General features: G+C 71.7%; 51 protein-coding genes and 3 pseudogenes. 32 read left to right on the top strand and 22 right to left on the bottom strand.

Annotation, left to right across the window (positions count from 1 at the left end; all coding sequences use genetic code 11):
- Window positions 1-179 precede the first annotated feature (179 nt).
- The 6 genes from ACIRYZ_RS24115 to zwf all read left to right on the top strand — a co-directional run bounded on the left by ACIRYZ_RS24115 (window position 180) and on the right by zwf (window position 6,203).
- Complete coding sequence (locus tag ACIRYZ_RS24115) at window positions 180-1,007, top strand: ATP-binding cassette domain-containing protein (RefSeq protein WP_402947389.1); 828 nt, start codon at window positions 180-182, stop codon at window positions 1,005-1,007.
- The gene (locus ACIRYZ_RS24110) at window positions 1,004-1,660 is read left to right on the top strand and encodes a hypothetical protein (RefSeq protein WP_402947386.1); all 657 of its coding nucleotides are present in this window, start codon (window positions 1,004-1,006) and stop codon (window positions 1,658-1,660) included. Before ACIRYZ_RS24115 ends, ACIRYZ_RS24110 begins: the two co-directional genes overlap by 4 nt.
- 207 nt (window positions 1,661-1,867) lie before the next feature.
- Entirely contained in the window at window positions 1,868-2,095 is a 228-nt protein-coding gene (locus ACIRYZ_RS24105) for a ferredoxin (protein WP_402947383.1), read from the top strand.
- Entirely contained in the window at window positions 2,085-3,479 is a 1,395-nt protein-coding gene (locus ACIRYZ_RS24100) for an NAD(P)/FAD-dependent oxidoreductase (RefSeq protein ID WP_402947381.1), read from the top strand. The genes ACIRYZ_RS24105 and ACIRYZ_RS24100 overlap by 11 nt, the downstream gene beginning before the upstream one ends.
- 39 nt (window positions 3,480-3,518) lie before the next feature.
- On the top strand, window positions 3,519-4,745 hold the full coding sequence (locus ACIRYZ_RS24095; RefSeq protein WP_402947380.1) for a cytochrome P450: 1,227 nt from the start codon (window positions 3,519-3,521) through the stop codon (window positions 4,743-4,745).
- A gap of 63 nt (window positions 4,746-4,808) precedes the next feature.
- Window positions 4,809-6,203 (top strand): glucose-6-phosphate dehydrogenase, encoded by a 1,395-nt coding sequence (gene zwf, locus ACIRYZ_RS24090; protein ID WP_402947378.1) that lies wholly within the window; start codon window positions 4,809-4,811, stop codon window positions 6,201-6,203.
- Here zwf and ACIRYZ_RS24085 read toward each other — a convergent pair.
- Entirely contained in the window at window positions 6,195-6,989 is a 795-nt protein-coding gene (locus ACIRYZ_RS24085; RefSeq protein ID WP_402947440.1) for a LysR family transcriptional regulator, read from the bottom strand. The two genes, zwf and ACIRYZ_RS24085, sit on opposite strands and share 9 nt — an antisense overlap.
- The gene (locus ACIRYZ_RS24080; protein ID WP_402947444.1) at window positions 6,911-7,258 is read right to left on the bottom strand and encodes a hypothetical protein; all 348 of its coding nucleotides are present in this window, start codon (window positions 7,256-7,258) and stop codon (window positions 6,911-6,913) included. The genes ACIRYZ_RS24085 and ACIRYZ_RS24080 overlap by 79 nt, the downstream gene beginning before the upstream one ends.
- Between ACIRYZ_RS24080 and ACIRYZ_RS24075 the strand changes: the two genes are divergently transcribed.
- The gene (locus tag ACIRYZ_RS24075; RefSeq protein WP_402947375.1) at window positions 7,244-7,765 is read left to right on the top strand and encodes a zinc-binding dehydrogenase; all 522 of its coding nucleotides are present in this window, start codon (window positions 7,244-7,246) and stop codon (window positions 7,763-7,765) included. The two genes, ACIRYZ_RS24080 and ACIRYZ_RS24075, sit on opposite strands and share 15 nt — an antisense overlap.
- On the opposite strand, the gene ACIRYZ_RS24070 is transcribed toward ACIRYZ_RS24075, so the two are convergent.
- On the bottom strand, window positions 7,762-8,760 hold the full coding sequence (locus ACIRYZ_RS24070; RefSeq protein WP_402947372.1) for a GlxA family transcriptional regulator: 999 nt from the start codon (window positions 8,758-8,760) through the stop codon (window positions 7,762-7,764). The two genes, ACIRYZ_RS24075 and ACIRYZ_RS24070, sit on opposite strands and share 4 nt — an antisense overlap.
- A 155-nt stretch (window positions 8,761-8,915) precedes the next feature.
- Between ACIRYZ_RS24070 and ACIRYZ_RS24065 the strand changes: the two genes are divergently transcribed.
- Both ACIRYZ_RS24065 and ACIRYZ_RS24060 read left to right on the top strand, forming a co-directional pair.
- Window positions 8,916-9,221: a putative quinol monooxygenase gene (locus ACIRYZ_RS24065; RefSeq protein WP_402947370.1), complete on the top strand. Its 306-nt coding sequence runs from the start codon at window positions 8,916-8,918 to the stop codon at window positions 9,219-9,221.
- Window positions 9,222-9,342: 121 nt separating this feature from the next.
- Window positions 9,343-10,284, top strand: a complete 942-nt coding sequence (locus tag ACIRYZ_RS24060; RefSeq protein WP_402947368.1) for a polysaccharide lyase — start codon at window positions 9,343-9,345, stop codon at window positions 10,282-10,284.
- A 90-nt stretch (window positions 10,285-10,374) separates the two neighbouring features.
- Here the strand turns inward: ACIRYZ_RS24060 and ACIRYZ_RS24055 are convergent, their stop codons facing one another.
- A complete protein-coding gene (locus ACIRYZ_RS24055; RefSeq protein WP_402947365.1) occupies window positions 10,375-10,767 on the bottom strand; it encodes a nuclear transport factor 2 family protein in 393 nt (130 codons plus the stop codon).
- 106 nt (window positions 10,768-10,873) lie between these two features.
- On the opposite strand from ACIRYZ_RS24055, the gene ACIRYZ_RS24050 reads away from it, so the two are divergent.
- The 4 genes from ACIRYZ_RS24050 to ACIRYZ_RS24035 all read left to right on the top strand — a co-directional run bounded on the left by ACIRYZ_RS24050 (window position 10,874) and on the right by ACIRYZ_RS24035 (window position 14,604).
- Window positions 10,874-11,320 (top strand): MarR family winged helix-turn-helix transcriptional regulator, encoded by a 447-nt coding sequence (locus tag ACIRYZ_RS24050; RefSeq protein ID WP_393034325.1) that lies wholly within the window; start codon window positions 10,874-10,876, stop codon window positions 11,318-11,320.
- A 338-nt stretch (window positions 11,321-11,658) separates the two neighbouring features.
- Window positions 11,659-12,690: a permease gene (locus tag ACIRYZ_RS24045; protein WP_402947360.1), complete on the top strand. Its 1,032-nt coding sequence runs from the start codon at window positions 11,659-11,661 to the stop codon at window positions 12,688-12,690.
- On the top strand, window positions 12,678-13,439 hold the full coding sequence (locus ACIRYZ_RS24040) for a TIGR03943 family putative permease subunit (protein ID WP_402947358.1): 762 nt from the start codon (window positions 12,678-12,680) through the stop codon (window positions 13,437-13,439). Before ACIRYZ_RS24045 ends, ACIRYZ_RS24040 begins: the two co-directional genes overlap by 13 nt.
- A complete protein-coding gene (locus tag ACIRYZ_RS24035) occupies window positions 13,432-14,604 on the top strand; it encodes a hypothetical protein (RefSeq protein WP_402947355.1) in 1,173 nt (390 codons plus the stop codon). The genes ACIRYZ_RS24040 and ACIRYZ_RS24035 overlap by 8 nt, the downstream gene beginning before the upstream one ends.
- 243 nt (window positions 14,605-14,847) lie before the next feature.
- Here the strand turns inward: ACIRYZ_RS24035 and ACIRYZ_RS24030 are convergent, their stop codons facing one another.
- On the bottom strand, window positions 14,848-16,764 hold the full coding sequence (locus ACIRYZ_RS24030) for a putative Ig domain-containing protein (protein ID WP_402947352.1): 1,917 nt from the start codon (window positions 16,762-16,764) through the stop codon (window positions 14,848-14,850).
- Between the two features lie 727 nt (window positions 16,765-17,491).
- On the opposite strand from ACIRYZ_RS24030, the pseudogene ACIRYZ_RS24025 reads away from it, so the two are divergent.
- Window positions 17,492-18,154 (top strand): annotated as a pseudogene (locus tag ACIRYZ_RS24025) (MMPL family transporter); the annotation flags it as partial.
- Window positions 18,155-18,283: 129 nt separating this feature from the next.
- On the opposite strand, the gene ACIRYZ_RS24020 reads toward ACIRYZ_RS24025, so the two are convergent.
- From ACIRYZ_RS24020 to ACIRYZ_RS24005, 4 genes are all read right to left on the bottom strand, one after another.
- Window positions 18,284-18,991 (bottom strand): YoaK family protein, encoded by a 708-nt coding sequence (locus ACIRYZ_RS24020; protein WP_402947350.1) that lies wholly within the window; start codon window positions 18,989-18,991, stop codon window positions 18,284-18,286.
- Between the two features lie 83 nt (window positions 18,992-19,074).
- Window positions 19,075-20,952, bottom strand: a complete 1,878-nt coding sequence (locus ACIRYZ_RS24015) for an amidohydrolase (protein WP_402947437.1) — start codon at window positions 20,950-20,952, stop codon at window positions 19,075-19,077.
- Window positions 20,953-21,007: 55 nt separating this feature from the next.
- Window positions 21,008-21,631 carry an FMN reductase gene (locus ACIRYZ_RS24010; protein ID WP_402947347.1) on the bottom strand — a complete coding sequence of 208 codons (624 nt, stop codon included), beginning with the start codon at window positions 21,629-21,631 and terminating at the stop codon, window positions 21,008-21,010.
- Window positions 21,632-21,648: 17 nt separating this feature from the next.
- Window positions 21,649-22,731, bottom strand: a complete 1,083-nt coding sequence (locus ACIRYZ_RS24005; protein ID WP_402947345.1) for an LLM class flavin-dependent oxidoreductase — start codon at window positions 22,729-22,731, stop codon at window positions 21,649-21,651.
- A 295-nt stretch (window positions 22,732-23,026) separates the two neighbouring features.
- Here ACIRYZ_RS24005 and ACIRYZ_RS24000 point away from each other — a divergent pair, with 295 nt between their 5' ends.
- From ACIRYZ_RS24000 to ACIRYZ_RS23985, 4 genes are all read left to right on the top strand, one after another.
- Window positions 23,027-23,689: a hydrolase gene (locus ACIRYZ_RS24000; protein ID WP_402947343.1), complete on the top strand. Its 663-nt coding sequence runs from the start codon at window positions 23,027-23,029 to the stop codon at window positions 23,687-23,689.
- Between the two features lie 30 nt (window positions 23,690-23,719).
- Window positions 23,720-24,202: a DoxX family protein gene (locus ACIRYZ_RS23995; protein WP_396251873.1), complete on the top strand. Its 483-nt coding sequence runs from the start codon at window positions 23,720-23,722 to the stop codon at window positions 24,200-24,202.
- 147 nt (window positions 24,203-24,349) lie between these two features.
- Window positions 24,350-25,774 carry a dihydrolipoyl dehydrogenase family protein gene (locus ACIRYZ_RS23990; protein WP_402947340.1) on the top strand — a complete coding sequence of 475 codons (1,425 nt, stop codon included), beginning with the start codon at window positions 24,350-24,352 and terminating at the stop codon, window positions 25,772-25,774.
- Between the two features lie 188 nt (window positions 25,775-25,962).
- On the top strand, window positions 25,963-26,730 hold the full coding sequence (locus tag ACIRYZ_RS23985) for a GPR1/FUN34/YaaH family transporter (protein WP_402947337.1): 768 nt from the start codon (window positions 25,963-25,965) through the stop codon (window positions 26,728-26,730).
- A 216-nt stretch (window positions 26,731-26,946) separates the two neighbouring features.
- Here ACIRYZ_RS23985 and ACIRYZ_RS23980 read toward each other — a convergent pair whose 3' ends face one another.
- Window positions 26,947-27,501, bottom strand: coding sequence for a Dps family protein (locus ACIRYZ_RS23980; protein WP_030279023.1), 555 nt, complete (start codon window positions 27,499-27,501; stop codon window positions 26,947-26,949).
- A gap of 253 nt (window positions 27,502-27,754) precedes the next feature.
- On the opposite strand from ACIRYZ_RS23980, the gene ACIRYZ_RS23975 reads away from it, so the two are divergent.
- On the top strand, window positions 27,755-28,591 hold the full coding sequence (locus tag ACIRYZ_RS23975; protein ID WP_402947334.1) for an alpha/beta fold hydrolase: 837 nt from the start codon (window positions 27,755-27,757) through the stop codon (window positions 28,589-28,591).
- A gap of 160 nt (window positions 28,592-28,751) precedes the next feature.
- Window positions 28,752-29,672: a VOC family protein gene (locus ACIRYZ_RS23970; protein WP_402947332.1), complete on the top strand. Its 921-nt coding sequence runs from the start codon at window positions 28,752-28,754 to the stop codon at window positions 29,670-29,672.
- A 46-nt stretch (window positions 29,673-29,718) separates the two neighbouring features.
- Here ACIRYZ_RS23970 and ACIRYZ_RS23965 read toward each other — a convergent pair whose 3' ends face one another.
- The 3 genes from ACIRYZ_RS23965 to ACIRYZ_RS23955 are packed head-to-tail and all read right to left on the bottom strand — an operon-like array spanning window position 29,719 to window position 31,873.
- A complete protein-coding gene (locus tag ACIRYZ_RS23965) occupies window positions 29,719-30,774 on the bottom strand; it encodes an alpha/beta hydrolase (RefSeq protein WP_402947330.1) in 1,056 nt (351 codons plus the stop codon).
- Window positions 30,771-30,977, bottom strand: coding sequence for a hypothetical protein (locus tag ACIRYZ_RS23960; protein WP_402947327.1), 207 nt, complete (start codon window positions 30,975-30,977; stop codon window positions 30,771-30,773). Before ACIRYZ_RS23960 ends, ACIRYZ_RS23965 begins: the two co-directional genes overlap by 4 nt.
- A 32-nt stretch (window positions 30,978-31,009) precedes the next feature.
- The gene (locus ACIRYZ_RS23955) at window positions 31,010-31,873 is read right to left on the bottom strand and encodes a helix-turn-helix domain-containing protein (protein ID WP_402947325.1); all 864 of its coding nucleotides are present in this window, start codon (window positions 31,871-31,873) and stop codon (window positions 31,010-31,012) included.
- Window positions 31,874-32,504: 631 nt separating this feature from the next.
- On the opposite strand from ACIRYZ_RS23955, the gene ACIRYZ_RS23950 reads away from it, so the two are divergent.
- Window positions 32,505-32,963, top strand: a complete 459-nt coding sequence (locus ACIRYZ_RS23950) for an SsgA family sporulation/cell division regulator (RefSeq protein WP_402947322.1) — start codon at window positions 32,505-32,507, stop codon at window positions 32,961-32,963.
- 122 nt (window positions 32,964-33,085) lie between these two features.
- Window positions 33,086-35,848 (top strand): AAA family ATPase, encoded by a 2,763-nt coding sequence (locus tag ACIRYZ_RS23945; RefSeq protein ID WP_402947319.1) that lies wholly within the window; start codon window positions 33,086-33,088, stop codon window positions 35,846-35,848.
- A gap of 62 nt (window positions 35,849-35,910) precedes the next feature.
- Here ACIRYZ_RS23945 and ACIRYZ_RS23940 read toward each other — a convergent pair whose 3' ends face one another.
- Window positions 35,911-36,081 (bottom strand): hypothetical protein, encoded by a 171-nt coding sequence (locus ACIRYZ_RS23940; RefSeq protein WP_402947317.1) that lies wholly within the window; start codon window positions 36,079-36,081, stop codon window positions 35,911-35,913.
- 292 nt (window positions 36,082-36,373) lie between these two features.
- On the opposite strand from ACIRYZ_RS23940, the gene ACIRYZ_RS23935 reads away from it, so the two are divergent.
- The 6 genes from ACIRYZ_RS23935 to ACIRYZ_RS23910 all read left to right on the top strand — a co-directional run bounded on the left by ACIRYZ_RS23935 (window position 36,374) and on the right by ACIRYZ_RS23910 (window position 41,773).
- Complete coding sequence (locus tag ACIRYZ_RS23935; protein ID WP_402947315.1) at window positions 36,374-37,108, top strand: alpha/beta fold hydrolase; 735 nt, start codon at window positions 36,374-36,376, stop codon at window positions 37,106-37,108.
- 64 nt (window positions 37,109-37,172) lie between these two features.
- Window positions 37,173-38,426 carry an extracellular solute-binding protein gene (locus ACIRYZ_RS23930; protein ID WP_402947313.1) on the top strand — a complete coding sequence of 418 codons (1,254 nt, stop codon included), beginning with the start codon at window positions 37,173-37,175 and terminating at the stop codon, window positions 38,424-38,426.
- Window positions 38,398-39,321 carry a carbohydrate ABC transporter permease gene (locus ACIRYZ_RS23925; protein WP_402947311.1) on the top strand — a complete coding sequence of 308 codons (924 nt, stop codon included), beginning with the start codon at window positions 38,398-38,400 and terminating at the stop codon, window positions 39,319-39,321. The genes ACIRYZ_RS23930 and ACIRYZ_RS23925 overlap by 29 nt, the downstream gene beginning before the upstream one ends.
- Window positions 39,322-39,406: 85 nt before the next feature.
- A complete protein-coding gene (locus tag ACIRYZ_RS23920; protein ID WP_402947434.1) occupies window positions 39,407-40,159 on the top strand; it encodes a carbohydrate ABC transporter permease in 753 nt (250 codons plus the stop codon).
- A gap of 122 nt (window positions 40,160-40,281) precedes the next feature.
- A complete protein-coding gene (locus tag ACIRYZ_RS23915; RefSeq protein WP_402947309.1) occupies window positions 40,282-41,238 on the top strand; it encodes a helix-turn-helix domain-containing protein in 957 nt (318 codons plus the stop codon).
- 76 nt (window positions 41,239-41,314) lie between these two features.
- Window positions 41,315-41,773, top strand: coding sequence for a hypothetical protein (locus tag ACIRYZ_RS23910; protein ID WP_402947306.1), 459 nt, complete (start codon window positions 41,315-41,317; stop codon window positions 41,771-41,773).
- A 633-nt stretch (window positions 41,774-42,406) separates the two neighbouring features.
- Here ACIRYZ_RS23910 and ACIRYZ_RS23905 read toward each other — a convergent pair.
- On the bottom strand, window positions 42,407-42,832 hold the full coding sequence (locus ACIRYZ_RS23905) for a hypothetical protein (protein WP_402947303.1): 426 nt from the start codon (window positions 42,830-42,832) through the stop codon (window positions 42,407-42,409).
- Window positions 42,833-42,885: 53 nt separating this feature from the next.
- Window positions 42,886-43,497 (bottom strand): ParA family protein, encoded by a 612-nt coding sequence (locus ACIRYZ_RS23900; RefSeq protein ID WP_402947300.1) that lies wholly within the window; start codon window positions 43,495-43,497, stop codon window positions 42,886-42,888.
- A gap of 854 nt (window positions 43,498-44,351) precedes the next feature.
- On the opposite strand from ACIRYZ_RS23900, the gene ACIRYZ_RS23895 reads away from it, so the two are divergent.
- Entirely contained in the window at window positions 44,352-44,747 is a 396-nt protein-coding gene (locus ACIRYZ_RS23895; protein WP_402947297.1) for a hypothetical protein, read from the top strand.
- Between the two features lie 754 nt (window positions 44,748-45,501).
- Here ACIRYZ_RS23895 and ACIRYZ_RS23890 read toward each other — a convergent pair.
- Window positions 45,502-45,735 (bottom strand): annotated as a pseudogene (locus tag ACIRYZ_RS23890) (FAD-dependent oxidoreductase); the annotation flags it as partial.
- Between ACIRYZ_RS23890 and ACIRYZ_RS23885 the strand changes: the two are divergent.
- On the top strand, window positions 45,701-46,039 hold the full coding sequence (locus ACIRYZ_RS23885; protein ID WP_402947294.1) for a pyridoxamine 5'-phosphate oxidase family protein: 339 nt from the start codon (window positions 45,701-45,703) through the stop codon (window positions 46,037-46,039). The pseudogene ACIRYZ_RS23890 and the gene ACIRYZ_RS23885 sit on opposite strands and share 35 nt — an antisense overlap.
- Window positions 46,040-46,205: 166 nt before the next feature.
- Here the strand turns inward: ACIRYZ_RS23885 and ACIRYZ_RS23880 are convergent, their stop codons facing one another.
- Together ACIRYZ_RS23880 and ACIRYZ_RS23875 are read right to left on the bottom strand one after the other, a co-directional pair.
- A complete protein-coding gene (locus ACIRYZ_RS23880; protein WP_402947292.1) occupies window positions 46,206-46,880 on the bottom strand; it encodes a CBS domain-containing protein in 675 nt (224 codons plus the stop codon).
- A gap of 116 nt (window positions 46,881-46,996) precedes the next feature.
- Window positions 46,997-47,443 (bottom strand): universal stress protein, encoded by a 447-nt coding sequence (locus tag ACIRYZ_RS23875; RefSeq protein ID WP_402947289.1) that lies wholly within the window; start codon window positions 47,441-47,443, stop codon window positions 46,997-46,999.
- Window positions 47,444-47,681: 238 nt separating this feature from the next.
- On the opposite strand from ACIRYZ_RS23875, the gene ACIRYZ_RS23870 reads away from it, so the two are divergent.
- Window positions 47,682-48,299: an AAA family ATPase gene (locus tag ACIRYZ_RS23870; RefSeq protein WP_402947287.1), complete on the top strand. Its 618-nt coding sequence runs from the start codon at window positions 47,682-47,684 to the stop codon at window positions 48,297-48,299.
- Between the two features lie 89 nt (window positions 48,300-48,388).
- Window positions 48,389-48,749, top strand: a pseudogene (locus tag ACIRYZ_RS23865) (hypothetical protein); the annotation flags it as partial.
- Between the two features lie 280 nt (window positions 48,750-49,029).
- Here the strand turns inward: ACIRYZ_RS23865 and pflA are convergent.
- From pflA to adhE, 3 genes are all read right to left on the bottom strand, one after another.
- Entirely contained in the window at window positions 49,030-49,809 is a 780-nt protein-coding gene (gene pflA, locus ACIRYZ_RS23860; RefSeq protein WP_402947284.1) for a pyruvate formate-lyase-activating protein, read from the bottom strand.
- Between the two features lie 80 nt (window positions 49,810-49,889).
- Window positions 49,890-52,151, bottom strand: a complete 2,262-nt coding sequence (gene pflB, locus ACIRYZ_RS23855) for a formate C-acetyltransferase (protein ID WP_402947282.1) — start codon at window positions 52,149-52,151, stop codon at window positions 49,890-49,892.
- Window positions 52,152-52,182: 31 nt separating this feature from the next.
- The gene (gene adhE / locus ACIRYZ_RS23850; RefSeq protein WP_402947279.1) at window positions 52,183-54,834 is read right to left on the bottom strand and encodes a bifunctional acetaldehyde-CoA/alcohol dehydrogenase; all 2,652 of its coding nucleotides are present in this window, start codon (window positions 54,832-54,834) and stop codon (window positions 52,183-52,185) included.
- Between the last annotated feature and the right edge of the window lie 294 nt (window positions 54,835-55,128).

Genomic DNA, 55,128 nt, shown 5'->3' with positions numbered 1-55,128 from the left:
ACGGCGGGCCGGGCGCGGTCGGCGCGGCGGTCGGCGCCCTCCGGACTCCGTTGACAGGGATGCCGACTCGATGCCTGACTGTAGTAGCGTGCGCGCGATGGTTACATTCGGGAGTCGAATTGTTACGCTGCGAAGCTGTCTGCAAGCGTTACGGCGCAGGCCGGTGGATCCTCAGCGATGTGGACATGAAGGTCTCCGCCGGCGACGTGGTCGCGGTGGTCGGCACCAACGGTTCCGGGAAGTCAACCCTGCTGAAGATCCTGGTCGGGCTGTCGCAGCCCACGTCCGGCACGGTCTCGGCCCGACCACCGGCCATCGGGTACGTACCGGACCGTTTCACGGCGCACGAACGCGTCTCGGCGATCTCCTACCTCACCCACATGGGGCGCATCCGAGGCATGTCGACCTCCGCCGCCCGCGCCCGGGGAGGCGACCTGCTGGAGCGACTGGCCCTCGTCGGCGGTCCGACCGCGTCGCTGCGCACGCTCTCCAAGGGCAACGCGCAGAAGGTCGCACTGGCCCAGGCCCTGCTCGTCCGGCCCGACCTGCTCGTCCTCGACGAGCCCTGGTCGGGCCTGGACGCCTCGGCCCACGGCGTCCTGGGCGAGTTCATCGACGAGGCGGCCGCCCACGGCGGCGCGGTGGTCTTCACCGACCACCGCGAGGCGATCAGCGGGACGCACGCCAACGGCGCCTACGCCATCACCGACGGCAGGGTCACCTGGCGGGGCGCCACGCGGCCCGGGGGCCCCGCCCCGATGGTGGAACTGGTCCTGACCCCGCCGGCCACCGGCACCGTTCCGGCCGAGCTGGACTGGTACGCGCTCCCGGGCGTGGTGGACGCCGCCCGCCTGGGCCGGGGCATCGTCCTGCGGGTGGCACGGGAGCACTCGGACACCGTACTGATGACGGCGCTTCAGCACCTCTGGTCGGTGGACGCGGTGACCAGGGCCGCGCACGACCACGGCTCCCGGACCGACGACGACGCCAGGAGTGTCGCCCGATGATCTCCCTGGTCCGCTACATGTTCACGGTTCTGCTGCTCTCCCAGCGCTACCTCGCGCCGCTGCTCCTGTTCGTCGGCCTGGCCGCCGTGCTGACCAGCAACGACACCGGTCCGCTCGCCGCCACCTACTCCGCGGTGGCCGCCTCCATGCTGCTGTGCTCCACCTGGCTCACCATGGCGCTGATCGGCCTGGAGGACCCGCCGCACCGCTCGATCGTGGTCGTCAGCGCGGGCGGCCACCTGAGGGTCCTGCTCGGATCGGTCGCGACCGCCGCCGCCTGGTGCCTGCTGCTGACGGTGGCCGGCCTGGGGCTGCCGCTGCTGTTCGGGACGCACACCGTCGGCCCCGCCGACCTGGCCCTCGGTACGGAGGCCCAGCTCGTCAGCGCCTTCACCGGCATGGCCGTCGGGCTGGTCTGCTCCCGGCTGGTGTTCCGGCGGCAGGGCTACGCGCTCGTCGTCGCCCTGGTACTCCTGCTGGCCGTCATGCTCGGCAAGGGCATGTCCCCGGTCAACGTCATGCTGACCGACCTCCAGCACGCGTCGAACTCGGCGGACGTCCTGGGTTCCACGAGCGTCCTGGTCGCCGCCGCCGCGCTGCTGCTCGCGGTGGGAACGGCCGTCACTCACGCGATCACCGTCAAGAAGAGCTGAGCCGACCGCTGAACCCGCTTCACCCGGCACATCCGCTCCCTCGCACCGGCCGCGGCGGGCTGACGGACCACCCCCGACCGCCCTCACCTTGCGATGCCTCTACGGAGGCTCGATCCTGAATGTGAGGCATGCCCACCGACCACACGGACCGACCGCAGACGGCTGCGGGGCTCGGCCACCGCGGCCCGTGCAGGGAGCGGGTTCCAGATGAGGCTTGTCGTCGATCTCAACCGGTGCCAGGGGTTCGCGCAGTGCGTCTTCCTCGCCCCGGACGTCTTCGCCCTGCACGGCGACGAGGCGCTGCTGTTCTCCCCCCGCTTCGACGAGGCGCAGCGCGACCGGGTGGAGCAGGCCGTTGCCGCCTGCCCGGTCCAGGCCATCCTCGCCGACTACTCGGACGAACCGACGAAGGGTGTGGAGCCCCATGTCGGCTGACACGGACGTCGAGGTTCTGCGGCGGGAGGGCCGCATCGTCGTCGTCGGTGCTTCGCTGGCCGGTCTGCGTGCGGCGGAGACCTTGCGGGAGGAGGGTTTCACCGGATCGTTGACGATGATCGGTGATGAGCCGTACGAGCCCTACGACCGGCCGCCGCTGTCCAAGCAGGCGCTGCTCGGGCGGGCGCGGGCCGAGGACACCGCCCTGCCGCGGCGGCGCCGGATCGGTGCCGAATGGCGTCTGGGCGTCGCCGCCGAGGGCTTGGACCGGAACGCCAAGCGGGTACGCCTGGCGAACGGGGACACCGTCGCCTACGACCGTCTGCTGATCACCACCGGGACCAGGGCGCGGCCCTGGTTCCACCCGGAACAGGCGGCTCTTGACGGGGTCTTCGCGCTGCGCACGCGCGACGACTCCGCGCGCCTGTACCGGAGGCTGACCGGGGGCGTGTCCCGGGTGCTGGTGATCGGCGCCGGTTTCACGGGCTCCGAAGTCGCGTCCGCCTGCCGGGAGTTGGGCCTCGACGTCACGGTCGCCGAACGCGGCCCCGCACCGCTGGTGGGCGCACTGGGCGGGGTGGTCGGCGAGGCCGCGGGCCGGCTGCAGCGCAGGAAGGGGGTCGATCTGCGCTGCGGCATCAGCGTCACCGCGCTGGAGGGCGACTACGTCGGACGGCTCAGGCGCGCCCATCTGTCCGACGGCTCGGCGATCGAGGTGGAGGTGGCGGTCGTCTCGCTCGGAGCCATCCGGAACACCGATTGGCTCGCCGGCTCCGGGGTGGCCGCGGGCCCCCGGGGGATCGCGTGCGACGCCGGGTGCCGGGTCTTCGACGTCAACGGCATCGTCACCGACGACATCTACGCCGCCGGTGACGTCGCGCGCAGCCCGCACCCGCTGTTCGACTACCAGTTCCTGTCGCTGGAGCACTGGGGCAACGCGGTCGAGCAGGCCGGGACCGCCGCCCACAACATGATCTGTGCGGGCCCCGAGCGCCGTCCCCACCTGTGGCTGCCGATGTTCTGGTCCTCCCAGTTCGGCGTGAACATCAAGTCCGTGGGTGTGCCCTCGCTGGGCGACCAACTGCTCGTCGCCCAGGGGGCGCTCGCCGAGGAGCGGTTCGTCGCGGTGTACGGCTACCGCGGCCGGGTCATCGCCGCGGCGTCCTTCGACGGAGCCAAGTGGCTGGGGTTCTACCAGCAGCAGATCGAGGCCGCCGCGCCGTTCCCGCCGGAGTACCGCGTGGTCGACCGCCGGACCGAAGCACCCCAGCCGGTCGACCCGGCGTTCCCCGACCCCCACCTGCCCACCCACGGGCCCACCGTCACGCTGACGGGCCATTCCCCGAGCGAGCGGCGTGTCGCGTTCGTTCCGCCGCATGCCTGATCAACGGCCCTGTGCCGCCCGGAGCCCTCAGGAGACACCATGACGCTCGGTAGCATCTCCGCGCAGATCGCCGACTACGCCAATCGAGCCGATCCGTACCCGCTCTACGCGGAACTGCGCAAGACACCGGTCCGGCGGGAGGACGACGGCACCTACCTGGTCAGCACCTACTACGAGGTGCGGAGCCTGGCCAACGACCCGCGGCTGAGCAACGACACGAGCAACCGTCCGGCCGGCTACGCCCGTATCGGGCAACCGGCGAAGGAGACCGGCCTGCCGCCCGGCTTCATCTTCACGGACCCGCCCGTGCACGACCGGCTGCGCGACACCATCAACCGGCCGTTCGGCCCCCCGCACAGCCCCAGGTTCCTCGACGGCCTGCGCGGCGAACTGGCCAAGGTCGTCGCCGAGTTGCTCGACGCCTTCGACGGCAAGGACCAGGTCGACATCGTCGAGGACTTCTCCTACCCCCTCCCCGTCACGGCCATCTGCAAGGTCCTGGGGGTACCGCGCGAGGACGAACGGCGCTTCCACGGCTGGGCCGACGCCCTGACGTCCGAACTCGATCCCCACCCCGGCGGCGACGCCGGCCGGGGAAAGGCGGAGCAGGCGCGCGCGGATCTGGGCGCCTACCTGTCCGACCTGATCGAGACCAAACGCCGCCACCCCGGCCCCGGGATGCTCAGCGCGCTCGCCCCCGAAACCGGTCCCGGAGGCAGCATGACGCCGGCGGACCTGGAGGCCACCGCGGTGCTGCTCCTGGTCGCCGGCCACGAGACCACCGTCAACCTGATCACCAACACCACCCTCACGCTGCTGCGCCACCCGGACGTCCTCAAGCGGTTCCAGAAGGAGCCGGGCCTGGTCGTCCCGCTCATCGAGGAAGTGCTGCGGTACGAGCCCCCGGTCCAGTTCGTCACCTGGACCACCGCCCTGGCCGACATCGACGTCGCCGGCACCACGATCCCCCAGGGCTCGCCGGTCTGGCTCATGCTGGCCGCGGCCAACCGCGACCCCAAACGCTTCAAGGACCCCGACCGGTTCGATCCCGACCGCAAGGACAACGAGCACCTGGGCTTCTACACCGGCATCCACTACTGCTTCGGTGCGCCGCTCGCCCGCATCGAAGCACAGCTCGCTCTGCCCGAACTGTTCCGCCGGGTCAGATTCTCCCGGTTGCTGGAGGACCCGCCGCCCTACCGCACCAACGCCGTACTGCGCGGCCCGCGCCACCTTCCCGTGGCGATCGAGGGCCTGACGGCTTGACGCCGTGGAGCGGTTCGTCCTGCCGTGACCCCGACGCTGCCGCGGCCGACGACGAGGAGTGCCATGACTGCACCGGCGAGCACCGCCGCTGATGTCCTGGTGATCTTCGGTATCACCGGAGATCTGGCCAGGAAGATGACCTTCCGGTCCCTGTACCGCCTGGAGCGCCGCCGGCTGCTCCGGTGCCCGATCGTCGGCGTGGCCCGCCAGGAGTGGTCCGCCGCGACCCTGCGGGAGCACGCCCGCCGCGCCATCGAGGACGCCGGCGAGACGATCACCGAGGAGGTGTTCCAGCGGTTCGCGGAGCGCCTGTCGATGGTCTCCGGCGATTTCGGGGACCCGGGGACCTATGACCGCGTCGCCCGGGCGATCGAGGCCCGGCGGACTCCGGTCTTCTACCTGGAGATCCCGCCGTCGCTGTTCGGCCGCGTCGTCGAGGGCCTGGCCGGTGCCCACCTCACCGATCGGGCCCGGGTCGTCGTGGAGAAGCCGTTCGGCCACGACCTGGCGTCGGCCCGGGCGCTGAACGCCCAGCTGCGCAGGCTCCTGGAGGAGCGGCAGATCCTCCGTATCGACCACTTCCTCGGCAAGGAACCGTCGCTGGACATCCTGTTCCTCCGGTTCGCCAACTCCATCTGGGAGCCGCTGTGGAACCGCGACCGGATCCAGTGCGTGCAGATCACCATGGCCGAGGACTTCGGCGTGGCGGACCGGGGCAGCTTCTACGACCCGGTCGGGGCGCTCCGCGACGTCGTGCAGAACCACCTGCTCCAGCTCATCGGGCTGTTCGCCGCCGAGCCGCCGAGCACCTCCGCCGACGGACTGCGCGACAAGCGGGTGGAGGTGTTCCGGGCCATCCCGGCGGCGGACCCGGGGCACTACGTCCGCGGCCAGTACGACGGGTACCTGGACGTGCCGGGGGTGAGCCCGCACTCGCGGACCGAAACCTACGCCGCGCTGCGGCTGGAGATCGACAACTGGCGCTGGTCGGGCGTCCCGGTCTTCATCCGGGCCGGCAAGGCCCTCCCGGAGCGGGTCACCGAGATACGGGCCGTCTTCAGGCAGCCCCCCGGGCTCGGGTTCGCGCCGACGTTCGCGCCCGACCCGAACGAGCTCGTCCTGCGGATCGATCCCGACCCGGGTATCGACCTGATCGTGCAGGCCAAGCAGCCCGGCGCCCAGGCGACCCGGACGGTGGACCTGTCGCTGATCTTCTCCGAGGAACTCGGAGAGGCACCGGAGCCGTACGAGCGGCTGCTCGGCGACGCCATGGAAGGGGATTCCAGCCTCTTCACCCGGGAGGACAGCGTCGAGGAGACATGGCGCATCGTCCAGCCGCTGCTGGACGACCCGCCCCCGGTGGAGCCGTACGAGCCGGGGTCCTGGGGGCCGGCCGGCGCGGACGAGCTGCTCGTCGGCCACCCGCGTTGGCGCGACCCCTGGCTCCACTCACGCTGATCCCCGCAGGAGCGTGCGCAGCGTGGTGAGGCAGGCGGCGATCGCGGGGTCGTGTGCCGTGTCGTGGCGAACGGCGATCTCGATCGTGCGGGCGAGGGTGCCGTCGGTCACCGGTCGCGCGATCAGCGCGGGCGGCAGGTGTGTGGCGGCCATGCGGGGGATCAGGGCGGTGTGGCCCGCACTCTCGGCGAGAGCGATCATGGTGGAGAAGTCGGTGCAGATGTTCCTCACCTGGGGAGTGAACCCGGCTGACCGGCAGGCCTGGAGGACGGCGTCTCCGCACGCGGTCTGCGCCGGGGCCGTGGTCCACGGTGTGTCCGCGAGTTCCCGCAGGGCGATGGGAGAGCCGGCCGACAGGGCCGCGGGGTGGTCGCGGGGCAGGACGGCGACCAGGGGGTCGGTTCGCAGCGTCCAGGTTTCCACGCCCACGGGTGGGGACGTGGCCAGGTTGTCGTACCGGTAGACGAGGGCGAGGTCGGCACGGCGCTGGAGCAGCAGTCGTACGGCAGCCTCGGGCTCGGCCTCGGTGATGTGGAGCTGTACATCCGGACAGGTCTCTTCCAGAGCCTTGCCGAGCGGTGCGGCCACCGATGCCAGGGCACTGGGGAAGCAGGCGAAACCGAGGGGGCCTGCGGGCCTTTCGGCCTCGGTGTGCAGGCGGATGCGGGCGCGCTCCAGAGCCGCGAGCACGTGCTCGGTGTCCCTGTTCAGCCGACGGCCCGCGGCCGTGAGGTGGATGGAACGGCCGGTGCGCTCCAGCAGGCGGGTTCCGGTCTCCTCTTCCAGCAGCCGCAGCTGCTGCGAGACGGCGGAGGGCGTGACGCCGTGGAGTGGTCCCAGTGCAGCGCCTTGGAGTGGAAGTAGGAACCGCAGAGCTTCACCCGGGTGCCCTCGTTGACCCGGTAGATGTCCTTCTGCAGCTCCCGCACCCGCACGTCGAGGATCGGGTGGGTGTACGGGAACTCGGCGATCACGCTCTCCGGGTCGACCTCGCCCGGGTGGTCCAGGGTGACGAAGTAGTCCTTCTCCGCGGTGAAGCCGTGCAGCTTGTTCATGTAGTACGCCACGTAGGTGCGGGCCTCGCCGCCGTCGACCGCCACCTTGCCGTAGGCCCGCTGGTCGAGCAACTCGCGGACGTCGCACCCGGCGGCATCGACCACGTCTTCGGCACCGCCGGCACCGACCGGAACCTCGCCGCCTACGCCGAGGCACTCAATCCCTTCGGGCAGATCGTCGCCATCGACGACTTCGACACCCTGGAGATCGGCGCCCTCAAGGCCAAGAGCATCTCGTTCCACTGGGAGTTCATGTACACCCGCTCGATGTTCCGGACCCCCGACCAGGCCACCCAGCACCGCATCCTCGCCCAGGTCGCCCGGCTGGTCGACGCCGGTCTGATCACCACCACCGCCACCCGGGACCTCGGCCCGATCAACGCCGCCAACCTCCGCGAAGCCCACCGCCTCCTGGAGTCCGGCACCGCCATCGGCAAGACCACCCTGACCGGCTGGGCGGTCGAAGCGAAGGCTCGGCCTGCCGCGGGGTCCGCCCGGGGCCTCTAGGACGATGGCGTGCACCGCCCGGCGGCATCGGCAGCACCGCCGTGGCGCAGCGTTTCGAGGGATACGCCGCGTCGGCGCCGTACGAGTTCCCGCAGGGTGCTGACGTTGCGGTAACCGACCCGGCCGGCGATCGCCTCGGCGCTGAGCGTGGTGGTGCGCAGCAGGAAAGTCGCCTCGTCCAGTCGGATGTCCTGGACGAAGTCCAGGGGTGATTTGCCGAGGACGGTCTGCGCGGTGCGCTGGAGGGTCCGCTGGCTGACGCCGAGCGTGCGGGCGGCTTCGGCCAGCGGGGGCGGATCGGCCAGGTGCGCGCGGGCCCACCGTTCGAAGGCGGTCATCAGCGGGTCCGCCTGGGCCAGTTGGGTGGGGAGTGCGAAGGCGGCCTGTGAGGGTCGGTCGCCGATCAGCAGGTAGCGGGCGACGAGGTCGGCAAGGGCCGGGCTGTGGCGCTGCACCACCCACAGCGCGAGGTCGATGTGGGCGAAGGCCGCGCCCGCGGTGGTGACCGGGCCGTCCTGGATCAGCGTCCGGGAGTCCTCCAGCACCACAGCGGGGTAGCGTGCGCGGAAGGCTGGTCCCAGCCACCAGCTCGTGGTCGCTCGCCTGCGTTCGAGGGCCCCCGACTCGGCCAGGAAGAACGCTCCGCTGCACGCGGCGGCCAGTGGGGTGCCGGAGGCGGCGAAGGCGGCGGCGAGGTCGAACAGCCAGGCGTTGGCGGGCTCGCGGACCGCTGCGACCACCCGCTCGGGGGCCTGGAAGCCCACCGCCGGCATCAGCAACAGGTCTGTGCCGTACGGGAGTTCCCCGACCGGTACGGTCGTCAGGCTCAGCCCGTTCCCCGTACGGACCTGCGACCCCCCGCCGACCACGGTCACCGAGAACGGCGGCGCGCCACCGTCCCGCGCGCTCAGCGAGTTCGCCGCGCCGAGCACATCCATGATTGCCGAAAGCCCCGAATCGAAGACGCCGTCAACCGCTGCCATCACCACCCGCATGGCGTAAACGGTACTCGAAACGTCGTTTCCGCCGCTCGTGGCGGATCGATCACGGCCCTAACGTCTTTCCCGGGCCAGACGTCCGCTACCGGCCCCACTGCGAAGCCGCTGACGGCATCGCCACTCAACCACTGACCTACCATGGAGATCCCGTCATGACACTGAAGCTCGGAGTCCTCGCGTTGCTGACCGCCAAGCCGGGCAAGGAGGCGGAGCTTGCCGCCTTCCTGGACGCCGGCCGCGCCGTCGTCGAGGACGAGCCCGGCACCCGGATCTGGTACGCGTTCCAGGTCGACAGCGCGACCTTCGGCATCTTCGACGCCTTCGCCGACGAGGACGCGCGCCAGGCCCACCTCACCGGCCGCATCCCCGCCGCGCTCGCCGAGGTCGGCCCGGAACTGCTCGCCACCGCCCCCGACATCCGCGTGGTCGACGTCCTCGCGACCAAGAACCCTTCCTGACGCGACGACGTCGGGAAAGCGCCGGTCTCCAGTGCTCGCACCCGAGGTGGAGATCGGCGCACCCGGCCGGCCGCGTCTCCTGGGAGGGCATCCGCCGGAACCGACCAAGAGGAGGACTCCCGTGCATCCACGTCCCCGACGGACCGGGCGGCGGCGCCGACCGGCCACCTCGGCAGCGGTCGGCGCGACCGTCCTGGCGCTGGCGGCCGCCGCCGGCTGCGGCGCGGCACCGGCCGGCAAGCCCCCCGCCCATCCGACGCCCCGACAGCCCGCAGCCGCGGCAAGCGGCCCCGTCGGAGGAGGTGCCGCCTGGACCGGGCAGTTCACCGGCTACGGCTCCCCGTCGTGGCAGCACGCCTGGGGCGTCGTCGGCCAAGGTGCCTGGGGCGGCGACAACCTGGCCGAGGTCTCCGACCCCACCGCCCCCGGCGACGGTTCCGCCCTCCAGGTCACCTACGGAGCAGGCTCCTCGGACAACAAGTGCGCCGACTGCCCCGCCACCGGAGGCGGACAGTTCTACACGGACCTGAACGCCCTCGGCCTGTCCGCACTCGCCCACGGCAGCACCCTCGACCTGGCGTACCGCGTCAGGTTCCCGGCCGGCCGCGACTGGGGCCGGGCCGGGAAACTACCCGGCCTCTACGGCGGCCGGATCGGCCAGGAGTCCGGCGGCAACCACGGCAGCGGCTGGTCCACCCGGTACATGTGGCGCGGCGCGAACGGCGTGCCCGACAACGGCGAGGTCTACCTCTACACGCCCACCAGCTCGGGCCCGACCGGCTACGGCGTGGACGAGGGCCTCGGCGACTGGCGGTTCCTCGCCGACGGCAAGTGGCACACGGTCGAGCAGTTGGTGAACCGGACAACCGGCGACATCACCGTCTGGTACGACGGCCGGCAGGTCCACTCGGCCCACGGCGAGGCCTCGGGCATCAGCTCCCTCCCCTTCGGTGGCGTCCTCTTCTCCACCTTCTACGGCGGCCACGACACCAGCTGGGGGCCGGCGAGCACCCAGCAGGCCTACTTCGCCGACTTCGCCCTCTCCCCGGGCGTCCAGCACTGACCGTGAGGACGAGAACGGCACCGCCCGGCACGCCCGGTCGACCAGCACGCGGAGCCCGGGTCCCGCCTCGCCGCGGGCGCCTCGGCCGGATCAGCGGGCGCTGCCGATGTTCCGGTCGTGTTCGGCGCCTTCGAGCATGAGGGTGGTCTCCTCGACCCGGCGGAAGCGGCCGTCGGGGGCGAACTCGGCGAAGAGGTAGACCTCCATGCGGACGGTGGAGCCGTCGGTCTTGACGACGGTCATCGTGTGGCGGTCGGCGTAGCGGTCGCCGGACGAGAGTTCATCGTGCACCTCGACCGAGCCGCCGGCCACGACCGTGCGCAGGTGGGCGATGTGGGCCAGGAACTCCTGGCGGTCGTTCCACTCGCCGTCGGTGCGCTGGCGGTAGTCGGGGGCGAAGTGCCGGTCGGCGGCCTCGTGGAGGTCGAGTCCCGGCGCGAGGAGCAGGTCGGTGAGGGCGGCGGTGATGTCGGTGTGACGCATGGAGGTTCCTCCGGTGGGACGGCTGGATGGATCGAGAATATGCGTGCCTTAAGCACGCATCTCACCGTACAGGAAAAGCGTGCTCGGCGCACGCTAATCTGAAGGGGTGACGAATCCGACCGGACACGAGATCGCCGAGGCCCTGGGACTGCTGCTGCGGCGCAGCACCCGCGCCGGCCTGCACGCCCAGCTGACCGACGGCCTGGGCGAGGCCGTCGACGAGCTCACCTATCCGGTGCTCAGCGGCCTGGCGCGCACCGGCCCGTGCAGCGCCGCCGACCTCGGCCGCGAGATCGGGCTGGACCGCACCACCGTGACCCGCCGCGCCGACCGGCTGGAGGGGGCCGGCCTGCTGCGGCGTGAGGCCGACCCCGGCGACCGGCGGGCGACCCTGCTCGTCCTCACCGAGGCCGGACAGGACGTGGTACGGGCCACCTGGGAGCGCCTGGCGGCCCGCATCGAGGGCTCCCTCGCCTCCTGGCCGGCAGCGGACGCCAGGGCCTTCGCCCGACTGTTGCGGTTGTTCGTCGACGAGGGGCCCTTCCAGGCCTAGGGCCTGGCGCCGCGCGAAGCGGGCCGCCGTTCCGCCGCTGTTCCGCCGCTGTTCCGCCGCGGCTCAGCCCTCCGCCGCCGCCAGGGCCGTCTTCGCCGCGGCCGAGCGGGCCGGCCAGGTAGAAGTGGCCGCCGTGGTGGACGTGCAGTCCCGGTAATCGCGGTCATCAATCCCCGCGACCGTAGGGAGGTGCCGGCCGGCCCAGGTCCGGGGAGCTGCCCCGGGCCGTCGCGGCGCGGCTCCCGGCACCCCCTAGACTCACCCCCGGCCACAGCGCGAAAGGCGGCCTCACCCCCTGAATACCGAAGCACCCCGAGCGAAGGAGCGTCCGGCTACCCATGGCTGACGAGATCACCGTCGAAGCCCTGCCGCACCCGATCACGGAGCCGGAACGGGAGCCGGAAGCGGAACCGACGGGCCCCGCCCGCCACCCGATCGGCTCGCTCGGAGTCCTGGTCGGCGGCATGCTCGCCGTGCTGGTCGGACGTCACGTCCTCGGCGACTGGACGGGACCGGCGTGGCTGGAGGCCTGGGGCGCGGTCTTCGTCGCCGTCTGCGTGCAGGCGCTGCCGTTCCTGCTGCTCGGCGTGGTGCTGTCGGCGGCGATCGCCGCGTTCGTCCCGGCCCGCCTGCTGGAGCGGGCGCTGCCGAGGAACCCGCTGCTCGCCGTACCGATCGCCGGTGCGGCCGGAGTCGTGCTGCCGGGATGCGAGTGCGCCTCGGTGCCGGTGGCCGGGCGGCTGATCGCGCGCGGGGTGGCTCCGGCGGCCGCGCTGGCGTTCCTGCTCTCCTCACCGGCCGTCAACCCGGTGGTGCTGGTGGCCACCGCCGTCGCCTTCCGGGGGCAGCCCGAACTGGTGGCCGCGCGGTTCATCGCCTCCCTTGCCACCGCGGTGGTGATGGGGCTGCTCTGGTCGCGGTTCGGCCGCCCGGAGTGGCTCAGGCCCAAGGTGCCGTCGAGCGGGCCGACCGGGTGGCCGGCCTTCCGGGCCTCATTGGAGCACGACTTCCTGCACGCCGGCGGCTTCCTGGTGATCGGCGGGATGACGGCGGCCACCCTCAACGTCGCCGTGCCGCGCGGCCTGCTCAAGGACCTGGCCGGGCTGCCGGGCGTCTCCGTCCTCGTGCTCGCCGCACTCGCCGTCCTGCTCGCGGTCTGCTCGGAGGCGGACGCCTTCGTCGCGGCCGGGCTCACCTCCTTCTCCACCACCGCCAAGCTCGCGTTCATGGTCGTCGGCCCGATGGTGGACGCCAAACTGATCGCCCTCCAGGCCGGCACCTTCGGACGGGCCTTCGCCTGGCGCTTCTGCGCCGCCACCTTCGTCGTCGCCGTCACAGCGGCGACCCTGACCGGCCGGTGGCTCCTGTGAGGCGCGAGGTCCGGGCGCTGCTGCACATCCTGGTCGGCGCGGCGGTGCTGCACATCTCGCTCTTCACCGAGCTGTACCTGCGGTACGTGCGCAAGGGCCTGCGGCCGTACCTGATCGCGAGCGGCGTACTGCTCGTCGTGGTCGGGCTGATCGGCGCGGTGGTCGCCGCCCGGGAGTTGTTCCGGCCCGGCCACCGCGGGGACACGGACGACGGACACGGACACGAGCGCGGGCACGAGCGCGGGCACGAGCACGGCGCTCCCCGCACCGCGTGGCTGCTGCTCCTGCCCGTACTGGCGATCTACCTGCTCCAGCCCCGGGCACTCGGCGCCTTCACCGCGCAGCACTCGGACAACACCGCCGTCAAACCCGCCGAGGCGGCGGGCGGCTTCGCGCCGCTGCCCGCGACCGACCCGGTCGGCATGCGGCTCGCCGACTTCGACTCACGCGCGCTCTGGGACAGCAACGGTTCGCTCAAGGGCCACCGGATCCGGCTCACCGGCTTCGCCACGCCCGGCCCTGGCGACGGGAGTTGGGACCTCGCCCGGCTGACGATCTCCTGCTGCGCCGCCGACGCGTCGAGCAGCAAGGTCGTGATCCACGGCGCCGACGCACCGCCCGAGGGCGCCTGGGTCGAGGTGACCGGCGAGTGGCAGCCGGACGGGGCGAGCGGCCAGGACGGCGCGGTTCCCACCCTGACCGCGGCCCTGGTCCGCCGGATCGCCGAACCGGAGAACCCCTATGAGTGAGCGCCCGTCGGCTCCGACCGGCAGACCCACGGGCCCCCGCCGCGGCACGGCCACCGTACTCGCGCTCGGTGTCGTCGCCGCGCTCGCCTTCATGCCCGCCGTCCCCGACCATCGAAGCGGCCCGGGCGCGCCCGCCGCCACGTCCACGCCCGGCGCCGACGCGACGGACCCGACCGTCACCGTGCTCGGCGACGGGTCGACCTCCGACACCGGCCCGCAGCCGGGCCAGCCGGCTCCCGTCCGGCTCAAGCCCGGTGAGCAGCCACCGCAGTTCGTGGTCTTCTCCTTCGACGCCCCCACCGAGGACGGCAACCATCTGTTCTCCGGCGCCCGTACGTCGGCCAGGTCGAGCGGCGCCGACGTGACGTTCTTCCTGCGCGGCGTCGATGTGCTGCCGGCTTCGGTGCGGTGGCAGTACCAGCCGCCACAGCACGAGGTCGGCACCGCCGCCGTCCCCTTCCCCACCGACGCCCAGGTCCGTGCGACCCTGCAGCAGCTCGGCCGCGCCTGGCTGGACGGCGACGAGATCGCCGACGGCTTCATCGGCCAGTTCTGCGGCCCCGAAGGCGGCCGGGACTGGTCAACCGCCGACTGGCAGAGCGAAATCGGCCAGGGCTACTCGATGGTCAACTTCTGGAAGACCGGGACGGGCTTCACCGACCTGCCCCCGCTGCCCTTCGACTACCAGACCGAACTGGCCGGCGGCCGCGCCCCGTGCCGGGAGGGCCAGCCGAACCTGCTCCCCGCCGAGAAGGACGCCGGCTGGCGCTACGACGCCAGCTCGCCGGGAGACACGCAGCGCTGGCCGGCCCGGATCGACGGCATCTGGGAGTTCCCGCTCCAACGGATCCCCTCCGGGGCAGGCGAGGTGCTCTCCGCGAACCAGCCCCCGCAGACGTACCTGAACGCCTTCGACCGCGACTACCACGGCAGCCGCGCGCCGCTCGTCATCGACACCGATCTCGCCCCCGGGCACGGCACCGGCCCCGACCTCCAAGCGGCCGAGACGGCCATGAAGGACCTGTGCCACCGCGACGGCGTCCGCTGCGTGTCCTTCCGCCAACTCGCCGACTGGCTCGATGTCCAGGACCCGGGCGTCCTCGACCGCCTCCGAGCCCTCGGATCGACGAGTTCACCCAACTGGGCCGACGTCGTCGGTCCGTAGCGTTGCGGGCCTGTCCGCGGAAGGCGCCGGTGCCACCGCGGTCGGTCGCGGATCGGCACCTGGCATGTTCGACTCCGGCTCCGAACGGAGTACGTGCCCGGGGGCGGTGGGGCCGCGCTCGGGCCACGATCGGACCCCCCTCCGCCTCATCGCCACCCGGGTGCCGTCATGGTCGACCGACCGCCCAAAGGGTGGGGCCCGGCGGCAGGAGCCGCCGGGCCGAACGTTCGAACGGACCAGGGGTCAGCTGGTCTGGATCGCGGTGTCGTCGATCACGAAGCTGGTCTGGAGCGAGGAGTCCTCCACGCCGGTGAACTTCAGCGTGACGCTCTGCCCGGCGTAGGCCGACAGGTCGACCGTCTTCTGGGCGTAGCCGGTGTTCTTGTCGAGGTTGGAGTAGGTGGCCACCGCGGTGCCGTTGACGGTCACGGTGAGCTTGTCGTACTGGGCCGTGGTGGTGGTCTCGGCCGTGTCGATGTGCAGCCAGTAGCTCAGGGTGGCCTTGCAGCCCGCGGGGATGGTGACGGCCTGCGAGATGCTGTCGGTGTGCGCGGTGCCGTAGCCGTCCAGCCACGCCTTCCAGGAGCCGCTGTGGGCCGGCTCGGACGCCGAGTTGTCGATCACACCGCTGGTCGCGGTCCACGGCGCGGCGGAGCCGGTTTCGAAGCCGGGGTTGCCGAGCAGCTGCGCCGGGGTGCAGGAACCGCCGGTGCCGGTGACCGTCCAGCCGAAGCTGGTGGAGCCGGCGGCGCCGGTGGTGTCGGTCGCGGTGACCGTCACGTTGGAGGAGCCGGCGGTGGTGGCGGTGCCGGTGATCAGGCCGGTCGCGGAGTTGATGGACAGGCCGGCCGGCAGGCCGGTGGCCGCGTAGGTGAAGCTCTGGCCGGAGGCCGTGTCACTGGCCTGGATCTGCAGGCTGACCGAGGAGCCCTGCGCGGTGGTCTGGTTGCCGGGGTTGGTGACGCTCACCGTGTTGCCCGTCGAGCCGCCGCCCACGATCGGGTGGGAGATGGCGCAGGAGTTGGTGTCGTTGGACCAGCTGGCCTGCTCGGCCCAGGTGCCGAAGTTGCCGAAGGTGATGTTGGCCGCGCCGCCCGCGGTGCCCGGGGACAGCCAGGCGCACTCGTCGGAGTTCTCCTGGCCGTTGTACGAGCTGCCGGACACGTGGTTGGTCCAGCCGCCGGCCGGGTTCTGGTCCGACATCATCTCGTGCCACTCGTGGCCGAGCGTCATCGTCCAACCGTCCAGCGTTCCGGGCGAGTTGACGAAGCCGACGCCGCAGCCGGCGCCCGAGTCCATGTTGTAGGGCTGGTTGCTGAACGCGACGTCGCCGTACGGGGAGGTCACCGCACCGCCGGTCAGCGTGGAGTCACCGTTGTAGTCGTGCCACGCGCAGTACTGGTTCTGGTAGTTGTCGGGGTTGGTGCCGTGCGGCGACAGGATCACGTAGTAGGCGTCCCGGTTGGACGCCGCCGTGGTGTTGCCGAAGTGGGCCGCCGCGGTGACGGCTTCCTGGCCGAGCTGGTGGCCGGTGGCGGCACTCGGTGACGCCGCCGCGTTGTCGTACCACACGCCGGCGAGCACCCCGCCACTCTGGTACGGGACGAAGTTCGCGTTCGAGGGGCAACTGGTGGCGCCGCTCGCCACGTTCGGCCCGTCGCACCACTGCGTCAGGTCCGCGGACCAGAGTTCGTTGCCGGTGCCGATGCCCTTGAACATCTGCTGCGCGGCGCCGGCCGCCCCGGCCGAGTCGCCCGAGAACTTCGCGTTCCCGTTGGCGTCCGTGCTCTGGCTCCCCCACTGGGAGCCGTAGAACACCAGGTAGACCTTGGAGTGGCCGCTCTGGACACCGATCCCGTCGATCCCTCCGCCGTAGGAGAGGGTCTGCGGTCCGGTGGCCGCGCCGGCGGTGGACTCCTGGTGGGTGGAGGCCCACTGCTTCATCTTGTCGTTCTGGGCGATGGTGGGCATGGCGCCATGCCGGTAGGGGTGCTGGTAGGCGGGGCTGTACGGGTTGGTCACGGAGCCGCTCTGCGGCGAGGCCGGCTCCTCCGCCGCCTGGGCGGCGCCGGTGGTGGCCAGCGCGGCGGTGACGAGGGACAGCGAGGCGACGGCGGCCAGGGCCAGTCGTCTGGTCGCACGGATGCGGGGAATGCCCATGTGTGGGGGGTCCTCTCTCCTGCCGTCTCCGGTGCCGGTCGGCCCTGATGACGGCTCGGGGCATAACGGGGTACGGCAATCACACGGGCGGGAGGCGCGAAAACGGTGGGGCGGCCCGTGCTTGCCGGCTGTGCCATGGGGGCTGACAGGCATCGTCCGACGCCACGTCAGCGGCTGAGCAGCAACGCGATGGTGGAGCAGCGGAACCAGCGCCGGCCACCGACCCGAGGGCTCTGGCAGGGGGCGTGAACGGAAGAAAAGCAGCGGTGACAGGCCTCAGTCAACGGGTAGCGCAAAAGAGGTTCCTGCTGCGCCGCCGAAACCTCCGAAAGGGAAGAATTCGACGAGGAATCGGCAATGGAATATCCTCGCCGTCAATTATTTCGGTATCTCCGGAATGGAACGAAGCCCGGGCCGTCGGCCCGACGTGATCGGCAACGCCGGTTCGCACCGGCCCACAGCAACACCAACGACCCCGCCGACCAACCAGTGCCCATCCCCGTCCGGCTCCCCCACCCGAGAACACCGGGAACTCGCTCACCTCGAAGTCCCAGGAGACTCACCACGACCAAGAGCCCGACACAGATGGCCCGTTGACACCCACGCCCGGTTGGTGACGCGATCGAGGGAGATGCCGCCCCACCCCCGCTGTCCACCGACCGGTGGACCCCAGGTTCAACCGGCCGGGCGTGTCGGGCACCGCCTCCGGCCGACCAGGATCTCAGCCATGAGTCAACTCCCTGTGCGGACAGCCCGATGGAGCGCCCGGCATGCGTGGCGCGCGATCGCCGGCTGGTTCGCGTTCGTCATTCTCTGTCTCGGCGTCGGCATCTCGGTCGGCTCCCATGCAGCCACTGCCGAGGATTACCGGGTCGGTGAGGCGGGGCGAGCCGAGGCGATGGCGGCCGAAGGAGGACTGCAAACCAGGCCCACCGAACAGATCACGATCTACCCCAAGTCCGGCCCCCTGAACACGGCCGCAGCCGGTTCCGCAGTCCGGGAGCTCACCGAGCGGATTCAGCGGCTGCCCCAGGTGGACAGCGTGGCGGCTCCGGTCCGATCCAAGGACGGCACGGTCCTCAGGGTCCCGGTGGTCCTGAGGGGCCCCGAGCTGGACGGCAAGAAGAACGTCGTCCCGCTCCTCGAACAGACGGCGAAGGTGCGCGCCGGGCACCCGGACCCGGTTGTGGAGGAGGCCGGCTCCCCCTCCATCAGCAAGGGCGTCAACGACCAGCGCGGGAAGGACCTCACGCTCTCCGAGCGCATCACACTGCCGGTCACGCTCATCACCCTCCTGATCGTCTTCGGATCGGTGGTCATGGCCGGCGTGCCGATGTTGCTCGCGCTCTCCTCGATCGCCGCCGCCCTGGGGAGCACCGGGGTGTCATCGGTGACCACGGCTCAGGAACAACGAGCGCTGACCGCCCGGGCGCAGAGCCCGAGCGGCAGCCGACCGACCTGTGCGTGCCAGCCGTCACGCATGCGCACCGAGGCCGCGACGGTGGTGCCGGAGCGCCTGTCACTCGCGGTAGAGCAGGAGGGTGCCGCCGGCCAGGACCGCGCTGGCGACCAGGGCCCAGGCGGTCTGTCCGTGCAGCACGAGGACGGCGCCCGGGGCGGCGCCGGCGAGCATGGTGGCGACGGAGAGGACCTTCCTGCGCTGGCGGGGGGCGGTGCCGCCGGCGAGGCGGGAGTCGGCGGCCAGGCCGGTCAGGGTGAGGGTGAGCACGGTGGTGGTGAGGTCCGGCACGCCGAGGCCGCGTACGGTGCCGTTGCGGATGCCCATCGCCAGGGCGAGCAGGGCGATCACGGCGTACTGTGCGGGCCCGTCCGCGCTCCAGACGAAGACGACGGCGGCTGCCGCGCCGTACAGCGCGACCTCCAGGATGAAGACCGTGCGCAGCTGTGCGGGGCGCCGGGTTCCGACGTGTCGGGTGGCGAGTCTGCCGGCCAGGAGCGCGCCGAGGAGGAAGGCCGCGAGGGAGGTCGATGAGCCGGTGACGGAGAATCCGGGTGCTCCGGCGAGCGCGAAGGCGATGACGACGACGTTGCCGGTCATGTTGGCGGTGAAGACGTGGCCGAGGCCGAGGTAGCTGACGGCGTCGATCAGACCGCTGACCAGGGTGAGGCCGAACAGGGCCAGCGCGAGCGGGTGGCGGTCGTGGATCTTCGGTCCGGGCACCGGCGGCGGGGGTGCGGTTCGGGAGTCGGCTGCGGGCGTGGTCACGACGGTTCCTCGGGCGACAGGGGGAAGGTGGGTGGGGGCACCGCCGTAATCCGGCGGTGCCCCGGGACGGAATCGGCTTCCGGTCAGAAGAAGCAGGGGTCCAGCGGCACCTGCGACTGCCCGGGCAGGGCGAGGCCGCGCGCCGCGCGCCAGGCGTGCTGCTCGCCGGAGGCGGCCACGGCCTCCAGCACGCCCTCTGCCTGGCGGACGCCGGTCAAGCTGGGGGCAGGGGTGGCGTGGTAGCCGCCGAACCGGGTGACCGGGCTCCAGGACGGCGACACCTCGGGCAGTTCGGGGGCCAGCCCCTGGTGCTCCGCTGCGGCGTGGACGATGCGTCCGCCGACGACGGTGAGGACGGACTCGATGTGCGCGATGTCGGCCTCGGGCACACTGAAGTAGTCGGCACTGAGCAGCGCGAGGTCCGCGTAACTGCCGACCGTCAGACGGCCCTTGACCTCCTCCTCGCCGGTGAGGCGGGCACCGCCCAGTGTGTAGAGCTCCAGGGCCTGCTCGCGGCTGAGCCGGTTGTGCTCGGCCGCGAGGCGCCGGCCGCTGACCGCCCGGCCGGAGACCAGCCAGTGCAGGGCGACCCAGGGGTTGTAGGAGGACACCCGGGTGGCGTCGGTGCCCGCCGCGACGGTCAGGCCGCGGTCCAGCATCGCGCGCAGCGGGGGCGCCTCGGCGGCGGCCGGAGCGCCGTAGCGCGAGACGAAGGCCTCGCCCTGGAAGGAGAGGCGGTTCTGCACGGAGACGGCGCCGCCGAGGGCCGCGATGCGGTCGAGGCTGTCCGGGCTGACGGTCTCGGCGTGGTCGAAGAGCCAGCGGTTGCCCTGCGGGAAGAGGCCCTCGGCGGCGAGCTTCTCGAAGACGGCGAGGTCGCGGCGGATGGTCTCGTCGTAGGTGGCGTGCAGCCGGAAGCCCCAGCCGTTCTCCGTCAGCAGGCGGACGGCCTTCTCGAACTCTCCCTCGTAACCGCCCAGTTGCGGCCTGGGTTCGGTGAAGTTCTCGAAGTCGGCGGCGGCCCAGGTGAGGTTCTCCCCCGCGCCGTTGAGGCGCAGCCACTCGTCGCCCTCGCCGGGGCGCACGGTGTTGACCCAGCGGGTGAGGTCGTCCAGCTCCTGCCCCGCGGTCTGCGGGAAGAGGTGGTAGGCGATGCGCAGGGTCAGCTCGCCCTGGCGGGCGAGTTCCATGACGGTGCCGTAGTTCTCGGGGAAGCTCTGGAAGCCGCCGGCGGCGTCGATCGCGGAGGTCAGGCCGAAGCGGTTCAGCTCGCGCAGGAAGTGCCGGGTGGAGCCGATGCGGTCGGCCTCGTCCAGAGTCGGTGCCTTGGCCAGGGTGGAGTAGAGCAGTAGCGCGCCGGGGGCGGCGATCAGCAGGCCGGTGGGCTCGCCGTCGTGTCCGCGGGCGATCTGGCCGCCCGCCGGGTCGGGGGTGTCCCGGGTGAAGCCGGCGGCGCGCAGCGCGGCCCGGTTGAGCAGCGCCGACTGGTACAGGTGCAGCACGAAGACGGGGGTGTCGGGCGCCGCGGCGTTGAGCTCCTCCAGGGTGGGCAGGCGCCGCTCGGCGAACTGGTCGGCGGACCAGCCGCCGACCACCCGCACCCACTGGCCGGGCGGGGTGCGCTCGGCCTGGAGCCGGAGCATCGTCAGGGCCTCGCGCAGCGTCGGGACGCCGTCCCAGCGCAGTTCCAGCACGTAGTTGAGGCCGCCGCGGATGACGTGCAGGTGCGCGTCGTTGAGTCCGGGAACGGCCCGGCGGCCGAGCGCGTCGACCACCCGGGTGTCGGGGCCGACCAGCGGGACGACGTCCGCGTCGTCGCCGATCGCCTGGATCAGTCCGTCCCGGATGGCCACAGCGGTGGCCTGGGGGCGGCGCGGGTCGTTGGTGTGCACCTTGGCGTTGCGCACGACGAGGTCGGCGGGCTGGTCGGGGGTGCCGGGCCGGATTCCGGCGACGGGCATGGTGGACAAGGGAGGTCCCTTCGTTCGGTGCTGGGGGTTGAGGGTGTGCGCGGGGTCAGTGGAAGCCGAGCGCGGAGGGAGTCACTGCCGGGCGGCCGCCCGGCCGCGGATTCGCCAGGGTCGCGAGGATCAGCGCCGCGAGCTCTCCCCCGGCCCGTTCGATCCGCGCCGGCAGGCTGTCGGTGTGCGTGTCACCCGTCCCGCCCCAGTCCTCGGAGGCCGCGAAGACCGCGGTCGGTGCGACGAGCGCGCGCTGGTGGGTGAAGAGCGGACGCATCGCGTGTTCCAGGGCCAGGGAGTGGCGCGCGGTGCCGCCCGTCGCGCCGATCAGCACCGGCTTGCCCGCCAGGGCGCCGGGTTCGAGCAGGTCGAAGAACGACTTGAACAGGCCGCTGTAGGAGGCCGAGAAGATCGGGGACACGGCGATCAGCGCGTCCGCCGTGCTCACCTCCTCCAGCGCGCCGCCCAGTGCCTGCGGGGGAAAGCCGGAGAGCAGGTGGTGCGAGATGGGGGTGGCCAGTGGGCGCAACTCGTGCAGGCGCACCCGGACTTCACGTCCGGCACGGGCCAGGTGGCCAGTGGTGGCCTCGGTGAGGCGGTCCGCGAGCAGGCGGGTGGACGAGGGCTGGCTGAGCCCGCCCGAGATCACGGCGAGCGTGATCGGCGAGGTCGTTTCCATGGGGGACTCCGTCCTGGTCAGGAGGCGGCGGGGACGTTGTCCCGGAACGTGGCATGGGTGGGGGCGTCGGGAACGGTCGCGGGCCGGCCCTTGGCGAACTCCTCGCGCAGCACGGGCACGACCTCCTCGCCGAGGATGTCGAGCTGCTCCAGCACCGTCTTGAGCGGCAGGCCGGCGTGGTCCATCAGGAACAGCTGGCGCTGGTAGTCACCGACGGCCTCGCGGAAGCCGAGGGTGCGCTCGATCACCTCCTGCGGGCTGCCGACGGTCAGCGGGGTCTGCTCGGTGAACTCCTCCAGCGAGGGCCCGTGCCCGTACACCGGCGCGTTGTCGAAGTACGGGCGGAACTCGCGCACCGCGTCCTGGGAGTTCTTCCGCATGAACACCTGCCCGCCGAGGCCGACGATCGCCTGCTCGGGCGTGCCGTGGCCGTGGTGGGCGTAGCGCTCGCGGTAGAGCTCGACCATCCGCCGGGTGTGCTCCTGGGGCCAGAAGATGTTGTTGTGGAAGAAGCCGTCGCCGTAGTACGCGGCCTGTTCGGCGATCTCGGGGCTGCGGATCGAGCCGTGCCAGACGAACGGCGGCACTCCGTCCAGCGGCCTGGGCGTGGCGGTGAAGGCCTGCAGCGGGGTGCGGAAGCGGCCTTCCCAGTCGACCACGTCCTCGCGCCAGAGCCGGTGCAGCAGCGCGTAGTTCTCCACCGCGAGCGGGATGCCCTGGCGGATGTCCTGGCCGAACCACGGGTAGACCGGGCCGGTGTTCCCGCGCCCGAGCATCAGGTCGACGCGACCGTCGGCGACGTGCTGCAGCATCGCGTAGTCCTCCGCGATCTTCACCGGGTCGTTGGTGGTGATCAGCGTGGTCGCGGTGGACAGGATGATGCGGTCGGTCTGCGCGGCGATCCAGCCGAGCATGGTCGTCGGGGAGGACGGGACGAACGGCGGGTTGTGGTGCTCGCCCATGGCGAAGACGTCCAGACCGACCTCCTCGGCCTTGAGCGCGATGGCCAGCATCGCCTTGATGCGCTCGCGCTCGCTCGGCGCCCGTCCCGTGGTCGGATCGACCGTCACGTCACCGACACTGAATATCCCGAACTGCATGGGTTGCCGCCCTTTCCGCTGGCTGATCGCGGCCCGACGGGGCCACCCGGCGAAACCTAGGCAGCCGGCGACGCGCGAAGGACTTCCGCAGCGCATGACCGATGGCCCCGTAGTGCACTGAAGCGGTCGGCCGGCTCGGTTCGGCCGGTCGTGCGTTGTCAGGACAATCCCGGGCGCACAGCGAGCAGAACACCCGGGCCGCCGCGCACTAACGTCGTTGAACGAGGCACCCCGGCAATCCGGGAAAGTCTGATGCAACGTCAATTCCCTGCATTCACAAGGAAAGAGAAGACCAATGGTCGACCTCGCGAACGTTCACGCCGCTCCGAGCCCGGACCTGCTGACCCCCGACAACGCGATGATGCTGTTCGTCGACCACCAGCCGCAGATGTTCTTCGGCACCGGCAGCGGCGACCGCACCGCGATCATCAACGCCACCGTCGGCCTGGCGAAGGCCGCGAAGATCTTCGACGTGCCGACCGTGCTGTCCACCGTCGCCGCCGAGTCCTTCTCCGGCCCGATCCTGCCGCAGCTGAAGGCCGTCTTCCCCGGCCAGGAGGTCGTCGACCGCACCACGATGAACGCTTGGGAGGACGAGGCCCTGGTCGAGGCGGTCAGGGCGACCGGCCGCAAGAAGATCATCCTCTCCGGCCTGTGGACCGAGGTCTGCCTCGTCCTGCCGGCCCTCTCCGCACTGGACCAGGGCTACGAGGTCTACGTCGTCGCCGACGCCTCCGGCGGCGTCAGCCCGCTGGCCCACGAGCACGCCCTGCAGCGGATGACCGCCGCCGGTGCCGTGCCCGTCACCTGGATCCAGGTCCTGCTGGAGCTCCAGCGCGACTGGGCCCGCACCGAGACCTACGTCCCGGTGACCGAGCTGGTCAAGGAGCACGGCGGCGCCTACGGCATGGGCCTGGTCTACGCCCAGTCCATGATCAACCCGCACGCCGCCGGCTGACGGACCGCACCGACCCAAACGGAGTCCGAAATGAACACGGGCCTTCTCCTGCTGCGCCTGGTCGCCGGTCTGCTGATCGCGGGCCACGGCGTTCAGAAGGTCAGCTTCCACCTCGGCGGCGGCGGCCTGGAGGGTGGCAGCGCCGAGTTCCGGGGCGACGGCTTCCGCGGCGGCAAGCTCACCGCGATAGCCGCCGGTGGCACCCAGATCGGGGCCGGACTGATGCTGGCCCTCGGCCTGCTCACTCCGCTGGCCGGCGCGGGTGTCATGGGGGTGATGACCGTCGCCCTGACGGTCAAGTGGCCCCACGGGCTGTGGGTGCAGCACGACGGGTACGAGTTCCCGTTCGTCCTGATCGTCGTCGGCGCCGCGCTGACCGCCACCGGCCCCGGACAGTGGTCGGTCGACGGGGCCCTCGGCCTGGCGCACTGGCCGCTGTGGTGGCTGCCTGTGGCCGTAATCGCCGGTGTGGGCGGCGGCCTGGCCACCCGGCTCGCCCTGCACCGCGCCTGAGGCAGCCGCGACCGAACGGGCTCGGGCCCCTGGACAGTTCTCCCGCCCAGGGGCCCGAGCCCGTTCGGCATGCAGGAACGCCGACGGCGACTCATTCAATTGTGAACGATTGTCATTCCTCAGGGGTGACGAGGAGGCGGCTGACAGATGAGTGGATCCGAGGAGTTCGACGTCGTGGTGCTGGGCGCCGGTCCGACCGGGGAGAACCTCGCCGATCGCGCGAGAGCCGGCGGGCTGAGTGTGGCGATCGTGGAGCGGGAGCTCGTCGGAGGCGAGTGCTCGTACTGGGCCTGCATGCCGAGCAAGGCGATGCTCCGCCCGCCGGCCGCCCTGCGAGACGCCCAGCGGCTGCGCGGCGCCCGGGAGGCGGTCGTGGGCGCTCCGGACGCCGCGGCGGTGCTGCGTCGACGCGACGGCTTCGCCTCGCACTGGCAGGACCACGGCCAGGTGGCCTGGCTGGACTCCGCCGGGATCACGCTGGTCCGCGGGCACGGCCGGCTGGACGGCGCGCGGCGCGTGGTGGTGGACGGCGCCGACACAACCCGCCGCGTCCTGACCGCGCGTCACGCCGTCGCGGTCTGCACCGGCACCCGTGCCGCCCTGCCCGACCTTCCGGGCATCGAGCGCACAGACGTGTGGACGAGCCGTGAGGCGACCAGCGCTGCCGAAGTCCCCGCCCGGCTGGCCGTCGTCGGCGGCGGCGCCGTCGCCGCGGAGCTGGCCACGGCCTGGAGCGCACTGGGCAGCCGGGTGACCCTGCTCGTCCGCGGGTCCGGGCTGCTGCCGAGGATGGAACCCTTCGCGGGCGACCTCGTCGCCGCCGCCCTTCGGGAGTCCGGTGTCGACGTACGGACCGGGGTGTCGGTGAGCGGCCTGACGCGCGACCGCGAGGTGGTCCTGGACCTCGGGGAACACGGTGAACTGCGTACCGACGAGGTGCTGTTCGCCACCGGGCGAAGGGCCGCCACGGGAGACCTGGGCCTGGAGACGGTCGGCCTGGAACCCGGCGGGTGGATAGCGGTGGATGACACCGGGCTGGCCGTCGACGTGGACGGCGACTGGCTCTACGCCGCCGGCGACGTGAACGGCCGCTCGCTGCTGACCCATCAGGGCAAGTACCAGGCCAGGGTGTTCGGCACGGCGATCGCCGACCGGGCGGCCGGCCGGGAGCTGGACGTCGCCTCTTGGGGGCGCAGCGTCGCGACCGCCGACCGGGCCGGCGCGCCCCGGGTGGTCTTCACCGACCCGGAGGTGGCCTCGGTCGGTCTCACCCTCGCCGACGCGACCGCACGGGGCCTGCGGGTACGGGCCGTCGACTACAACATCGGCGACGTGGCGGGCGCCTCGCTGCACGCCGACGGATACCGCGGCCGGGCAAGGGCCGTCATCGATCTGGACCGGGAAACCGTGGTGGGGGCCACCTTCGTCGGATCCGGGGTCACGGAGCTGCTGCACTCGGCGACCATCGCCGTCACCGCCGAGGTGCCGCTCAGCCGACTCTGGCACGCGGTACCCGCCTACCCGACCATCAGCGAGGTCTGGCTGCGCCTGCTGGAGGCCTGTCGCGGCTGAGGCCCGGTTTCCTCGGCGGGCACGGGCGCAACAGCGACCGTGCACATCGGGACAAGTCCTGGCTCATCCCAACTCATAGTCTTCTGGAGCGATTTCGGCCCATCAACCGGGCGCGTCGCAAAGGAAGCGGACGGCCGCCGGGTTGGCGGCCGTCCCAAGGACGCGAAGTACCGAGAGCAAGGAGCGAGATGATGGTGGCGGCAGCGAGGGAAGACGAGCGCGTGCGCGAGCCGGACCCGACGGCGGCCGGGATCGAGACGCTCACGAGCACGGATCCGGTGGCCGGTACCGGAGCCGAGCCGGACCTGCACGCCGTGACACGGATCACCCTGCGGCCCATCGCCTCGCCGATGCCCCTGGGCTTCTTCACGGTGGCCGTCTCCTCCGTCGTGACCAGCGGCCTGCAGCTCGGCCTGATCGACAGTGCGAACCGGCAGGCCGTGGCGCTCACGGTCTTCTCCGCCTTCGTGCTCCAACTGCTGGTCAGCATCCTCGCGTTCGGCGCCCGTGACGTCATCGCGGCGACACTGATGGGCGGATTCGCCGGCGCCTGGCTGGCCAACGGCCTGGTCACGTCGACGGGCGCCCACGGCGGGGCGCAGGTGCTGGGTGTGATGAACCTGGCGTTCACGGTCTTCGCCGCTCTGATGGCATCGGTGGCCAGGCCGAAGAAGGTGCTGTGGCTGCTCCTGCTGATCGCCGTACCGCGCTACTTCGTCGCCGGCATCTACGGCCTCTCGGGCGCGGCCTGGCTGGGCCACGCCGCCGGGGCGCTCGGCATGCTCCTCGCGGCGGTCGCGATGTACGCCGCCTACGCCCTGATGCTGGAGGAGCTCCGAGGCAGGGAGGTCCTGTGGATCGGGCGCAGCGGTCCCGTGCGGGACGCCATGCACGCGGGACTGGCCGGCCAGCTGAACCGGCTGGAACAGCAGGCAGGTGTGCGCCGGACCCTGTAGTCGGCTGCCCGACGACCTGACGGCACTCGGCCGTGCTCCTTCCCGGTTCTCGGGAGCGAGCACGGCCGAGTGCCGTCCAGCGGTTCCCGCGCGGCCTTCGCGATCGCGCGGGCGGCACCGAAACCGGTGAACGGCACGAAAAAGTGCCGGGCCCGCCGACGAACGGGCCCGGCACAGAGCGGACCGGGCCCGCCGACGAACGGGCCCGGCCCGCGGTCACGCCCCGGTCTCGGGGGTGACGACCAGGTGTTCGGCGAGGAACCAGACCTGGGTCTCACCGGTGCGGATGATCTGGGAGACCAGGAGGTCCTGGGTGCCGTCGTCGCCGAGCCCCGCCACCCGGGTGGCGGCGTCGCGGACGTCGGCGAGGATGGTCTCGTGCGCGTCGAGGAGCCGCGAGAGCATCGAGTGCACGTCCTCGATGCCGTCCGGCGGGCGCGGCACGCCCGTGATCCGGGCGGCGTGCCGGGGGTCGCCCACGGCGACGCCGCCGAGTGTCTGCACCCGTTCGGCGAGCGCGTCGACCAGCTCCAGCTGCTCCTGGGCGTGCTTGTCGAAGAGCAGGTGCAGCTGGTACGCGGTCGGCCCGCGCATGCCCCAGTGGCACTTCTTGTACAGCGCGTACAGGAACTGGGTGTCCGCGAGAACACGGTTGAGCCGCTGGCACGAGTACTGCCGGGCGTCGTGGGAGAGCGCGATCGGCAGCTGGGTGACGGTGCCGAACTCCTGTATCTCGGCGGCGTGTTGGTGAAGGTGTGGCTGGCTGGTCATGGCGCTCCTGGGGATAGCTGGATCGTTCGGGGATCAGGCTAGGAACGCGCGAGCCCACGGCCTGTTCCGACCGCGCACTGCCTACGGTCCTTCCGCGCACCCGCACGGGAGTTGAGCCCATGTGAGCCGCCGGGCGCACGCGGAGCGCTCTCGGACGACACCGGGTGCTCTCAGAGGCAACAAGGCGGCGGCCGCCGACCCTAGCGTGAGCCCCATCGCAGCCACACGCTGTCCGAGAGATAGGGAAACCCCCATGCCGTTCATCACCGTTGGCCAGGAGAACTCCACCTCCATCGACCTCTACTACGAGGACCACGGCACCGGGCAGCCGGTCGTCCTCATCCACGGGTTCCCGCTGAGCGGGCACTCCTGGGAGCGGCAGAGCGCCGCACTGCTCGACGCCGGCTACCGGGTGATCACCTACGACCGCCGCGGCTTCGGCCAGTCCTCCCAGCCGACCACCGGTTACGACTACGACACCTTCGCCGCGGACCTCAACACCGTGCTGGAGACCCTCGACCTCCAGGACGCCGTGCTGGTCGGCTTCTCGATGGGCACCGGCGAGGTCGCCCGGTACGTCTCCCGGTTCGGCTCCGCCCGGATCGCCAAGGTCGCCTTCCTGGCCTCGCTGGAGCCGTTCCTGCTGAAGACCGACGACAACCCGGACGGCGCCGCCCCGCAGGAGTTCTTCGACGGCATCGTCGCCGCCGTGAAGGCCGACCGCTACGCCTTCTACACCGGCTTCTTCAACGACTTCTACAACCTGGACGAGAACCTCGGCACCCGGATCAGCGAGGAGGCCGTCCGCAACAGCTGGAACACCGCGGCGAGCGGCGGCGCCTTCGCCGCCTCGGCCGCGCCGACCACCTGGTACACCGACTTCCGGGCCGACATCCCCCGCATCGACGTGCCCGCCCTCATCCTGCACGGCACCGGCGACCGCACCCTGCCCATCGAGAACACCGCCCGGATCTTCCACAAGGCGCTGCCCTCCGCCGACTACGTCGAGATCGAGGGCGCGCCGCACGGCCTGCTCTGGACCCACGCCGAGGAAGTGAACACCGCGCTGCTCGCCTTCCTCGCGAAGTGACCCGGGCGGCCGCGTTCCCCCGACCGCGGCCGTCCGTCCCATCGTCGGTACCGCCGTCGCCGCCCCGGGCCCGGACGGCGACGGCGGTACCGGCCACACACCCGCGCCCGGCGCCCGCTTGAGCGGGCGCCGGGCGCGAACCATGACCAGGAGGTCACCCGTGAAGCTTCAACTCGTCCGACGCGCGGTCCCGTTGGTGGCGGCAGTCGCCGCGCTGACGGCGATCCCCACCGCCTCGGCAACCCAGAGCACCTCGGCGAAGCCGGGCTCGCACCATCAGTTCGCCGTCGGCCCGCAGTACGACACCACCCACGTCTACGTCGCGCCCGGGACCGAGCAGGCCTTCGTGACCAGCTGGACCTCCACCTTCGGCGGCACCACGATCGGGCCGGTCTCCACCCAGGTGACCCCGACGCCCAGCCGGACGCTGTCCGAGCTGGTGGTGTCGCCGGTCGGCACGCTGTCGGTGTTCGACTACACCACGCCCGTCCCGTATCCGTTCGGCACCGAGCGCACCGGCTGGCTGGTGACCGACCTCGACCAGGCGGTCCGGGCCGCCCGCGCCGACGGCGCGGCCGTCACCGTCGCGCCGTTCGCCGACCCGATCGGCCGGGACGCCGTCGTCCAGTTCCCCGGCGGGATCAACGCCCAGCTCTACGTGCACAACGCCCCGACGTCGTACCCGGCCCTGACCAGCGTGCCGGAGAACCGGCTCTACCTGTCGCCGGACTCGGTCGGCGCCTTCCTGGACAGCTACCTCGCCTTCACCAAGGGCCGCATCGTCTCCGACGACCGGCGGGCCGACGGCGCCGCGATCGGCCTGCCCGGGACGACGTACCGGCTGATCCGGCTCACCTCCGGCTTCGGCGCCACCACCGTCACGGTGACGGACGGCCACCTGCCCCACCCGTTCGGCCTGGAGACCACCGGCTACGGCGTGCCGGACCTCGGCGCGACCCTGGACCGGGCCAGGGCGGCCGGCGCCACGGTGCTGTCGGGGCCGGTCCGCGCGGGCGGCCGGGAGAGCGCGATGGTCCGGTTCCCGGGCGGCTACGTCGCGGAGATCCACACCGCCCGGTGACCGCCCCCGCAGGCCACGCCCGTACCCGGCGCTGCACCGCCCGCCCTCACCAGGACCGGCGGTGCAGCGCCATGTGCACGGTATCGACGACCTGCAGCAGCGCGGCCCGGGCGGTGCCGGTGGGGCAGCGCGCACCGAGCAGCAGGAAGCCGTGCGGCACCCCCTGGTAGCGCGTCGCCACCACCGGGACGCCCGCCAGCCGGAGCCGGGCGGCGTAGGCCTCGCCCTCGTCCCGCAGAACATCGGCCTCGGCGGTGACCACCAGCGCCGGGGGGAGCCCGGTGAGCTGTTCCAGGGTCGCCCGCAGCGGCGCGGCGACGGCCTCCCGCCGCCGGTGCGGTTCCGGCAGGTAGTCGTCCCAGAACCGGCGCATGTGGTCGCGGTGCAGGAAGTACCCGGTCGCGAACCGGCGGTAGGAGGCGGTGTCGAAGTCCGCGTCGGTCACCGGGCACAGCAGCACCTGGTGCACCAGCCGTACGTCTCCGCGCTCCCGGGCGAGCAACGTCAGGGCCGCCACCAGATTGGCCCCCGCGGAGTCGCCGACGGCGGCGATCCGGTCCCCCTCCAGCCCGACCTCCTGGCCGTGCGCACGGATCCAGCGGGCCACGGCGTAGCACTGCTCGACGGCCACCGGGTAGCGCGCGGCGGGCGCCCGGTCGTACTCCACGTACACGACGGCGGCGTCGGTGCCCAGGGCGAAGTCCCGGATCAACGGGCCGTAGCAGGCGGCGTCCCCGAGCGACCAGCCCAGACCGGGCAGGAACAGCACCACCGGGCTCGGCTCGGCGCCGCCGACGGGCCTGGTCACCTGGACCCGCACCCGCCCGGTCGGTCCGCACGGCAGGGCGAACCACTCCGACGTGGTGCCGTAGGGATCGTCCTCGTACTCCTCCGGCCCGCCGTCGGAGCGGCCGTCGGAGGTGAGGACGGCGAGGTCCGGCAGTTCCGTCGCGGACCGGCCGGCCCCGCCGTCCAGGAACTCCGCGAGTTCCCGCTCCAGCACCGGGCGCCGGCCGCACGAACCGCTTCCGACCTGCTCGGACGGGCAGCGCCCGGGGAGCGCATCCTCGACCGCCCCCGCGACGACCGTTTCGTCGTTCATCGGGTGCGGTCCCTTCGCCCGGGAGACACCTCGGCCGGGCCTCGCCCGACCCTGGAGGCGTCGTGGGCCGGTCCGCGCAGCGGGTTCGCGAGGGCCAGGACGGTCGGGCCGCGCCGGTGGAGTTCGGCGATGACACCGAACCAGCTGGTCGCGTCGGAACAGCCGTCGTGGACGAGCACGACGGTCGGCCTGGTGGTGGGCATGGCGGCCTTTCGGATGGCACCGGGTGGAGGGATCAGGAGGCAGGGTTGTGGCCCTCGGTCCGGGTGGCGTAGGCCTGCCACTCGCGGGGCGAGACGCCGAAGGCGTCGCGGAACGCCCGGCTGAAGTGGGAGTGGCTGACGAAGCCCCAGCGGTGCGCGACGGCGGACACACTGGCCTGCCGACGGGACGGGCGCCCCAGCTCCCGGCGGCAGGCGTCCAGCCGGCGCCGCCGCACCCACTGGCCGACGGTCATCCCGTCCTGCTGGAAGAGCTTGTGGAGGTAGCGCACCGAGATGTGCTGCGAGCGGGCGATCGATTCGGGCGAGAGGTCCGGATCGGCGAGGTTCTGCTCGATGTGGGCGCGGATCCGGGACAGCAACTCGGCCGCACCGGTGGGGTGTTCCGGGTTCTCCCGGTCGAGCAGCTCGGTCACCAGGATGGCGACGATGTCGGAGACGCTGCGCGCGAGGTGGTTGCCCGGCCGGGCCCGGTGGGTCCGCGCCTGGGTGGCGAGGGTGCGGAGGAACTGGGAGGCGAGCGAGCCGATCCCCTCGCTCCCCCGCGCCATCAGCCCACCCGCGCGCCGGACGTCGCTCTGCCGGACGCCCAGGTAGAAGCAGGGGACGCGGAAGCGGACCATCCGGCACTCGGAGTCCTGCAACAGGCCCGCCGGGTGCGGGGTGGTCCCGATCAGCAGGTCCCCCGGGGCCAGCACGGTGCTGGCAGCGCCGCGTCGGACGGAGGCCGCGCCGTGGACGTGCAGGGTGACGTAGAGGCAGTCCTCGGGATCGGTTCCGGGCGGCGGGGAGAGGATGTCGATGCAGCCGTTGCCGCCGTCGCGGGCGGCCTGGTCAAGCTGGTGGACCGCGACTTCGGGCGCGGGGGTTTCGGACATGGGTGAGGGACCCGACTGGCTCACGGGAGGCTCCGACCGGTTGGAAGTGGTGCTGTGCGGATGCTGGCAAGGGTGGCTCGCCGCACGGCTGGGCGGCGGCGCCACCGGCAACGGGGCGTTCAGGAGGAGAAGTCCTTCCGGCGCCATTCATACAAGGAGTGGAACGGCTGGACAAACATTCAACAAACCGAGGTTCCGGCGGCTCCGCCCGACCCGGACGGCGCTCACCCCGAGTGGCATCCACTCCTCGGAGAAGGCCCCGCCGGCACGTTTCCCGGAAGGTCAAAGAGCTTGCAGGGCAATGAAGTTCGGGCCACTGGCACCGAAGCGACGACGATCGGCGAAGCCACCTGACCGCACCGCCCCCCGACAAGGGGCACGGCCGGGGCGAGCCCGCCGCCCGGCCGACCGGCGGCCGGGAAGGTGCACGGACCGTCACGTCGCCGTGCACCACCGGAACATCCCCGCCGACCCCCCTCCCTAGCCTGGACGGCGGATCCGCCGCCCCCGGTCCACGGCAGCTCCCAGGGCCCGAGTCCGGATCACCCGCGCCGCCCCCGCACGGCCCCACCCCACCCCCACCCCGCGCACCAGCGCCGAGACCCGCCCCGACACCGACCCAGGAGAACCCATGCCCACCCACCAGCCACTGCCCAGCCCCTCCCAGCCCCACCCGGAGACCACCAGCACCGAGATCCTCCTCGATGCCCGACTCGTCCTGGGCGAGCACGAGTCCCTCGACGTCCCCGTGCGCCTGGGCTACCGCAGCGACGACCCGCTCGCCGTCGCGCTCGAGTTCCTCGGGCCGGCCGCCGAGGCGGGCGTCCGGCAGTTCTCCCGCGACCTCCTCTGGGAGGGACTGCAGCGCCCGGCCGGCCACGGCGACGTCCGGATCTGGCCCCCCTGCACCTGCCACGGCCGGGCGGCCCTGCGCGTCATGCTCCGCAACCGCGACGAGGTCGTCCTGATCGACCTCCCATCCCGTCAGGTGCGCCGCTGGCTCCGCCGGGAGACCTTCGCCCTCGTCCCCCCGGGTGCCGAAGCCGACGCGATCGACTGGGACGCCGAACTGCCCGGCCGCACCGGCTGAGGGCCCCGCCGCCACCTGCGGTGCAGCAGCCGACCACCCACCGCGTACCCTCTGGAAGCCGGGAACAGTGGCACGGCCGGAACCCGGATCCGGCCGGCGTGGGCGGACGGGAAGAAGCTCGAATGGCAGGGTCAGGCAGTCCGCTGTCCCATCGCGGTCTGCGCGGCCGGGAGGCCGAACTCGCACGGCTCCAGGCGCTGATCACCTCGGTGGCCGGCACCGGGAGTGGCGGACTGGCCCTGATCCAGGGGGAACCGGGCATCGGCAAGACCACCCTGCTCGCCGAGGCCGCCGCCCGGGCCGCCGCGGCGGGGTTCTCCGTGGGCCTCGGCAAGGCCGATGAGCTGCACCACATCGTGCCGCTCTCGTCGCTGGCGGCCAGCATCCTGCGCGGCGACCGGCCGCTGCTGTCCGGCGACGACCTCGCCGATCTCGCCCGCAACCACGACCAGCGGATCTGGCTGGTGGAGCGCCTGGCGGAGGCGATCGAGGCCAGGGCCACCGACACGCCGGTGCTGATCGGTCTGGACGACGTGCAGTGGGCCGACGCGCTGAGCCGGTTCGCCCTGCAGCAGCTGCCGACCCGCCTGCGGACCTCGCCGGTCCTGTGGATGCTGACCGGGCGCCGGGAGCCCGCCGGCCCGGCCGAGGAGATCATGGCGGCCGCCGCCGGCAACCTTCCGACGGTCACGGTCTCCCTGGGCCCGCTGTCCGACGCGGCCATCGGTCAACTGGCCGACGACACGCTCGGACCGGCGGTCGACGCATGGGTGCGGGACCTGCTCGACGGCGCCGGCGGGAACCCGTTCCTGGCGGTCGAGATGCTGGCCGGACTGCGGACTGCCGACGTCTCGCAGGACGTCGTGCCCTCCCGGCTCGTGGTCGGCGTGCGCGGCAGGCTCCGGTCCCTGCAACCCGGCACGCTGCGCTTCCTCCAGATGGGCGCGGTGCTGGGCCGCCGGTTCGACTTCGAGGACGCCGCCGCGCTCTGCGACCGCCCGGCCGCCGCTCTGCTCCCCGCACTTGAGGAAGCGGTGTGCGCCGGGCTCCTGGACGACGACGGCGACCACCTGGTCTTCCGGCACGATCTGCTGCGCCAGGCGGTCTACGCCGACATCCCGCCGTCGGCCCGGAAGGCCCTGCACCGCGAGGCCGCCCGCCGCCTGGTCACCGCCGGCCGGCAGCCGATCGACGCGGTGCCGCACATCCTCCGGGGCGCCGTGCCCGGGGACGAAGAAGCCGTGGCGCTGCTGCGGCGAGCGGCCGACGACGTGCTGGCGGTCACCCCCGGCCCGGCGGCCGACCTGATGCTGCGTGCCCTCGAACTGTCGCCAGCGGCCGGGAAGTTGAAGTTCGAGGTGGGCGAGCAGACGATCCTCTGCCTGACCCGGGCCGGCCGCAACCGCGAGGCGCTGGAGACCGGCGACCGGCTGTTGGCCGACCGGCCGCCGCTGGAGACCTTCGGCCGGCTTCAGTCCGCCCTGGGCGGCGCGCTGTGGACCATGGACCACGCCGAGGAACTACGCCGCCGGGCCGAGGCCGCGCTCGCCGCCGGCGGCTCCGCCCCGGAGATCTGCGCCCGGCTGGCCGCCCTGCGCGCCCTGGCCCTGTCCCGGGGCCGTGACCTGGCCGCGGCGCGGGAGGCCGGCGAGACCGCGCTGCGGACCGCCACCGCGATCGGCGACCGGGAGGCCCATGTGCTGGCCCTGTCCGGGCTGGGCGAGACCGCGCTGAACGCGGGGGAGAACGCGGTCGCGCTGCAGCGCTTCGCCGCGCTCAGCACCATCGACTCCGCCTTCCTCCCCGAGGAGGTCGTCGCGCACGTGCACGTGGACGACTTCGCCTCCGGTGAGCGCCTGCTCCTCCGGGCGGCGGACCGCGGCGGTGCGGTGCGTCAGGCCATGCTGCTGTGGGCCCAGGGCCAGCACGACCTGGGGCTCGGCCGACTCGACGACGCCGAGGCCGACTTCGTGACCATGGAACGCCTCGAAGACGAGGTGCGGGTGCCCGTCCAGCAGCTGAACGGGCGGGTGATCCGCTCCCGGATCGCCCTGCTGCGCGGCAACCGGGAGGCGGCCCGGGAGCACCTGCTCGCGGCCCGGGAACAACTGGCCGTCAAACCGAACCCGGGCAACACGGCTGCGGTGCGCTTCCTGGAGGCCGTCCATGCCGAGGCCGACGGGGACGTCGCACTCGCCGTCGACCGGATCCGCCGAGTTCAGCAGCAGGGGCCCTTCATGCGGTGGCGGCTGCTGCGCGACTGGGTCGACGCCGCGGTCCGGATGTCCCTGCGCGGCGGGGAGCAGCAGCTCGCCGAAGACCTGGCCGCGCAGGCCGAGGCCCACGCCGGACGCAACCCGTCCGTGCCGACCGCCACCGGCATCGCGGCGCAGGCCCGCGGGCTCGTACGGAACGACCCCGCCGTGCTCGAACACGCCGTGGAACTGCTCGGAGCGAGCCCCCGGCCGCTGGCCCGGGCCGCCGCCCAAGCCGATCTCGGCCTGGCCCTGCTGGCCGCGGGGCGGCGAAGCCTGGCGGTGGCCGCGCTGGCGCACGCGCGGGACACATTCGCCGAGTCGGGCGCCCACGCCGCGGCGGCACACGTCCAACGCGCCCTGGAGGGTGCCGGAGGCGAAAGCCGCAGGGCGGCCACCGTACGACGACCTGTCCAGGGCTGGGGCGCCCTCACCACCTCGGAGGAGAAGGTCGCACGCCTCATCGCCCAGGGCCACACCAACCGGTCGGCCGCCGACGTGCTCGTGGTGTCCCCGCACACCGTCAACACCCATCTGACGTCCGTGTTCCGCAAGCTGTCGATAGGCTCCCGGGTCCAGCTCGCCAACCTGGTCGCCTCCCTCCCCGAGGCCCGAGAAGGCGCTGGGTGACCGATTGACCCCGGCGCACGAGTCCGGGGTGATGGTCTTCACGGTCGGGGCGTCCGCGAAGATCACCGCCGGGTGTGCCTGTCCCCGCAAGCTGGAGCTGCGGACAGCAGGAGCGGCCCACCGGTGGGCGCGATCACCTGGTAGTTGGTCGCGGACGCAGTGCCGCTGAAGGCCGTCACCAGGCCCATGGAGATGGCCAGTGTCAGCAGGGCTGCGCAGAGTCGTTTCAGCACGGTCTTCTCGATGTCTCCGAAGTGATGGTGGGTCAGGTCGGTTGCGGCACGAGGTTAGGAGCCGCCGTGCCGCCCGGGTTGGCCGACCGCGCATCGCCGTGTGCCCGAGAGTGCACAGGCCGTCCCGGTCATCACCCGGTGTCGTCGAGCAGCTCGTGCTCGGCTGCTCGGAAGCCCGCCAGGGCTCGGCGTGCCTCCTTTGGTACGTTCACGCGATGCCCCGACACGGCCGGACCCGCTTGGCTGGGACTTTGCCCTGTCCCACTCCGCCGCCCAGTCAAAGGTCACCGGCATGCACAGCCCCACCCTCGCCTCACCGACCGTTGTACTGGTGCACGGGGCGTTCACCGACGCCTCGTCCTGGTCGGAGGTCATCGGCCCGCTACGCGCCGCCGGCGTGACGGTGTACGCCCCTGCGAATCCGTTGCGCGGCCTGGAGTACGACGCCGCGTGCGTCCGGAGCCTGGTGCGCGAGCTCGACACCCCCGTCGTCCTGGTCGGCCACGGCTACGGCGGCGCGGTGATCACCCAGGCGGCCGATGACGCCGACCAGGTGGTAGCCCTGTGCTACGTCGCCGCGTTCGGCCTCGACGCCGGCGAGTGCGTGCTGGACATCACCAACCGCTTCGCCCCCTCCCCGCTGGCCGACGCCACCGCCACCACGACCCCCTCCGGACCCGACAGCGAGGTGTACATCCGTGCGGAACGGTTTCGGCAGCTGTACGCCGACGACCTGCCGCCCGCGGCCGGGCAGGCGCTGGCCGCGGCACAACGCCCGATCGCCTGTGGCGCGCTGACCGACAGATCGGGCTCGCCGGCCTGGGCGGACAAGCCGTCCTGGTACGCCGTCGCGACCGCCGACCGGATGCTCAACCCCGCCGCCCAGCGCTTCATGGCCCAGCGCATGGCGGCCACCGAGTACGTGCTGGACGCCTCGCACGCCGTCCCGCTGTCGCGGCCCGACGCCGTAGTGGCGATGATCCGGGAGGCCACCGGGCACTCCATGGGCACTCCCGGGGGTGTTTAATGTGCGTTCGAACGGAAGAGTCCGATTGGACCCCGACACCCAGGCACCCCGCAAAGGCACCAGCATGACCTCACCGGCCAGACTGTCGGCTCGGCGGATCGCCGCCCTCCTGACCGGACTCCTCCTCCTGGTGCCGGCCGCCACCGGGTGCGGTCACAGCACCGGTTCCGGGCCGGCCGGGGGCGACGTCACCGCCATCACCGCGCTCGACTACTACACCGACCAAGCCGAACACGCCCAGTGGGACGACCTGCTCACCGCGTGCGGCCGAACGGTCGGGGTGCGGGTCGAGCAGACGAGCGTCCCGGGGGCCGCCCTGATCCCCAAGGTCCTGCAGCAGGCGTCCTCGCGGACCCTCCCCGACCTGCTGATGCTCGACAACCCCGACCTCCAGCAGATCGCCCGAACCGGCGCACTGACCCCGCTGGACGGCTACGGCATCGACGCCGACGGCTTCGCACAGGGCATCGTGTCGGCGGGCACCTACCAGGGCAAGCTGTACGGACTGGCTCCCAACGTCAGCACCGTCGCCCTGATCTACAACAAGGACATGCTCGCCGAGGCCGGCGTCGCCGTCCCGAGGAGCTGGGACGAACTGAAGGCGGCCGCGGCCGCGTTGACCCGTCCCGGGCGCTACGGCATGGCGGTCGACGCGAACGCCACCTTCGAGGGCACCTGGCAGTTCCTGCCCTTCCTGTGGTCCAACGGCGGTGACGAGCGGCAGTTGGACACCCCCCAGGCCGCGCAGGCGCTCCAGCTCTGGGTCGACCTGGTGAAGAGCGGATCCATGTCGAAGTCGGTGCTGAACTGGACGCAGGCCGACGTCCACGACCAGTTCGTCGCCGGACGGACAGCCATGATGATCAACGGCCCGTGGCGCATCCCGGCCCTGGAGAAGGACGCGAACCTGCACTGGGGAGTGGCCCCCGTGCCCGTCCCCCGGCTGGGGCAGAGTCCGGTCACCCCGCTCGGCGGCGAGGTGTGGGCGGTCCCGCAGAGCCCTTCCAAGGCCCGGCAGGAGAAGGCCGCCCGGGTCCTCGCCTGCCTGAACTCCCCCTCGAACATGCTCACCCTGGCCCAGGAGCACCACACCGTGCCCTCCCGCACCTCGGTGGCCGCCCAGCACGCCGAGGAGAACCCGCCGATGGCCGCCTTCGCCCAGAGCGTGGCGGCAGCGCGCGCCCGTACCAACGAGCTCGGCGTCGAGTGGCCCAAGGCCGCGACGGGGATCTACACCGCGATCCAGTCCGCGCTGACGGGTGAGCAGACACCGGAAGAAGCCCTCAGCCATGCGCAGCAGACCGCGACCGGCCACTGACCCGTTGCCGGTTCGGCGCGGGGAGCGGTGGGTACGGTGGCTGTTCATCGCGCCCGCCGCCGCGTACCTGCTGCTGTTCTTCGGCTACCCGATCGTCGAGAACGTCGTGATGAGTTTCCAGCGCTACACCGTCACGACCTTCTACACCGGTGACGCCCCGTTCGTGGGACTGCGGAACTACGCGGCGATCCTCTCGTCGAGCCGCTTCCCCCGGACGCTGCTGACCACGGCCGTGTTCACAACCGGCTCGGTCCTGGGGCAGTTCGCCGTCGGCCTGGCCTTCGCCCTGTTCTTCCGGCGCCGGTTCCCGCTCGGCGGCGTGCTGCGGTCACTCCTGCTAGTACCGTGGCTGCTGCCGCTGGTCGCCACCGGAACCACCTGGAAGTGGATGCTCGACCCCGACACCGGAGTCGTCAACGCGGTGCTGCGCGGCCTCCACCTCACGTCATCCAGCGTTCCCTGGCTCACCGGCACCTCCCAGGCGCTGCTGTCGGTGGTCCTGGTCAACATCTGGGTCGGCGTCCCCTTCAACACCGCGATCCTGTACGGCGGTCTGCAGGACATCCCCCCGCACCTGTACGAGGCGGCGAAGCTGGACGGCGCCGGCCCGCTGGCCTCGTTCCGCCACATCACCTGGCCGCTGCTGCGGCCGGTGGTGAGCGTGGTGCTCGTGCTGGGCGTGGTCTACACCGTCAAGGTACTGGACGTCATCCTGGTGGTCACGGGCGGAGGACCGGCCGACGCCACCGAGACCATCGCCACCCAGTCCTACGAACTGTCCTTCCGGCAGTTCGACTTCGGGCGCGGCGCCGCGATGAGCAACCTGCTCATCGTCCTCTCGCTGGTGTTCGCCGTCCTCCACCTGCGCGCCGACCGACGCGCCCGGACCGTCTGACCGTCTGAGAGGCGATCCCTTGAAACGCCCATCCGGCCGCGGCGGCCGGCTGTCCACCCTCGTCGGGATCGTCCTGCTCGCGCTGATGCTGTTCCCCGTCTACTGGATGGTGAACGCCTCCCTCCAGCCGGCCGGCAACACCCTGCGCGGAGAGTGGTTCCCGTTCCACCCGGACCTCAGCGGATACGCCACCGCGCTGCGCGACCAGGGGCGCAACCTCGTCACCAGCCTCGTGGTGGCTCTCGGCAGCACGCTGCTCAGCCTGGCACTCGCCGCACCGGCGGCCCACGCGCTGGCCCGGTTCCGCCTGCGCGGCACCAAGGTCGTACTCCTCGGCATCCTGATCACCCAGACCGTGCCGAGCATCGTGGTGGCCAACGCGCTCTACGGCGCCTACAACGACCTGGGGCTCCTGAACTCCCACCTCGGGCTGATCCTCGCCGACTCCACCGCAGGCATCCCCTTCTCGATCGTCATCCTGCACTCGTTCATGCGGGGCATCCCCGAGGAGATCATCGAGGCCGCGCGGGTGGACGGCGCGGGCCGGCTGCGGGTCTTCCGCTCCGTGGTACTCCCGTTGAGCCGGAACGCATTGATCACGGCCGGTGTCTTCACCTTCCTCTTCGCCTGGAGCGACTTCCTCTTCGCCCTCACCCTGACCACCACGGACACCGTCCGGCCGATCACCCTGGGCGTCTACCAGTACCTCGGCGCCCACACCAACCAGTGGAACGCCGTGATGGCCACCGCCGTCCTGGCGTCGCTGCCCGCCGCCGTCCTGCTCGTCGTCGCCCAGCGCCACGTCACCAGCGCCGCCACCGGTGCGGCCGTCAGGTGAGGGTCACGTCCCCGATCTAGTAGGTTCACGCGATGCCCCGCCCCGGGCCCGCTGGCATGGTGGTCCGGACGGCACGGCGGTGGACGGGACCGCCGTCGGCCGACCGACCCGAGGGGAACCCGGTGCCCGCATCTCTCTCCACCGCGCGACTGTCCGCCTCCGACCGGGCCGAGAGCTGGCACGAGGCGGTGTCCCACGCCTACGTGCCGATGGCAGTGGACTTCCTGGAGAAGGTGCCGTCGCCCGGGGCAATCGTCTGCCAGCAACTCGGCCCGGTGCGGATATTGAGGGTCCAGGCGGGGCCCCAGGTGGCGACGCGCAGCCGGCGCATGATCGCCGAGGGCGGCCCCCCGTCGCTGATCCTCACCCTGCAGGAGCGTGGCACCTCGCTCAAGGAGCAGGACGGCAGGGAGTCGGCCATCCGGCCGGGCGAGTTCTCCATCACCGACACCTCCCGGGTCTTCCGGAAGAGGATGGACGAGGGGTTCGTCTTCACCTCCTTCCTTTTCCCCCGCGCGGAGTTGGACGTCCCGGAGCGGGACCTGCGGGCGCTGACCGCGACCTCGTTCAGCGGGGCCGAGGGCAGCGCCGCACTGGTGGCGACCTACCTCTCGCAGATGGCGCGCGAGGCGGAGGGGCTGGACGAGGCCGTCGGCCGTCGGGCCGCGGCCACCGCGCTCGACCTGCTGGCGCTGCTGCTCGACGACCGGTCCGGGCGCTCCCGGCCGCAGGCCTCCCGGAGCGCGGCCTCGCTGGAGCGGGTCAAGGAGCACATCCTGCGCAACCTCCGCGATCCAGACCTGTCGCCGTCCACGATCGCGGAGGCGAACTTCATGTCGCTCCGCTTCCTCCACAAGCTCTTCCAGCTCGATGGCACCACGGTCGGCGGGTGGATCCGGACCCAGCGGCTGGAGCGGTGCAGCCGGGACCTCCTCCGCCCGGTGGCCGCCGAACTCGGGGTGGCGGGGATCGCCCGCCGCTGGGGCTTCGCCAACTCCAGCCACTTCAGCCGCGCCTTCCGTGCGGCCTACGGCATGACACCGAGGGACTGGCAGGTCGGCGGCAAACCGGCGCAATGACCCTCCGCTGCCCGCGACACCTCCGCCCCTGCCGGCACGGCCATCGGGCGGGGCGCCCCGGGGGTGCGGAGGCAGCATGTCGTCCGCCGTCGGCAGCTTGCTGCGAGGTGGCGCGGCTGGCGGCGACGATCCGCTCGACCTCCTCGGCGGCGGCGTGGACGCCCTCGGTGAGCAGGACGGCCGACGGGTTGAGCAGGACCTCATCCACCCCGGCGCGGTGGTACTCCCGCAGGGCCTCGGCGATCTCGCCGGGGGTTCCGGTGAGGACGACGCCGGAGTCGAGGAGGGCGCGCGCGGTGCCGTCCGGGTCGTGCGGGTCGACGGGGACGCCCGCCCGGCGCAGCATGTCGGCGTCGTTCCAGGCCCCGGCCTCCCGCATGGGTCACCCGCCCGCTCGTCTCGAAGACCCACCCGGTGTCACCTGTACAGCGCCCAGGCCTCCCGGGAATCGCCTCTGCCACCCTCGCAACCCCTGATCGCCATCGCCGAACGCGGCCGCCGGGCCGCCGGGCACTACGTCTGCCGATCCCCGTGACCGTCACACGGTCTCCCCGGACGAGCTCGCCGCGCTGGTGGGCAGGTTGCGGTGGGACAAGCGCCGCCATCCCTACCACGGGCGGGGCGAGTACCAGGCAACCGCCCACCAGGTACTGGAGACGGCGACCGCGCTGGTCGACGCCGGGCGGGCCGGCACGGTCGTGCGGACGCTGCGCACCGCCGTGGACCGGGTCACCCGTGCGCTGATGCACCTGGACGACTCCGCCGGAATCGTCGGCGACGCGCTGCAGGAACGGCATGACGGACAACCAGAGCGGCAAGCTCCGCCGCGTCGAGAGTCCTGGCAAGCGTACGGAAGCGCCGCTCCGCGGGGGCAGTCACACTCACCCGTCAGGACGCGCCCCACGACGCCGACCCAGACCTGCCAGGTCCGGGTGCCGTCCACGACATCGGCGTTGGCTCCGCCGAAACCGTGCTCCAGGTTGCGCACAGCACCGGCGGTCAGCAGCTTCTCGCCGCCGCAGTACGCCTGCGCAGACGCAGCGGCCCGGACAGTGTCGGTAGCGATGCTCACGGCCATGCCCGTCATCCAACCCTGCCCGGCCGAACTCCGGGCGCCGGGTCCACGAATGGGTGAATCCGCTGCCAAGAACCGCCGGCCGCCCGGACGTCAACCGTTTGAGCTCTTGTCGTCGGCCTCCATACGGGCCAGCTGGGCATCGAGAACCGCATATTCGGCTTCTTCGACGGCGGCCAACGCGAATTCGACCGCAGCGATCGCATCCGCCTCTGCCCGGTCGGCCACGCGGCCAGCCCGAGCCGCATCATGCTCCTGCTTGCGGGCCTGGATGTCACTGCTCACCTTGGCCGTGTGGTCGCGCCAGTTCTGCTGCATCTCGGCCCACCACTGTGACATCTTCGCTTCGGCGCCGCGTGCCGTCTCCTGCAGCTTGGCGGCCTGGGCCTGGGCGTCCTCGCGAGCCCTTTCGACCTCGGCCCGCAATTGTTCGCGGCTGGCCGCTGCGGCCTGGGACGCGTGATCTTCGGCCACCTTGGCCCGCTCGGCGAGGGTGGTAAGGGCATCTGACAGGGCCATTGGCTTTCTCCTTCCCTGTGCCCCCCAGACCACGATCTCTCCCGCCTCTTCGCTCAGCAACTTCGGTGGGAAAGGCGAGTGCGGCTAGCTAGACGGCCGGCGAAGCCCTGTGGCAGGGCGATGTCGCGCAGGAACACGTCGTTCGACGCGGGAAGCAGATGCAGCGCGGGAAGCAGGTGCAGCCGCTCGCCGTCCAGGGCAACCAGCAGCTCGCGGATGTCACCCTCGGCGGTGTCATCCATGTGCATCATCAGGGTCTCGACGCCGTCCTCGTCAATGAGGTCTTCAAACCCGAGTTCGGCGGTGAGGTGGCCCTGCGGGTCGTAGTCGACGAGCAGCACGCGACGGCCCGCCTCCGCCAGGGCCTGGGCGATGCCAGAGGAGATGAAGGTCTTGCCGACACCCCCTTTGACGCGCACGACAGGCTGCGCGACCAGCCGAGCGGTTGGCCACGGATGGTTCTCCAGCCACAGTGTCAGCGCCTGGGCCGGGCTCTGCACGTACGCAACCCCACGGTCGGCGCAGATGCCCTGGCTCCGAGGTGCGGCCAGTGTCAGACGGTGTGACGATGACGAAAGTATCGGGGTGAAGTCTCCCTGATCGAGCGACGTCGCTATCCGCCACACCGAAAGGGCAATCATGACAGCGATGCCGGAAGCCCCCATGCGCGAGAAGGAAGCTGGCGAGGAGGAGGGCGTCGGCCCCCTTCTGCTGGCCGCCCTGATGGCTCGCCATGAGGAGCACCACGAACCTCCCATCGTCCCGCTGCTCCTGGCCGCGCTCGCGCGTGGTCGCAAGGAGCAGGGCGAGCCTCCGATCGCTCCGCTGCTCCTGGCAGCACTCACGAGCGGTCACGCGGCCCCGCCTCCGCCGCCTCCGCCGCCCATCAACCCGCTGCTCCTGGCCGCACTCACAGCTGGCCCTGCGGCGGCCCCGCCTCCGCCGCCTCCGCCGCCCATCAACCCCCTGCTCCTGGCAGCACTCGCGCGTGGTCGCAAGGAGCAGGGCGAGCCTCCGATCGCTCCGCTGCTCCTGGCAGCACTCACAGCTGGCCCTGCGGCGGCCCCGCCTCCGCCGCCTCCGCCGCCCATCAACCCGCTGCTCCTGGCAGCACTCACAGCTGGCCCTGCGGCGGCCCCGCCTCCGCCGCCTCCGCCGCCCATCAACCCGCTGCTCCTGGCAGCACTCGCGCGTGGTCGCAAGGAGCAGGGCGAGCCTCCGATCGCTCCGCTGCTCCTGGCAGCGCTCACGAGCGGTCACGCGGCCCCGCCTCCGCCGCCTCCGCCGCCCATCAACCCGCTGCTCCTGGCCGCACTCACGCAGCATCGCTGAGCCCCGGGGCCTTCCCGCATCGGCTCCAGCGTGTGCACTGTGGTGAAGCCGATGGGGAAGGGGTCCTGACCGGTAGGGCTTGACGAAAGTTCCGAACGCACAGACAGCTTGCCCTTCGACGGTTGGACAACGTAGGAGGGCAAGCTGGCTACTGCTCACCGAAAAATCGACCGCCAAGGAAAGCAAAATGGCATCTGATTCTGACAACGAAGCGCATCGAGATCCTTTGCAAGAATTTGTCGACGACATCTTCGAAGAGATGGTGCGGGAAACGGGCCTTCCGTCAAAGATGGCAAGCGAGTACGGGAAATCTCCACTTGCAGCAGTTTTGCTCGAAATGGCCACCGCTTCGCTGTCGACGCCGTCTCACATGTCGGAGATCGAACGACTCCTTTTTGCTCAGACTCTCGCGAACGCGCTGGCAAACGCCCTTGCCCCCGCACTGGCAACCGCCCTCGCAGCAGAGATCACGAAGGCTCTCCAAGTTCCTTCAGGCACCTCTGGCAAGGAGTCGGCCGGCACTGCCGGTTCCCGGCCACGGGGAGGGCCGGGCGATGGACCGCAGGGCCCGGAGAGGAAATAGGAGACAGCCCGCCCGGACTAACCCCCGGTGTTCCCGTGGCCGTTGAGATCCGAAGCATATGTGACCGCTCGCCGGGCTTGGCGTCGTAGTGGCGCGTGCGCTGGAGATCGACGAAGGCGGCGATGCGGCAGCGGCGGGGCCAGTCGATCCAGGCGTCCGCGGTCGGGCGGTGCTTGGCCAGGGCGAAGACGGCTCGTAGGGCGTCCTTCAGTTGCCGGGCGCGGTGGAGCCTGGTGTCGGTGACCGCGATCCGGCCAGCTCGGCGACCTGGCGGTCGTCATCCCCGGCGTCTGCCGCAGCACGCTGGAGGAGCTCGGCTTCCCAGGATTCTCTGCGCCACGGCGGGCACCCGAGGGTAATGGTGGGTCCGCAGTCCGGTACATTCGCGAGGCGAGATCTGGCAATGCCGCAGCATGACCGGCCTACGGCGCGTCAGGCGGCAGTCACGGCGGGCGCATGGCGGCCCGCCATCCAACCTTCGGCTGGGAGGCTCCCGCCAATGGGGACAGCTTGGCCAAAACATGGTGTTTATGCCCGCCTCCACCCTTGTGTGCCGCCTGATCGAGGATGACGATGGATTAAGGAGACACTTGTAGAGGAGGTGTGATTATGGCATTCCTCGCAAATTTCCGTTCTTCGGGTCGTTTCCAGGGTGACGGGGGTGGCGACCGCGGCCACGGCGATGGTGGCTACGGCTTTGACGACTTCGGGCGCCACGGCGGTGGCGGTTACGGCTATGACGACTTCAGGCGCCACGGCGGCGACGGTCCGGGTCACGGCGCATCGGCAGAGCGGTGGAGTCCGCCGGGACCTGGCCGAGTAGGACCTGCTTGGACAGCGGCGGCCGGTCGTAGGGCGGATGGGGCTCGTCCCCGACCACGGTCAGTGAGCCGGTGAAGCCCTCCTCGCGCAGCGCCTCGGCGGCCCGCAACCCGGCCAGCGACGCGCCGACGATGACGATCCGGCCTTCTCGAAGGTCGGCGGCCACCGGGGCTCACCTCCTTGCCGAGGACGACGCCGGCCACAGTGTCGTCTACCGAACGGCTGAGAGGGGCGCTGCCGCCGCCGAACCCGGCAGCGAGGTCTCGTTCGAGGTCGATCACATCGACGAGCACCAGTCGACCGGCTGGAGTGTCCTGATCGTCGGCATCGCCGAGCACGTCGCAGATCCGGGTGAAGTCCGGCGATTCGAGGAGCAGCCCGGAAGCCGGCCATGGGCCGGGGGTGTCCGGAGCCTGTGGATCCGCATCGTCCCGGGGCAGGTCAGTGGTCGCCTGATCCGCGGCCTCTGACCTCGATCGGCTGCCTCTACGGTCGGCGCTTCTACAGTGGGTCGGCCTTCACGTCCCGACACGGCGCCTGGTGCGCCTGGCCTATGACCAGCGCGATTCGCCGCCGACGCCCCCGCCCGGTGTCCGCCTAAGGCGGGCACCGGGTTGCGGAGGTGTGGAGTGTAGGTCAGCGGACCGGGTGCAGGGCGGCGGTGTCGTCCGTGCGGTAGTCCAGGCGGCTGGTCACGTCGACGACACCGTCCACGCTCCGGCACAGCCGCCCCACCACCGCCACCAGCGCACGGTGCTCGACGGTGCCGGTCAGGGTGACCCGGCCCTCGTTCACCCGGACGTCGACCCGGCCCGGAGCGAGTCCCAGGGTGCGGTCGAGGAGCTCGTGCATGATCTCCTCGTGGATCGCCCGGTCCTGGCGGAGGAAGACGCGCAGCAGGTCGCTGCGGCTGACGATGCCGACCAGGCGTCCGGCCTCGTCGACGACGGGCAGGCGCTTGAGGTGCTCGCGCTGCATCAGGCGGGCGGCCTCGACCACGGTCCACTCGGGCCGCGCGCAGACGGCGGGGCTGGTCATGAGACCTTCGGCGGTGGTGGCCCGGCTGCGGGTGTGCTCACCGGGCGACAGCTGCGGGGTGAGCAGCAGCCCGGCGGGGTCCTCCTGGGCGGCCTCGTTGAGCAGCAGGTCAGCCTCGGAGACCAGGCCGAGGGGCCGTTCCTCGCGGTCCAGGACGGGCACGGAGGCGATGTCGTGCTCGGCGAGCAGGCGGGCGATCTCCTTGAAGCCGGTGTCGGGCCGGACGTGTACGACGGCGGAGGTCATCAGCTCTCCCACGATGCGGTGTCGCATGGTCGGCTCACTCCTTCTCAGGTTCCGGCGGCCCCGGGCCACTCGGTCGGGTGTGGTGGAGGTGCGGTGCGGGTCCGGCTCAGCTGTCGGACGGGTGATGTGGTGCGGTCGGGTGTTCAGGCCGTCGAGTGGCGGACCACGACGACGGGGCACGGCGCGTGCTGCACGCAGTGCCCGCTGACGGAGCCCAGCAGCGCGCCGACGAAGCCGCCGTGGCCCCGGCTGCCGACGACCAGGAGGTCGGCGCCCCGAGCTGCGTCCAGCAGGCAGGACACGGTGCCGCCCTGCAGCACGCGGGGCCGGATCTCGATCGGGCATTGCGGGCCGGCTGCCTGCGCGACGGCGTCGTCGAGCACCTTGCTCATGATGGTGGCGAGGTCCTCGTCGGCCTCGATCGGCACGGTCCAGCCGGTGGACACCGGGTGCTGCCAGACGGTGAGCGCCTCGATGGCGGCGCCGCGGGTGCCGGCCTGGTCGATGGCCCAGCGCAGCGCGTCGATCGAGGACGGTGATCCGTCCACGCCGACGACGATCCGCTGCTTCGGTTCGTTCTGCTCGGTCATGGCGCTTCTCCCTGTCGTTGTGGTCGTCTCCACCATCGGCTGACCGGCACGCGGTGGCGAAGGGCCGAGGGGGCCGCCGTGCCGGGACCTTCAGCCCCGGTGAGGACAACTCCCGCACGTGGGACCGACGGGCCCGCCCACCAGGTCCCATGAGTCCCTGTCACCACCTCGCTCGTAGCGGTGCAGTTGGCGCGTGAGGCGAGGGCGCCGCTGGGGCGGCCGCGATGTGGGAGGCAGCATGGAGCGCGAGGGGCCGGCTATCGAGTACTCGCGCGGTATGAAGCAGAAGCTCGGCCTGGTCCAGGCGCTCCAGCACGACCCCGAGCTGGTGGTCCTGGACGAGCCCACCGAAGGTCTGGACCCGCTGGTCCAGGAGGTCTTCTTCACGCTGCTGGAGGAGGCCACGCAGACCGCCGCCGTGATCGCGGCCTCGCTGGCGCTCAACGCCGTCGCCACGCTGGTGATCGCCGGTGGCGCGGCCCTGTCCCCCGCTCTCCACCACGCCGTCACCCTGCGCGGCGTACTCGCGGCCGGTTTGACGGGGTGTGCGTTCACGCTCTGCCTGTCCGGACCCGCCCTGGCGGTCTCGGCTGCGACCCGCGACCGGGCCCAGGTGATCGGCGCCACCATCGCGCTGGGGGCCGTTCACCGTCCTGGTAGCCGTCGGGTTCGCCGGGATCGCCGCCGCACTCCCGGTCCTGCTGCGCCGGGACCTGGCTCCCTGAGCACCGAGCCGCCCTCAGCCTGCCCGGGCACCGACCCGGACGGGGACGCCCGGAATCCGCCGGGCATCGAGGGGCGTGCCCTCGGGACCGTTGTTCCACCACCAGTGACCAATGGCCCAATGCTCGGCTGATCGGCCGCGAGCCAGGCTGTTGGCCACACCCCGATCGATGAACCGATCAGCCCCGAGCGGCTGGTCAGACACAAACAGCGTTCCTCCATGTCTCGGCCGGCCCGCTGCAGTCCGCGTTCCACTCATGGGCCGGACAGGCCTGGGCCGACTGGCTGTTCATGCTCGGCCTGCTCGGCATCGGTCTCGCGCTCATCGGCGGGATCGGCCTGCGGATCGCCGCGGCGAGCGGAACCCTGTTGCTGGCCATGATGTGGGCCGCCGAGTGGCCGCGCCGCCCGCCACCTGGCGAACGGCGCGGCCAGCGGCTCCAGCAACCCGGTCGCCGACTACCACCTGATCTGCGCCCTGCTGCTGATCGTGTTGGCGGCCGCCTCCGCCGGCGACAGCTGGGGGCTGGGCCGCCGCTGGGCCGCACTTCCGGTCGTGCGCGACCACCCCTGGCTGCGCTGACCGCCCACCGCACGCAGTGGCCGACCGCGATCGTGTCGCGGTCGGCCACTGCGTTTCTGCGTGGCGTGGTTCTCGGCCCCTGCCGGACCCATACCCTCAGCGCCGAACGGCCGGGCAAGTCGTGTCATCGATGACTGGCGGCGTCGGCCGGCTCAACGTCCCGACGCCTGGATCGGCACCGTCGCCAAGCACCGGCACCGGCCGCGAGGACGACGAAGCTCCCCGGCCGGTCGAGAGTTGGGGGTCTCGACCGGCCGGGGAGCGGGTGTGGCCGGCGCGATCAGACGGCGTGCAGCCCGTGGGCGGCGAACACCGCGCGGGCCGCGGCCACCTGGTCAGGGGTCGGCGTCGGCGAGTCGGCGAGGGTGAACTTCCTGCCGAGAGCCCGCCATTTGCCGGCGCCCAGCTTGTGGAAGGGCAGGACGTCGACCCGGGTGACGTTGCCGAGCGAGGCGGTGAATGCGGCGACGCCCTCGATGTTCTCGGCGAAGTCGGTGAGCCCCGGGACGAGGACGAAGCGGACCCAGACCTCCGTGCCGAGGCCGGCCAGCCGGTGGGCGAAGTCCAGGGTGGGGGCGAGCCGCTGCCCGGTCAGGTGCCGGTAGAGGGCGCGGTCCCAGGATTTGATGTCGAGCAGGACGAGGTCGGTGTCGGCGAGCAGGGAGTCGGTGGCGCGGGAACCGAGGAAGCCTGAGGTGTCCAGGGCGGTGTGCAGGCCGAGTTCGTGCTTGAAGCGGTGCAGCAGGTCGCCGGTGAGATCCGGCTGGAGCAGCGGCTCGCCACCGCTGACCGTGGCCCCGCCGCCGGAGGCGCGGATGAACTCGGTGTACTTGGCTGCCTCCTGGACGATCTCGTCGGCCGTGGTGCGTCGGCCGTCGCGCAGGTGCCAGGTGTCGGGGTTGTGGCAGTAGAGGCAGCGCAGCGGGCAGCCGGCGAGGAAGGCGACGAAGCGCGTGCCCGGGCCGTCGACGCCGGTGGACAGGTCCCAGGAGTGCAGTCGGCCGGTCGCCGGGCAGGGCGGAGGTGTGGCGGCGTCGGCCGGGGCGGCGGTTTCGGTCATTCCGGTTCTCCTTGCGCAAAGACGCGGTGCCGACACCCGTGGTCGGGGAGGGTGTCGGCACCGCGGGCGGATGGGTGCGGCTACAGCGCCCCGTGGAAGGTGCGGCTGATCACGTCGAGTTGCTGCTCGCGGGTGAGGCGGACGAAGTTGACCGCGTAGCCGCTGACCCGGATGGTCAGCTGCGGGTAGTTCTCCGGGTGTTCCATCGCGTCCAGCAGGGTGTGGCGGTCGAGGACGTTGACGTTCATGTGGAAGCCGCGGCAGGTGGTGTAGCCGTCGAGCACGCCGACCAGGTTGCTGATCCGCTCCTGGGCCGTGCGACCGAGTGCGTCGGGTGTGACGGTGTTGGTGAGGGAGATGCCGTCCTCGGCCTGGTCGTAGGGGAGTTTGGCCACGGACAGTGCCGCGGCGACGTATCCGTGGCGGTCGCGTCCGTTCATCGGGTTGGCGCCCGGGGAGAACGGCTCGCCGGCCTTGCGGCCGTCCGGGGTGGCACCGGTCTTCTTGCCGTAGACGACGTTGGAGGTGATGGTCAGCACCGACTGGGTGTGCTCGGCGCCCCGGTAGGTGGGGTGCTTGCGCACCTTCTTCATGAACTCCTCCACCAGCCGCACCGCGATCGAGTCGGCCCGGTCGTCGTTGTTGCCGTACGCGGGGTAGTCGCCCTCGATCACGTAGTCCACGGCCAGCCCGGTCTCGTCCCGGACGGGCCTCACCCTGGCGTGCTTGATGGCCGAGAGCGAGTCGGCGGCCACCGAGAGCCCGGCTATCCCGCAGGCCATCGTGCGGCGGACGTCCCGGTCGTGCAGGGCCATCTCGATGCGCTCGTAGGCGTACTTGTCGTGCATGTAGTGGATGACGTCGAGCGCGTGGACGTACGTCTCGGCCAGCCACTCCATCTGCTGGTCGAACTTGGCCAGCACCGTGTCGTAGTCGAGCACCTCGTCGGTGAGTGCACCGGTCTCGGGGCCGACCTGGGCGCCGGACTTCTCGTCGCGGCCGCCGTTGATCGCGTAGAGCAGGGTCTTGGCGAGGTTCACCCGGGCGCCGAAGAACTGCATCTGCTTGCCGACGGCCATCGCCGAGACGCAGCAGGCGATCGCGGTGTCGTCGCCGAAGCGCGGGCGCATCAGCTCGTCCGACTCGTACTGGATGCTGGAGGTGTCGATGGACACCTGGGCGCAGAACTCCTTGAAGCCTTGCGGCAGTTGCGGGCTCCAGAAGACGGTCATGTTCGGCTCGGGGGCGGGGCCGAGGTTGCAGAGCGTCTGGAGGTAGCGGAAGGAGGTGCGGGTGACCAGCGGGCGGCCGTCGGCGCCGATGCCGCCGATCGACTCGGTGACCCAGGTCGGGTCGCCGGAGAAGAGCTCGTCGTACTCGGGTGTGCGCAGGAAGCGGACGATCCGCAGCTTGATGATGAAGTCGTCGACCAGCTCCTGGGCGTCGGCCTCGGTGAGGACACCGGCCTCGATGTCGCGCTGGAGGTAGACGTCCACGAAGGTGGAGGTGCGGCCGAGTGACATCGCCGCGCCGTTCTGCTCCTTCACCGCGGCCAGGTAGGCGAAGTACAGCCACTGGACGGCCTGGCGGCCGGTGCGGGCGGGGCCGGAGATGTCGTGCCCGTAGGCGGCCGCCATCTGCCGCAGTTCGCCGAGCGCCCGAATCTGCTCCGCCAGTTCCTCGCGTTCGCGGATGACCTCCTCCAGCCGCGACGGGTCGCGCGGCAGCTGGTCCAGTTCGGCCTTCTCGGCCCGCTTGGCCTCGATCAGCCGGTCGACGCCGTACAGCGGCACGCGGCGGTAGTCGCCGATGATCCGGCCGCGGCCGTAGGCGTCGGGCAGGCCGGTGATGATGCCGGCCTTGCGGGCGGCGAGGATCTCGGGCGTGTAGGCGTCGAAGACGCCGTCGTTGTGGGTCTTGCGGTACTCGGTGAAGACCTTCTCCAGCTGCGGGTCGACCGGGTAGCCGTAGGTCTTCAACGCTCCGGCGACCATCCGCCAGCCGCCGTAGGGCATGATCGCGCGCTTGAGCGGTGCGTCGGTCTGCAGTCCGACGATCAGCTCCCGGTCGCGGTCGACGTATCCGGGCGCGTGTGCGGTGATGCCGGCGGGGATGTCGTGGGCGATGTCGTACACGCCCTTGGCGCGCTCCTCCGGGAAGCGGTCGGTGATCTGCTGCCAGACCGCGAGGGTCCGCTCCGTGGGCCCGGCCAGGAAGGAGGCGTCACCCTCGTAGGGGGTGTAGTTGTGCTGGATGAAGTCGCGCACGTCGATGGCGTCGCGCCACTGGTCGCCCCGGAAGCCGTCCCAGGCGGTCGCGGTTCCCTGCTGCTGTGTGGTCATGGTCGGGCTGTCCTTCTCGCTCGGGTGGTGGTCAGGACCGGTCGCCGTAGTAGGCCTGGCGCATCAGCTGCTGCATGTCGGCGAGCAGCGGCATCCGGGGGTTGGCCGGGGCGCACTGGTCCTCGAAGGCGTTCATCGCCTGCTGCGGCAGAGCGGCGAGGAAGGCCGCCTCGTCCACGCCGGCTTCCTTGAAGGAGCGCGGGATGCCCACCCGGTCACGCAGTTCCTCGATCGCGGTGGCGAGCGACTCGACGCCCCGCTCAGGGGTGTCGGCGGGCAGGCCGAGCGTCCGGGCGATGGCCTGGTACCGCTCGGGCGCCACGTAACTGCGGTACTTGGGCCAGCTGCTGACCTTCGCCGGAGCCGTGCCGTTGTAGCGGATGACGTGGGGCAGCAGCAGCGCGTTGGTGCGGCCGTGGGCGACGTGGAAGGTGGCGCCCAGGGTGTGCGCCATGGCATGCACCACGCCCAGGAACGCCGAACCGAAGGCCATGCCGGCGATGGTGCCGGCGTTGTGCATCTTCTCCCGGGCGACCGGGTCGTTCGGGCCGTCGGAGACGGCCCGCTCCAGGTTCTCGAAGATCAGCCGGATGCCCTGGACGGCGAGTCCGTCGGTGAAGTCGTTGGCGTAGACGGAGACGTAGGTCTCGATGCAGTGGGTGAGGGCGTCGAAGCCGGTGTCCGCGGTGACGTCCTTGGGCAGGTGGGTGGTCAGTGCCGGGTCGACGATGGCCACGCTCGGGGTGAGCGCGTAGTCGGCGAGCGGGTACTTCTGTCCGGTGGCGGTGTCGGTGATCACCGCGAACGGGGTGACCTCGGCTCCGGTGCCCGAAGTCGTCGGGACGCACACCAACTTCGCCTTCTCGCCGAGGTCGGGGAAGGTGAAGGCGCGCTTGCGGATGTCGAAGAACTTCTCCTTCAGGTCGGCGAAGTCGACCTCGGGGTGCTCGTACATCAGCCACATCACCTTCGCCGCGTCCATCGGCGAGCCGCCGCCGAGCGCCACGATGGTGTCGGGGCGGAAGTCGCGCATCAGCTCGGCGCCCCGCCGGACGGTGTCGATGCTGGGGTTGGGCTCGACGAAGTCGACGACGCGGACCTCGACGGGTCCGCGGCGGCGGTCCAGGATGCCGCGGACGCGCTCCAGGTGGCCGATCTCCACCATGGTCCGGTCGGTCACGATGACGATCCGGTGGGCGTTCGGCATGCTCGCCAAGTACTTGATGCTGTTGCGCTCGAAGTAGATCTTCGGCGGGACCTTGAACCACTGCATGTTGGTGTTGCGCCGCCCGATCCGCTTGATGTTCAGCAGGTTCAGTGCCGACACGTTGCCCGCCACGGAGTTGTGTCCGTAGGAGCCGCAGCCCAGTGTCAGCGAGGGAGTGAAGGCGTTGTAGACGTCGCCGATGCCGCCCTGCGAGCTGGGCGCGTTCCAGATGATCCGGCACGCCTTGACCGCGTGCCCGAACTCCTCGACGAACGCCGCGTCCTCGGTGTGCACCGCCGCCGAGTGTCCGAGCCCGTTGAACTCCACCATGGCCGAGGCCAGTTCGACGCCCTCTCGGCGCGAGGAGGCGGTCAGCACGGCCAGCACCGGGCACAGCTTCTCGCGGGTCAGCGGCTCGGTCGGGCCGACCCGCCCGACGTCCACCAGCAGCACCGAGGTGTCCGCCGGCACCTCGAACCCCGCCGCCGTCGCGATCTCGGGCGCGCTGCGGCCCACCACGTCGGCGTTCAGCCGCTGCCCCGCGCAGGAACTCCCGTCCCCGGCGCCGAACAGGTACCGCTCCAGCAGCGCCTTCTCCTCGGCGTTCGCGTGGTGCGCCTTCAGTGTGCGGAACTCGGCGAGCGCCGCGTCGCGGATCTCCGCGTCCAGGATGACGGCCTGCTCGGAGGCGCAGATCATGCCGTTGTCGAAGGTCTTCGACAGCACGATGTCGTTGACGGCCCGTTTCAGGTCCGCGCTCCGCTCGACGTAGGCGGGGACGTTGCCGGCGCCGACGCCGAGAGCCGGCTTGCCGCAGGAGTAAGCGGCGCGGACCATCGCGTTGCCGCCCGTCGCCAGGATGGTGGCCACGTCCGGGTGGTTCATCAGGGCCTGGGTGGCTGCCATCGACGGTTCTTCGATCCACTGGATGCAGGACTGCGGTGCTCCGGCCGCCACCGCTGCATCCCGCACGATCCGGGCGGCCTGCGCCGAGCAGCGCTGCGCGGCGGGGTGGAAGGCGAAAACGATCGGGTTGCGGGTCTTCAGCGCCAGCAGGCACTTGAAGATGGTGGTGGAGGTGGGGTTGGTGACCGGGGTGATGCCCGCGACCACGCCGACCGGCTCGGCGATCTCCACGATCCCGTCGATCTCGTCGCGGTGCACCACCCCGACGGTCTTCGTGCGGGCCATCACGTGGGTGACGTTCTCGCAGGCGAAGACGTTCTTCACGGCCTTGTCCTCGAACAGGCCGCGACCGGTCTCCTCGACCGCCAGCGCGGCGAGACCGGTGTGCTGGGCCAGGGCGGCCAGCGACGCCTTCTTGACGATGTGGTCGACCTGCTCCTGGGTGAAGTCGGCGTACTCCCGAAGAGCCGTCAGCGCGTCGGCGACCAACGCGTCAACGGCGGTGGTACCGGCCGGGACGGGGGCGAGGGCGGGAGGGGTCGGCTCCTCGGTCTGCGGGCGACGGGGCATGTCGGGACCACCTTTCGGTTCTTCGTCCTGGGATCGGGCGCTGGCGGGCGTCGCTCGCGCTTTCACCGACAGCCTTCCCGAGCTGCGCCGCACGGGGAGGCGGCCGATGGGGTACGCCTGCGGGCCGAAGGTCCCTCACCGCAGACTCCCGCGGCCGTGAACGCCCCAGGGCCGAACACACCAACGGCCGTGGGGGGGGCGGGGGGCGGGGCGGGCCCCCCGGCCGGGGGGGGGGGGGGGGGTGGGGGGGGCCCCCCCCCCCCCCCCCGGGGGGGGGGGGGCGGACCGCCGGGG

This window comes from Kitasatospora sp. NPDC101155 (assembly GCF_044768305.1).
Classification (GTDB): domain Bacteria; phylum Actinomycetota; class Actinomycetes; order Streptomycetales; family Streptomycetaceae; genus Kitasatospora.
Note: the sequence above shows the minus strand (reverse complement) of the source record. Positions and strands in the feature narration are given on the sequence as shown.

Bases quoted from the DNA above. Each gene is read 5' to 3' on its own strand.
- ACIRYZ_RS24055 (WP_402947365.1), bottom strand. From the start codon at position 10,767: ATGCGTCACACCGACATCACCGCCGCCCTCACCGACCTGCTCCTCGCG.
- ACIRYZ_RS24030 (WP_402947352.1), bottom strand. From the start codon at position 16,764: ATGGGCATTCCCCGCATCCGTGCGACCAGACGACTGGCCCTGGCCGCC.
- ACIRYZ_RS24005 (WP_402947345.1), bottom strand. From the start codon at position 22,731: ATGCAGTTCGGGATATTCAGTGTCGGTGACGTGACGGTCGATCCGACC.
- ACIRYZ_RS24110 (WP_402947386.1), top strand. From the start codon at position 1,004: ATGATCTCCCTGGTCCGCTACATGTTCACGGTTCTGCTGCTCTCCCAG.
- ACIRYZ_RS23870 (WP_402947287.1), top strand. From the start codon at position 47,682: ATGGAGCGCGAGGGGCCGGCTATCGAGTACTCGCGCGGTATGAAGCAG.
- ACIRYZ_RS24080 (WP_402947444.1), bottom strand. From the start codon at position 7,258: ATGAACAAGCTGCACGGCTTCACCGCGGAGAAGGACTACTTCGTCACC.
- pflB (WP_402947282.1), bottom strand. From the start codon at position 52,151: ATGACCACACAGCAGCAGGGAACCGCGACCGCCTGGGACGGCTTCCGG.
- ACIRYZ_RS23995 (WP_396251873.1), top strand. From the start codon at position 23,720: ATGAACACGGGCCTTCTCCTGCTGCGCCTGGTCGCCGGTCTGCTGATC.
- ACIRYZ_RS24015 (WP_402947437.1), bottom strand. From the start codon at position 20,952: ATGCCCGTCGCCGGAATCCGGCCCGGCACCCCCGACCAGCCCGCCGAC.
- ACIRYZ_RS23985 (WP_402947337.1), top strand. From the start codon at position 25,963: ATGATGGTGGCGGCAGCGAGGGAAGACGAGCGCGTGCGCGAGCCGGAC.
- ACIRYZ_RS23965 (WP_402947330.1), bottom strand. From the start codon at position 30,774: ATGAACGACGAAACGGTCGTCGCGGGGGCGGTCGAGGATGCGCTCCCC.
- ACIRYZ_RS23945 (WP_402947319.1), top strand. From the start codon at position 33,086: ATGGCAGGGTCAGGCAGTCCGCTGTCCCATCGCGGTCTGCGCGGCCGG.
- ACIRYZ_RS23895 (WP_402947297.1), top strand. From the start codon at position 44,352: ATGGCATCTGATTCTGACAACGAAGCGCATCGAGATCCTTTGCAAGAA.
- ACIRYZ_RS23920 (WP_402947434.1), top strand. From the start codon at position 39,407: ATGCTGTTCCCCGTCTACTGGATGGTGAACGCCTCCCTCCAGCCGGCC.
- ACIRYZ_RS23900 (WP_402947300.1), bottom strand. From the start codon at position 43,497: ATGGGGGCTTCCGGCATCGCTGTCATGATTGCCCTTTCGGTGTGGCGG.
- pflA (WP_402947284.1), bottom strand. From the start codon at position 49,809: ATGACCGAAACCGCCGCCCCGGCCGACGCCGCCACACCTCCGCCCTGC.
- ACIRYZ_RS24000 (WP_402947343.1), top strand. From the start codon at position 23,027: ATGGTCGACCTCGCGAACGTTCACGCCGCTCCGAGCCCGGACCTGCTG.
- ACIRYZ_RS23925 (WP_402947311.1), top strand. From the start codon at position 38,398: ATGCGCAGCAGACCGCGACCGGCCACTGACCCGTTGCCGGTTCGGCGC.
- ACIRYZ_RS23875 (WP_402947289.1), bottom strand. From the start codon at position 47,443: ATGACCGAGCAGAACGAACCGAAGCAGCGGATCGTCGTCGGCGTGGAC.
- ACIRYZ_RS23910 (WP_402947306.1), top strand. From the start codon at position 41,315: ATGTCGTCCGCCGTCGGCAGCTTGCTGCGAGGTGGCGCGGCTGGCGGC.
- ACIRYZ_RS24035 (WP_402947355.1), top strand. From the start codon at position 13,432: ATGAGTGAGCGCCCGTCGGCTCCGACCGGCAGACCCACGGGCCCCCGC.
- ACIRYZ_RS23990 (WP_402947340.1), top strand. From the start codon at position 24,350: ATGAGTGGATCCGAGGAGTTCGACGTCGTGGTGCTGGGCGCCGGTCCG.
- ACIRYZ_RS23960 (WP_402947327.1), bottom strand. From the start codon at position 30,977: ATGCCCACCACCAGGCCGACCGTCGTGCTCGTCCACGACGGCTGTTCC.
- ACIRYZ_RS23935 (WP_402947315.1), top strand. From the start codon at position 36,374: ATGCACAGCCCCACCCTCGCCTCACCGACCGTTGTACTGGTGCACGGG.
- ACIRYZ_RS23930 (WP_402947313.1), top strand. From the start codon at position 37,173: ATGACCTCACCGGCCAGACTGTCGGCTCGGCGGATCGCCGCCCTCCTG.
- ACIRYZ_RS23955 (WP_402947325.1), bottom strand. From the start codon at position 31,873: ATGTCCGAAACCCCCGCGCCCGAAGTCGCGGTCCACCAGCTTGACCAG.
- ACIRYZ_RS24100 (WP_402947381.1), top strand. From the start codon at position 2,085: ATGTCGGCTGACACGGACGTCGAGGTTCTGCGGCGGGAGGGCCGCATC.
- ACIRYZ_RS23880 (WP_402947292.1), bottom strand. From the start codon at position 46,880: ATGCGACACCGCATCGTGGGAGAGCTGATGACCTCCGCCGTCGTACAC.
- ACIRYZ_RS23905 (WP_402947303.1), bottom strand. From the start codon at position 42,832: ATGGCCCTGTCAGATGCCCTTACCACCCTCGCCGAGCGGGCCAAGGTG.
- adhE (WP_402947279.1), bottom strand. From the start codon at position 54,834: ATGCCCCGTCGCCCGCAGACCGAGGAGCCGACCCCTCCCGCCCTCGCC.
- ACIRYZ_RS24070 (WP_402947372.1), bottom strand. From the start codon at position 8,760: ATGCGGGTGGTGATGGCAGCGGTTGACGGCGTCTTCGATTCGGGGCTT.
- ACIRYZ_RS23980 (WP_030279023.1), bottom strand. From the start codon at position 27,501: ATGACCAGCCAGCCACACCTTCACCAACACGCCGCCGAGATACAGGAG.
- ACIRYZ_RS24095 (WP_402947380.1), top strand. From the start codon at position 3,519: ATGACGCTCGGTAGCATCTCCGCGCAGATCGCCGACTACGCCAATCGA.
- ACIRYZ_RS24105 (WP_402947383.1), top strand. From the start codon at position 1,868: ATGAGGCTTGTCGTCGATCTCAACCGGTGCCAGGGGTTCGCGCAGTGC.
- zwf (WP_402947378.1), top strand. From the start codon at position 4,809: ATGACTGCACCGGCGAGCACCGCCGCTGATGTCCTGGTGATCTTCGGT.
- ACIRYZ_RS23975 (WP_402947334.1), top strand. From the start codon at position 27,755: ATGCCGTTCATCACCGTTGGCCAGGAGAACTCCACCTCCATCGACCTC.
- ACIRYZ_RS23950 (WP_402947322.1), top strand. From the start codon at position 32,505: ATGCCCACCCACCAGCCACTGCCCAGCCCCTCCCAGCCCCACCCGGAG.
- ACIRYZ_RS24065 (WP_402947370.1), top strand. From the start codon at position 8,916: ATGACACTGAAGCTCGGAGTCCTCGCGTTGCTGACCGCCAAGCCGGGC.
- ACIRYZ_RS24010 (WP_402947347.1), bottom strand. From the start codon at position 21,631: ATGGAAACGACCTCGCCGATCACGCTCGCCGTGATCTCGGGCGGGCTC.
- ACIRYZ_RS24045 (WP_402947360.1), top strand. From the start codon at position 11,659: ATGGCTGACGAGATCACCGTCGAAGCCCTGCCGCACCCGATCACGGAG.
- ACIRYZ_RS23885 (WP_402947294.1), top strand. From the start codon at position 45,701: ATGACGATCCGGCCTTCTCGAAGGTCGGCGGCCACCGGGGCTCACCTC.